A 48,217-nucleotide genomic window follows, 5' to 3' on the forward strand; every position below is an offset into this window, starting at 1 on the left:
GATTACATTCAATTCTATAATCACGATCGATTCCAGAAAAAATTAAACCAGTGTGCTCCGGTAGAATACCGTCACACACTGGCAGGTTAGGCTTTTTATAATTGTCTACTTGACAGGGATAAGACCAACCCGCAGTCCTTTTTATGTGGAAGCGATGCTCCGTCCATACCTTTAGACGCCATCACCAATACATGAAGATGCCTCTTCCCCATTCATCCATCCACGATAAAAGAAATTCAAACCCCAATCAGTTCTAGCTCAAGCTGAAAACCTAAAATATAAGCAATCAGAAGGCCGATTCCCCAAACTGAAACCATCGCCATTACACTGGAAACTTCGTCATCACCTGCCCCTAAGGAGTTGATGATGACCATATTAAAAGAACGTCCAGGTTCTAATATAATCGTCAATAGGAGCAGTGTGACGGCAATTGAAAGATATCGCTGTTGGTAGTGAAAAAAGCAAGTAAATGCGTCAAAGATAAAGCAATGGCCCAATATAAGCTTTTCATACATCTGTGGAGGCAGAATCGAATAATATACAGCGTATGATCATTTGGGAGCCGTTATAAGAAAGTTGCTCTCCAGCAGAAGAAAATTCCGATTTTTATCAGTTGTTTCAAATGTGTCCGCTGAATATGAAACATTCATTTCACTGAAAAGCGAAACCCCATTTGGTGGCGAAACATAAAGATCATGGTCATGAATCCTATGAACCGAGTAAATGATGTTAAAAGGGCAACAACCATCGCACTTAATACTGGGAAGCCAAACGGACCAAAAATGACCGGCACCGTTTAACAAGTTCATTCCGATGGTGACATACATCGTATCTCTTGTGAATCCGTCGCTTTTTAAAATAGCACTATATGTCACAAAGACAAATGACTGTCCATAAAAATTACTATATTTCTTTGTTTTTCTCATTCATTTCATCCAGATTCTCTGTCTAAAACAAGTACTCAGTGACCAGTAGAACAAAAGAACCGGGAAGATTGATTTGTAATTTTTTCAAAAGTATTGGCATCAATCGATTCATTTCCTTATGACAGTAGATGTTTGTGAAAGATAAGCGAAAATAATCGTAAAAAAGAGAATATTGCATTCATATGCTTTTCGGATTATCTTTTTGAATATAATTGACTTTTATATCTCACATCCTCTAGTATAGTAAATGAAAATGATAATCTTTATCAATTGGGGGAGTGTTTTATTATGTCCATCAAAACCATTTCTAAAAACCAGCAGTTTTTAGAGCAGCAAATTCAAAGAGAATCTAATGCAAGGTCTTACCCTAGACGATTCCCATTAGCCATGCACAAAGCCGAAGGTATGATCGTGACAGATGCGGATGGCAGAGAGTTTTATGACTGTCTAGCAGGTGCAGGAACACTTGCACTTGGTCACAATCATCCGGTTGTGATAGACGCTATTGAACGTATGCTTCGTGAAAAAAGGCCATTGCATACGTTGGACATAACCTCAGAAATTAAAGAAGAATTTGTGAATGAGATTTTTTCTAGCCTGCCGGAGGAGTTTGCAAAAAGAGCGAAAATTCAATTTTGTGGACCAACTGGCGGTGATGCAATAGAAGCAGCGATTAAATTAGTCAAAACAGCGACAGGAAATCGTTCGATTCTCTCTTTTCATGGGGCTTATCATGGTGCGACACACGGCACGATGTCATTAAGCGGGAATTTGTCTCCAAAGGAAAGAGTGCAAGGATTAATGCCAGATGTTCACTTCCTACCTTATCCATATGAATACCGCTGTCCATTTGGGATTGGCGGTAAAGATTCGCACCGCATTTCCAGCTCCTATATTGAGCGTGTATTAAATGACCCTGAAAGTGGTATTCTTCCACCAGCAGGAATGATTTTTGAAGCCGTGCAAGGCGAGGGCGGCTCCATACCAGCATCCATTGAATGGATGAAAGAAATGAGACGAATCACACAAGAAAAAGGAATTCCGCTCATTATCGACGAGGTTCAATCAGGCATTGGCCGAACAGGTAAGATGTTTGCCTTTGAACATGCAGGCATTGTGCCAGACGTCATTGTATTGTCAAAAGCAATTGGAGGGAGTCTGCCGCTTTCAGTTGTCATTTATGACAAAGACTTGGATCAATGGAATCCAGGTGCACATATTGGCACATTTAGAGGAAATCAAATGGCGATGGCTGCTGGAACCGCTACGCTTAAATTTATAAAAGAAACAAATCTTCTTGATCATGTGGAAGAGTTGGGTGAGCGTATGCAGGATAGCCTAAAAGACATCCAAAAACAAGTACCTGCTCTCGGTGATGTGCGAGGAAGAGGTTTAATGATCGGCGTTGAAGTAGTCAATCCAAATGAGAAACAGGATGTGGACGGAAGTTATCCAGCGTATCCAGAGCTAGCCAGCCATATTCAAAAGAATTGCTTCGATAAAGGCTTAATTGTTGAGACAGGAGGCCGTTTCGGCAGTGTGATTCGATTCTTACCGCCATTGATCATGACAGAAGAACAGCTTGAAAAAGTCATCGCGATTTTTAAAGAGGCAGTTTACGATGCAGTCAACTAAGTCTTCTGTTGATTCATTATTTATTAATCAAAGCCAGATTGGGAGGGAATCCTTCCAAGCAGCTCTCCATACATCAATCGACATCTTACTTGCTGAGTGGCAAAAAGACAAAGGACCGTACAGCGGAATATTGCCTGGGAAATTAGCGGCTAGTGTCGAATCATTATTTCAATTTCAACCGTCTGGAGAACCCATTGAATCTGTCTTTCAAGATATAAAAGAACACCTTTTGCCACATTTAATTGATGTGTCACATCCTAAATGCTTGGCGCATCTTCATTGCCCACCTCTTATCCCTGCACTTGCTGCAGAGGTGTTGGTGAGTTCCTTTAACCAATCAATGGATTCCTTTGACCAAAGTGGCATTGCCTCTTTGGTTGAGGAGGACATCCTTCAGTGGCTATGTAAGAAGTTTTCTTATGGAGATGTAGCAGATGGGACGTTTACGAGTGGGGGAACCCAATCTAACTATATGGGGCTGCTTCTTGCGAGAGATGCATTTTGCGAAAACACATGGCAATGGAATGTTCAGCAGAAAGGTTTACCAAGCGAAGCTCACCGTATGCGGATTCTCTGCTCTAAGAATGCTCATTTCACTGTGAAGAAATCAGCATCCCAGCTAGGTCTAGGGGAACAGGCAGTCGTGCTTGTTGAGACGGATAAGCATCATCGAATGGACCTGAACGATTTAAAGCAGAAGCTCAATCAACTAAAGGAACATGACCTGCTGCCATTTGCAGTAGTGGCGACTTGCGGAACAACTGATTTTGGCAGTATTGATCCTGTTCGAGATGTGTATGACATCGCCAAGCCATACGGTTTGTGGATTCATGCAGATGCTGCATATGGCGGCGCCCTTGTGTTAAGCCAAACCTACCGAGGTAAACTAGACGGCATTGAACTTGCTGATTCAATGACGATCGACTTTCATAAACAATTTTATCAACCGATCTCCTGCGGGGCATTTTTGCTAAAGGATAAAAGACATTTTGGATTGATTGATTATCATGCAGATTATCTCAATCCAAAGGAAGATGAGCTGGAAGGAATTCTTCATCTCGTCAATAAATCTGTACAAACGACGCGCCGTTTTGACGCACTGAAATTACTTCTCTCTCTTCGTCTGATTGGGGAAGAAGGGTTTGGTGACATCATTGACCATACGATCCATTTTGCGCAGGATGTGGTTGCTCTCATTGAGCAGAATGATTATCTTGAAGTGATCAATCCTGAGCCAGAAATTAATGCAGTTGTGTTTCGATTTATGGATGAAAAGCGAGCGGATGACATCAATAAGATCATTCATCGGACATTATTCCAAACAGGTACTGCTGTCGTCGCAAAAACAGTGGTAAATGGTCATACATGCTTAAAATTCACTTTGTTAAATCCGAGAACGACCATCACACATATAGAAGAAATCCTTTCTGACATCGTCGATATCGGGATCGCTCATATTCAATCCGGGAGGGTACTACGTTGAGTCAATATAAACAAATGGCTGAAAATGCAACCATGCAAAGCTTTTTAAACTGTTTTTTACGTGAAACAGGAATCGATCGATCTGCAAAAAAAGAGACCAAATTAGACGGCTCACTTGTATTCGTGGCAAAATTAGCAAAGCAAGATCTTGAACTCGTGATTCCGATTCGATATTTTTCATCTGTAGGACGTCATCTATTTGATTTTCCGATTCGATTTCGCCCGCAAGGCAGTGAACAAAAGGGAACGATAGTCGATTACACAACACTTGTTGCTTTATGTTCAAAGGAACTTCTCATTGAATATGGCCGCACAGATGCAGAGGATGAGTTCATGCTTCGCATCATTTTAAGCTGCCGGAATATTGAACGATTCTTAAAGGCGAGAGAACGTGATCAAGCTGCTCTTTCTCAAGCTGATTTTGAGTATATCGAGGCGGAGCAGTCACTACTCCTTGGACATTTAACGCACCCTACACCAAAAAGTAGACAAGGAATGACAGAAGCGGAGGAAGAGATTTATTCTCCTGAGCTGAAAGGATCTTTCCAGCTTCATTACTTTAAAGCACATCATTCTATTGTGCTTCAGGATTCTTCTATTTCACAGTCTGCGGCAAACCTCATGCTAGAGGAGCTCTTACGCCAGATGCCGGATGAAAAAGAGAGGCTGCATACACTAACAGAAAGCGGAGAATATGTGCTTATTCCGATCCATCCACTCCAAGTCAAAGTGGTTATGGAGAAGGTGTTTGTAAAGCGTTATGTGGAGGACGGGAGATTGACGTATCTAGGACCTCTAGGATCTGAATACACAGCGACCTCTTCCTTTAGAACCGTCTATCAAAAGGATTCTGCTTACATGCTCAAATTCTCTGTCCCTGTGAAAATTACGAACTCCTTGCGCGTCAACAAACAAAAGGAACTTGATCGTGGGGTGGAGATGTCTCGCATATTAAAAACAGAATTGGGCGTTTCTTTATATGACAGATTCTCTGGATTTCGGGTGATTGAAGATCCTGCGTATCTATCTATTCAAGGAGATGAGACGGAATCTGGCTTTGAGGTGGTCATTCGTCAAAATCCATTTTTGCATCATGAAAAAGAGGCCAGCTTAATCGCTGGGTTATGTCAGGATCATGCGTATGGAGGAAAATCACGCTTAGCAGGGATCATTCATGAACTAGCAGATGCAGAAGGTAGATCAACAGAGGCAGTCAGCCAAGATTGGTTTAGACACTATTTAACTATTTCGTTAGAGCCGATGCTTTGGTTGTTTGAAACGTATGGTCTTGCGCTGGAAGCCCATCAGCAAAATGCTGTGGTGCAGCTGAAGGCTGGTTACCCAGACACATTCTATTATCGTGACAACCAAGGCTACTATTATAGTGAATCTAAAAAGAATCTACTCGCAAATCTTGTCCAAAACTTGAGCGTCAGAAGTGAAACCATTTGTGCAGATGATGTAGCAGTCGAGAGACTCCGTTACTATTTCTTCTTTAATCATTTATTTGGTCTGATTAATGGTTTTGGAACAGAAGGGCTGGCAAAGGAAGAAGACTTGCTGGCACTTGTTAAAGACACACTGCTTGCTCATGAAGAAAAATATGGTGCTTCTGACCTAACAAACAGCCTGCTCCGCTCAAAGGAACTACCTTCAAAAGCGAATTTGCTAACAAGATTTGAAGATATGGATGAGCTGACGGGTTCGCTGGAAACACAGTCTCGATACACATCTGTGTTGAATCCACTTTTCTTTCATAAGGAGGCTCTAATTGGATGAAACATCGTATTAGGTTCATTCGCGCTGAATATGAAAGGGACGTCCGGCTTGTCCACAAGTGGATGCAAGAAGAGTACGTTCATCCGTTTTGGCATTTGAATATTCCGTTTCCTGCTTTTGAAAAGCATTTTTACCAGGCGATTCATGATCCGCATCAAACCCTTTATTTAGGAACGATTGACGGGACTCCAATGAGTTATTTTGAGGTGTACAATGTGAAAGGCGATGTGATTGAATCGTATTATCAGCCTTCTTTGCATGATCAAGGAATTCACCTTTTAATAGGGGAGCCGGATTATATTGGAAAAGGGTATGCCGCTCCTTTGCTACAGGCAATGACAGCATTTCAATTTGAACAGAACAAACGAACAGAAAAAATCGTTGCTGAACCCGATATTCGCAATGAAAAAATGATCCATGTTTTTGAAAAATGCGGCTTCGAGCGGATAAAGCCAGTGAATTTGCCGGATAAAACAGGTCTTTTGATGTTTTGTGATCGAGATCGATTTGAAAGGAAGTATAACCATGATGCGGTTCAACAAGCAAAATAATGAAGTGGATGTAATTGGGATTGGTATTGGCCCGTTTAACCTCGGGCTTGCCGCTTTATCTGAAGAAGTAAATGAAATTGACGCCTTGTTTTTTGAAAGAAGTGAAGCATTTCACTGGCATCCCGGTATGCTGATTGAAGGGACCACACTGCAAGTCCCATTTTTAGCGGACCTTGTCAGCATGGCAGATGTGAAAAGCAAATACAGCTTTCTCAACTATTTACAGGAGCAAAACCGTTTGTATTCATTTTACTTCTTAGAGGACTTTCATATCCCGCGTAAGGAATACAGTCATTATTGCCGCTGGGTCGCTGACCAATTAGACTCTTGCAGGTTTGGTATGAAGGTCGAATCTGTCTCATTGATCGGGAAATCAGGGGAAAAGCGATATGAAGTCCATGTCCGTCATGTGAAAGATCAAACAGTAGAGGTATTTGAAAGTAAGCATCTCGTCTTAGGAATTGGTACACAGCCAGCCATACCAACATCGCTCCAGCCAGCTTTAGGAGACAAGGTGTTTCATTCATCGGAGTATTTAAAACGAAAAAAAGAAGGTTGTTTCAAAGGAAAATCTGTAACGGTCGTCGGCTCTGGTCAAAGTGCGGCAGAAGTGTTTTATGACATTTTATCAGATGATGAGGGGAAGGATATTCACTGGTTTACTCGTTCTAAAGGATTTTTCCCAATGGAATATTCGAACCTTGGTCTTGAATATTTCTCTCCAGATTATATTGATTTCTTTTATGAGCTTCCGCAATCAAAAAAAGATGCATTATTAAAGCAGCAAGACTTACTGTATAAAGGGATCAGTTCTGCAATGATCCGTGATATTTATCACTTGCTTTATGAACGTTCTGCTTGCGGAGAACAATTGAACACAGTGCTGCAAGCGATGACAGAGGTTCACTTGATTGAGGAAACAGCGGGTGGCTTGTCACTTTCCTGCTCTCAATGGGTAAAAGAGGAATCCTTTACACATGAGACGGATATTGTTGTCTTAGCGACGGGCTATCAATCGGTATTGCCGCCGTTTATTGCTCCAATTGCCCATCATATTCAATGGGATGATCAAGGAAGATTCCAAGTCGAACGTGAATATCGCTTGAAAACAAACACAATGGGTGAAAATGATATTTTTGTGCAAAATGCAGAGCTTCATACACATGGGATCGGGGCACCAGATTTAGGACTTGGGGCTTATCGGAATAGTGTCATTATCAATGAACTTGCTCGTCAAACCGTGTATCCACTCTACCAAAAACACGTCTTCCAGACATTTGGTACACACAAGAACGCAAACACATTTGAAGAAATGAAAGGTTAAGGGAGATGAAGCGATGAATGTACAAGATGAATTGAAAAAAGCAGTAAATCCTGCTGCTTGGAAAAAGGCAAACCAGCGAATGGTGGCAAAAATGCTGTCTGAATACATGTATGAGGACATGCTTCATCCTGTTCAGCTAGAAGGAAAGGATGGTATCACCAAATATGAGTTAATCATTCATGAACATAAGAAGTATCGCTATCTCGCAAAACCTCGTTTGTTTGATAGTTATGATACGGTTGCTGAATCGATAGAGTGCTGTCAAGACGGAAAATGGACGAAGGATGTCAATGCCATTGTGTTTTTACTAGACATCCAGCCGCTCATACCAATGTCTTCTGACACAACAGGCCATCTGATTAAAGAGCTTCACCATACCCTGCTGGCAGATGTTCATTTGCTGTCCAAAAAGGCACTTCGTGCGGATGAACTGACAGATACCGATTACGCATGGATTGAAGGGGAGATGACAGGACATCCTTGGATTGTGTATAACAAAGGGCGCATTGGATTCAGTTACGTTGATTACTTAACCTGTGCACCTGAAATGCAAGAAAGTGTGCAGTTGTCTTGGATTGCTGTGCACCGCGAGCTTGCCACATTCCATGCGATTGAACATGAAAGCTATGAACAAGTGATAGCAAAAGAATTAGATGAAGTGACCATTCGTCAATTTCAACGCGTGTTAAAGGATGAAGGGTTGAATGCTGCTGATTATTATATGATGCCCGTTCATAAATGGCAGTGGACGCATATGATTATTCAGCATTTCCCCGAAGATTTGGCCATGAGCCGCATTGTGTATTTAGGAGAGGGGCTTGATCAATATATTCCTCAGCAGTCGATCAGAACCTTTACAAATATTTCAAATAAAGGCAAGCATCATATTAAATTGCCAATGAGTATTTTAAATACACTTGTGTACCGAGGACTTCCGTCAGAACGAACAGTCATCGCTCCTCGTATTACAACTCATATTAAAGGGATTGCCGATCAAGACTCATTTTTATCTGACGTATGCCGCGTGATTTTACCAGGTGAAAATGCAAGTATCAATGTCGATCATCCATACTACAGCAAACTGCCTGGTGCGCCGTATCAATACCTTGAAATGCTCGGTGTGATTTTTAGAGAAAGCATTTATACGTACTTAGATGAAGGGGAGAGCCCTGTTACACTTGCGGCATTTACTTATGAAGATCATGAAGGAGAGCCGTATATTAAACAGCTCATTGAAAAATCGGGTCTCACAGCAAAAGAATGGATGTCGTCATTCTTCCATGTCGTCATGCCGCCACTGCTGCACTTTATGTACCAATACGGAACGGTCTTTTCACCGCACGGGCAAAATACGATTCTTGTGTTAAAAGATCACCAGCCGCATCGTTTGGCGATAAAAGATTTCGTTGATGATGTGAATATTAGTGATCAGCCGCTGCCTGAATTAGCATCTCTAGAAGATGATTTAAAAGAAGTGCTGCGCAGTGAGCCGCCGGAAGGTCTTGTACAATTTATCTTTACGGGACTGTTTATTTGTAACCTGCGTTACGTATCAAATGTGCTAGACAATCATCAGCTGTTAGATGAAGAGACGCTTTGGCGATTGCTTGCGGAAGAAATTCAGCTTTATCAAGAGCAATTCCCGCAGTTGAAGGATCGTTTTGAATTATTTGATCTATTCCAGCCTCAGTTGACAAAGCTTTGCTTAAACCGTAATCGAATGATTGATTATGGCTATAAGGATGGAGATGACCGTCCGCATGCGTCAGAGCACGGGAAGGTCACGAATGCACTCGCTCATGTTCTCTCATCAGCCTGCGAGAAGTAAAAGAAAGACTGTAGACATCAAGTGTCTACAGCTTTTTTGCTTTGTAAGAAAATGCCTGAGAGACAAGGAAATAGAGAAGCGCCGGATCGTTCTGCTTTTCTTTTCCTCCATAGAAGAGATGCTACCCTCATGGTATAAATACGTTTTGTTGAGATGAAGAGAATGCTGTAAGAATTGAGCTTTTTCCATCGTATCATTGTTCGCATAATCACAGTCAGGGTAAAGGTGTTCCAATTTTTCCATTTAATATTTTGTTTGTTTCGTAGATGCTTTACTTGCTTCTGCAGGTGATTGAAAGAGAGGTGTAGCGATGAAGAGGCCGGTAAGCATAAGAACCCTATCTTCTTTTTGAACATGACAAACATCTCCTTTCAAGTGAAGTACTGTCATTTGTAATATAGCTAAATAAAAGTAAAAATTTATATTTACTCCACTATTTATCAAAAAAACCTCCAGTAACGGAGGTCCTGCTTTAATGAACATTAAAATATCGAGCTTCTGGATGAGAAACGACGATCGCTGAAACGGATGCTTCGGGTTCCATCATGAAGCCTTCTGTCAGATGAATGCCGATTTTTTCAGGCTGAAGCAGCTTGAAAAGCTTTTCTTGATCTTCAAGATTTGGACAAGCTGGATAGCCAAAGGAATAGCGCTGCCCTTGATATTTGGCCTGGAACCGCTTTTCCATTGTGAAATCGACTGGATCAGGGAAGCCCCATTTGTCACGAATCACTTGGTGGGTTCTTTCCGCTAACCCTTCTGCAAGCTCAAGCGCCAGAGCCTGAACAGCATGCATTTTTAAATAATCACCTTCTTGCTTAAATTGCTGGGCAACTTCACGTATGCGAGCACCAGATGTGACGGCAAATAAGGCGATATAATCTTTCTCATTTTCTTCGTTTTTCCGCACATAATCTGAAATGGAGCGGTATGGGAGCTTCTCCTGTCTTGGAAACTGAAACGTTTCAATGATGTGCTCAGGTGCTTCTGGATTATAAATATGCAGATCATTCCCGTTTGAACTGGCAGGGAAGAATTGATAAACAAATGCAGGAGCGAACCAATTTTTCTCTCTGCCTTCCTGAAGAAGATCGTTGACAAGTTGTTTTAACTCCAATGCTTTTGGATGCTGTTCAGCCAATAATTTTTTGACCTTTCCTTTTAAGCCGAGGTGATGACCGATGAGCATTTGCTCATTCACATAAGGTATCATATGATGCAAATCAATATCCCGCACATAATGGCGTTTCGTATTCTCAGGCGTAAAAACCGGAGCCTCTGGCAATGTTGCTCGTTTTTCTAGTAATTCGATGACGGCTTTCGGCTGTTTCACTTCTTTCTCCTTAGTGAGTGACTCTTGTTCCGCTGAGGACTTGCTTTGAAATTGAATGGGATTCGCTTTTAACTCATTGGCTAATGATAGGCCGTCCATGGCATCTTTTGCATAAAGAACGGGTCCATCATAATGAGGCGAAATTTTCATTTTCGTAAATTTCCGTGAAAGCGCAGCACCGCCGACCAAAATAGGAACAGAGATGTTCGCTTTTTGTAAATCTTGAGCGGTTAGCACCATTTGCTGTGCTGACTTGACAAGTAATCCTGATAATCCAATCATATCTGGCTTTTCCTTTTGTGCTGCTTCGATCAATGTTTGAGGTGTTACTTTGATCCCGAGATCGACCACTTGAAAACCATTATTGCTCAAAATGATGTCAACAAGGTTTTTCCCGATATCATGAACATCTCCTTTAACTGTCGCAAGAAGAATTTTTCCCTTTCCGCTTGCATGCTGCTTATCCATAAATTGCTCAAGATATGAAACGGATGCTTTCATCACCTCTGCAGATTGAAGCACTTCAGCCACAATCAATTCGTTTTGATTAAAAAGACGTCCAACCTCCGCCATTCCCTGCATTAATGGTCCATTGATGATATGAAGAGGTGATTCCAATTGATCTAAGGCAAGGGATAGATCATCGATTAGCCCTTCTTTTGTTCCTTCTACGACGTATAGCGCCAGCCTCTCATCAAGTGATAAGGAGACCTTTGGTTTTTTCTCTGTTTTCTTTTTCCCGCGATAAAATTGAGTGAATTCAGCAAGTGTTTGATCATTCGTTTTATAAAGCAAAGTTTCAGCTAGCTTGATTTCTTCCTTTGGAATCGAAGCGAATCGTTCAAGCTTTTCAGTATTGACGATCGCATAGTCAAGTCCTGCTTGGACGCAATGATATAAATAGACGGTATTTAAGATTTCTCTGCCAACAGGCGGGAGACCGAAAGATACGTTACTGATGCCTAAAATCGTGAGACATTCAGGCAGTGTTTCTTTGATCAGTTGAATGCCTTTGATCGTTTCTTCAGCAGCGCCAATATACTGCTCGTCTCCAGTGCCTACTGGAAAGACAAGGGGGTCAAAGAGAATGTCACTTGCAGGAATTCCGTATTTCTTCGTTAGCAGGTCATGGGAACGAACAGCAATCTCAAGCTTCCGTTCTGCTGTCACAGCCATCCCGGTTTCATCGATTGTTCCAACAACAAGTGCGCCGCCATATAGTTTTACAAGCGGAAGAATCTCTTCAAACCGCTTTTCTCCATCCTCTAGGTTAATGGAATTGATGATGGCTTTCCCTTGAGAATAGGTGAGCGCTTTTTCAATCACATGTTTATCAGTTGAATCAATGACAAAAGGGGCTTTGACCTTTTTCATGGCTTCTTTTAAAAAGCCTTCCATATCTGCTGCCTCATCACGGTCTGGATCTGCTAGACACACATCAATGACGTGAGCGCCATTTTTCACCTGAGCACGAGCTATTTCGGACGCCTCTTCAAACTTTTGTTCAGCAATCAATCGTTTGAATTTGCGAGAACCAATAACATTTGTCCGCTCTCCTACAAAAAGCGGGCGCATGGCTTCTTCGTAAATGAGTGGCTCAATTCCTGATACGGTATGAGGAGAGGATTCCTGAGACATGCTTCGCGGCTGAAGCGAGCGCACTTCATCTGACAATGCCTGAATATGAGCTGGTGTTGTTCCGCAGCAGCCCCCAACGATATTTAACCAGCCTTCCTTTGCAAATGCGGCGATTTTTTTAGCAAGAGAAGCAGGGGATTCGTGGTATTGACCATCTTCATCCGGGAGACCAGCGTTTGGGTAGCAGCTGACAGCCGACTTTGCGATGGAGGAGAGTGTGCGGATATGGTCTGTCATAAATTCTGGACCAGTTGCACAGTTTAGGCCAACGCTGATTGGTTTCATATGCTCAAGTGAGATATAAAAGGCTTCAATATCTTGACCAGCAAGAGTGGTGCCCATTGGTTCAATCGTACCTGACACCATGAGTGGTAATTGATTACCGGTAGCGTGAAAGGCTTCCTGAATACCTTTAAACCCTGCTTTTACATTCAGCATGTCTTGGCTTGTTTCTAAAAGAAGGGCATCACATTTGCCATCAATAAGAGCACGGGCTTGCTCCTCATAGTTTGCGACGAGCTCTTCAAAAGTTGCGCCGCCTGTCACAGATAATGTTTTTGTTGTAGGCCCCATTGCGCCTACAACAAAACGAGGCCACTCCGGTGTGGAGAAACGATCTGCTTCATCCTTTGCAAGCTGAGCAGCTCGTACATTGAGTTCATAGGCGAGATGACCAAGTTCGTATTCATCAAGGACGAGCTTTGTCGCGCCGAACGTATTCGTTTCAATGAAATCCGCACTGGCCTCAAGATATTCACGGTGGATCGTGGAGATGACGTGAGGGGCTGTCATATTCAAATACTCGTTACAGCCCTCATATTCTTCTCCGCCAAAGTCCTCTGCTGTGAGATTGGCATTTTGAATCATTGTACCCATAGCACCATCAAGGACGAGGATGCGTTTCTTGAGCTGTTCAGTGATAGTTGACATGTGTGTTTGACTCCTTTTCTTTCTGATGGATGTAGGTCGTGAGTTCTGCTGTTAAATCTGATCGAAGGAAAGGGGTAATTAAATAGATGCCATTAAACAATTCGCAGGCTGTATCTAATAAAGATCGGGCAATCGCTAAGCCTTCTGTTCGCTGCTTTTCCTTATCTTCTCCTGCCTTTGCCATAATCTCACGAATCGAGTCAGACAGCTTGATGCCCGGAATTTCATGATGAATAAACTCTGCATTTCGGCTGCTTGTTAAAGGCATAATGCCGATATAAATCGGTTTATCCAAATGACGGCTTTCCTCATGAATTTTTACAAGCTGTTCCTCGGAATAAACAGGCTGTGAGATGAAATAATCAGCACCATATTCTATTTTTTTCTCAAGCCGTTTGACGGCCTTATCAATATGGCGCACATTTGGGTTAAATGCGCCTGCCACTGAAAAATTGGTTTTTTTGCCAAGAGGCTTCCCAGAGAAAGAAAGTCCATCGTTAAATTGTTTGATCAGACGGATCAAATCAAAGGAAGTTAAATCATAAACAGACGTTGCACCTGGGAAATCACCAATTTTAGACGGGTCGCCTGTGATCGCTAAAATATCGGTTAATCCAAGTGTATCAAGTCCCATCAAATGGGATTGGAGTCCGATTAAATTACGATCACGACATGTAATATGGACAAGTGAGCGTATATCAAGCTGCTGTTTCAATAAAGCGCCGCAAGCCACATTGCTAATGCGCGGGGTAGCAAGAGAATTATCAGCTAACGTCAGGGCATCAATGCCTGCACTCTTTAATTCGTTCGCTGCGACAAGGAATTTTTCAAAGTTCAGCTTCTTTGGCGGGTCCAGTTCTACGATAATCGATCGTTTTTTAACAGCCAGCTCGTCAAGGCCTGGCTCTGTGCGCTGGTCTTGAATCGAAATGATTTCCTCTTTTAAAACTTTCACTTCTTTTTCTGTGATCGGTCCTAAATCTTTGACCGCTTTTGCCATGGCGCTAATATGTTGAGGCGTCGTTCCACAGCAGCCGCCGATGATGCGTGCACCTTGATTTCTAAACGCTAGTGCACTATTTCGGAAATAATCATTATCTGTATCATAAACAAGTCTGCCTTCTTCAAGGGATGGGAGACTGCTGTTAGGATAGACAGATAAATGGGAATTTTCTAAAAGTGGTACGCTTTCGAGTGCCTGAATCATATGATAAGGGCCCAGCCTGCAGTTGATGCCAACGACATCAGCGCCAAGAGAGGATAATTCAGATAAACCGTCTTTTAGCGGTGTACCGTCCTGCAGAAAACCTTGCTCGTGCATGGAGACGTTCATGACAATCGGAAGAGTCGTTTCTTTACGTGCAATCTGGAGAACGGCCTTTGCCTCATCAAGGTCATAATACGTTTCAAGCAATAATCCGTCAGGCTGCTCATTTAATAGGATATACAGCTGTTCTCTAAAGCTTCGTTTAATCTCATCTAAAGAGTAGGCATTTTTGTTAAACGTTAGAATGCCGCCAATCGTTCCAAGTACATAAGCAGAGCGAGCAGCTGCCTTAGCAATTTGTACCGCTTTTGTATTGATGCGTTTCGTTTCTTCCTCTAAGCCGTAGCGGGATAATTTAATATAATTCGCACCGTACGTGTTCGTTTGGATGATGTCAGCTCCAGCCTGAACATACGCCTCGTGAACTCTTTTCACTTCTCCTTCTCTTGATAAATTTAATTCTTCAAAGCAGCGGTCAATGCCATAAGAATATAAAAGTGTTCCCATTGCTCCATCCGCAATCAGTACGCGATTTTGTAAGTCTTGTAATAGGCCCATTGTGTTCCTCCTTATTTCTATGTAACAAAAAAACAAAAAAGCCTTCTGATAAGAAGAAGACTTTTGGCTGTATCGAAATTCTTCTCCTTATCTTCCAAGCAGTTGCTTGCTGGATTTAGCACCTTGGTCATAGAAACATCTATTTCTACTACACCGGTTGCTGAGGCTTCACAGGGCCAGTCCCTCTGCCTCTCTTGATAAGAAAACGCTATGAACATGTCAATGAATTGAACTTCCATCAACTGTATCGAAAAAATCGGAAATAATCAATGGAAAATTTGAAATTTATCGAAAATTTATAAATTGGACATCAATCGGCAAATCAGCTTTTCGCATGAGTGACATGACCGCTTGTAAATCATCTTTATTTTTTCCTGTGACGCGCACTTGGTCATCCTGTAATTGAGATTTTACTTTAAGGCCAGACTGCTTAATGAGTGCATGGATCTTTTTGGCATTGTCTTTATCGATGCCGCTAATCAGCTTGGCGCGCTGACGGACTGTCCCGCCTAGGGCATGCTCGGTTTTTCCGTAGTCAATGTTTTTAGTTGGTACATTTCGTTTAATCAGCTTGGTCACAAGCACATCTTTTAGCTGTTCAAGCTTAAAGTCATCATCAGAGATGAGAGAGAGCTCTTCTTTTTCGAGTGAAATATCACTTTTACTCCCTTTAAAATCATAGCGGTTTTTGATTTCTTTAAGCGCTGCTTGAATGGCGTTTTGCACCTCAGGGAGCTCTACCTTCGATACGATATCAAATGAACTTTCTTTTGCCATAACGCATGACCTCCATTTGTAGATATTGCGTCTATCTTATCATGCAAATAGGTGAAGAAGAAATTTTATTGAACAGACAAATCAAAGAGTTGAGTTGCATGGGGTATAAATCGAGTGCAGTTTGTCCACTTTAGCTAACAGAACTAGAGATGTTCATGTTGAAAGAAGTATAGTAGAATAAAGTGAATCAAATGATGAACGAACGCTCTTTAATGGGTAGATAGGAAGGAAGAGAACATGAGACCAGGTGAGCAATTGACCTTGCAAATAGATAAAGAGATGGAGTACGGCTATTTTTTAACAGATGGTAAAGATTCTGTCCTCTTACACCGCAGTGAGATGACAGAGGATATTGAAGATCGAGATGAAGTAGAAGTCTACTTATATGTAGATCATGGTGAAAGACTGGCAGCTACGATGAAAATACCTAAAATCAATGCATATACATACGGTTGGGTAGAAGTCGTAGACGTTGTAGAAGACATGGGTGCATTTGTCGATGTTGGTTTGTCAAAGGATGCACTTGTTGCAACAGAACATCTTCCGCCTTTTGAGGAAGCATGGCCAAAAAAGGGAGACAAACTATACTGTATGCTAAAAGTCACAAGCTACGGTAGAATGTTCGCAAAGCCAGCCACTGAAGATGTGATCAGCGAATTGTTTACTGAGGCGCCGGATACCTTCATGAACAAAGAAATCACGGGGACGATTTATCGCTTAATTGCAACAGGTTCCTTTATGTTGACAGACACAGGGGTGAGAGGATTTATCCACCGTACAGAACGAAAGGAAGAACCAAGATTGGGATCGACCGTTACAGGCCGCGTGATTGCGGTGAAGGAAGATGGAACTGTGAATGTCTCCCTTCTTCCTAGAAAACAAGATGCGTTATCTATCGATTCAGAAGAAATTTTGACCTATCTAAGAAGCCGGAATGGCGCCATGCCTTACTGGGACAAAAGTGACCCAGAAGATATCCGAGAAAGATTTCAAATGAGCAAAGCTGCCTTTAAACGAGCATTAGGTCATCTGATGAAAAATGATCAAGCCTACCAAAAAGAAGGCTGGACATACGAGAAAAAGTGAGCATTTCCTCACTTTTTTTATTTTTGTTATAAATAATAGGGTTTTTCAGTGAAGAACCTCTTTTTATCATTGAAATAACGCTCCTCAAATCCGATAAGAAAGGAGTAAGGATGATAAAAGGAGTGTGTTTTTGGATGAAAGTGAAGATTTCATTACTTCTGATGGCAGCCATGGTTATAGTGCTCGCCTCATGCAGCAATCAACAGGGAGGAACACCGAAATCAAATGTGAAGCGGATTGGTGTTATGCTGACAGATGGTGGTCTTGGTGATCAATCATTTAACGATTCATCATTTAAAGGATTAGAAAAAGCACGTGACGGGCTTGGCATTGAATTTGATTATAGAGAAATTGCAGAAACTGATACATATGAAAAAGGGCTGACAGAGCTCGTAAAAGATGGCAATGACCTCGTCATTGGTATAGGCTTCAGCGGCCAAGAGGAATTAGAAAAAGTAGCAAAAAAATATCCAAAGAAGCAATTCTTGCTGATTGATGCCGTATCTGAACTGAAAAATATCACCTCAGTGACATTTAGAGAAGAGCAAGGAAGCTATTTAGCCGGAGCACTTGCTGCCATGACAACGAAAAGTGATGTCATTGGTTTTGTTGGCGGCGTCGATGCAGATGTGATCCACCGTTTTGAAAAAGGATTTCAAAAAGGCGCAAAATTTGTGAACCCGAAAATCAAGATATTATCCACCTATGCAGGTACGTTTAGTGACGCAGGCAAAGGCAGTAAAATAGCCAAAGAAATGATCAAAAAGAAAGCAGACGTTTTATATGCGGTAGCAGGCTATACGGGTGTTGGTGTATTAAAAGAAACGCAATCACAGGGCAAATATGCAATCGGTGTGGACAGTGATCAATACTATACAGCTGAAAAAGCCGTCATTTCATCCATGGTCAAAAAAGTCGATGAAGTGGTCTATCAATTCAGCGAAGAGCTTGTAAAGAACAATCAAATTAAAAGCGGTCACATTGTCTATGATTTAAGCAATGACGGAATCGATATGGCAAGAATTCGAGTGCTCAAAGATGCTGAAAAATTGACCAAAAAAATAAATGGACTGAAGCAGACGCTTCTGAAAGAAGAGGGGGCATCATCATGAGCTTAAATGTCAAAATTTTGCTCAACTCACTGATCTCACTTCTTTTAGCGGTTGGTGTCATCGCTTTTATCATTATTAGCATGACAAAGATTCAATCATCAAACGAAACAGAAGTTCAAACCTTACTGAACGTACAAAAAACGAAAGCAAGCTTTGAAAGTGTCGAACAAGCTATGACCAACTATTCGTTGACACTCTCAGATGAACAGCTCGAGGATGTTCAAAACGATATTTCTACAGCAAAAAAGAATGTGCAAACGTTAAACAAAAATGCAGGGAAAATGAATAAAGAAGCATTAACGAGGCTAAATTCAAAGTTTGATACGTGGACCAAAGAAGCGAACAATGCCATTGGTGAAAAAAATGCATCCGATGCAAGACGTGTAGCAGCAAGAATTGATGGTGTCTTAAACGACGTACATACGATGAATAAAAGAGCTCAAGAAGCGTATGAACAAAATTTAGTGAATACAGCAGAAAACGTGCAGTGGATTATCACAAGCGCATCAGTCGCAGCTCTTACACTGATGGTCATTGCCGTCTTTTTGAATATTGGTTTAACGAGATCCATTGTGACACCAATCAAATCACTCTCTTACCGAGCAAAGCAGATAGCAGAAGGAAACCTGGCTGTCGAGCGGATGAACACCCAGCGTAAAGATGAAATTGGCGGCTTAAATGAATCATTCAATCAAATGACAGATCAGCTCATAAGTCTCATTAAAGAAATTAGCAATGTATCAAGTCAAGTGGAGACATTTTCGATCCAGTTAGACGATGAAAACAAAAAGCTGATGGAATCAGCGAATCAAGTGTCTGTATCCACAGACGAGATGGCAAACGGTTCACAAGCCATTTCTGAGGATCTTCAGTATAGCGTTCGTTTAATTGAGAAAATGGATCAGCATGGACGTAAAAATTCGGAGAGATCACATACAGTCATCCGCAGTACAGAGGATGCTATTGAAGCAGTGGAAAGCGGAAAGCACACGTTAACAGAAACAAAAGTAGTGATTGAAAAAAATACACATGCAACAAGACAAATTGAGCAGTCAGCAGGAGAATTTACTCAATACGCAAGTGGAATCTCTGCAATGGCCAAAACGGTCTCTGACATTGCGGGCCAGACAAACCTCCTCTCGCTAAATGCGGCGATTGAAGCGGCAAGAGCAGGAGAAGCTGGAAAAGGCTTTGCTGTTGTAGCAGATGAAATTCGTAAGCTTGCAGATGAATCGTCTAGGGCAACAAGACAAATCTTTGACATGGTCGGTCATATTGAAAGAGGCATTCAGTCCATTAGTCAAACTGTACAAGAAGGAGTGAAACTCTCTCTTCAACAGCAGGATGCGATGGACAAAACCTCACACTCCTTTGAAAATATAGAAACAAAAGCACAGCATATTAAACAAGAAATGGCATTTTTAAATGAACAAATTATTCAATCGACAGAGCTTGGTGGCCAAGTGCTGCATTCAATTGAAAATATTAGTTCCGTTGTAGAAGAAACAGCAGCAGGCAGCGAAGAAATTTCTGCCTCAGCCAATGAACAGCTACAATCGTTCCATCAAATGAACAAACAGGTAGAAGAGCTAATGAGTATGACGACTAGGCTAAATGAAACTGTTCATCGATTTAAGCTTTCATAAGAAAATCACCCTTCCCGTGATGTTGGGGAAGGGTGTTTTTTATTGTTTGCCTGTAAAAAAGATCGCAAGCGTTCCAGGGCCTGAATGGGACCCAACAGCTGCACCGATGATATGAATATCTATTTCATTTGGATGAAATTCTGTTTCAATTAATTGTTTCATTTCTTCCGCAAGTGCAGGATCATCACCATGGCTAATGCCAACTGTTTGGTTTGACCAGTCCGTTCCGCGCTCTTTCATCAGCTCGATAATGCGTCTTAGCAGTTTTTTACGTCCACGAATTTTTTCAAGCGGAATCAGTTTTCCATCCTCTACATGTAAAATGGGTTTAATGCTTAATAGACCACCAACAAATGCGGACGCTTTACTGATTCTTCCGCCTCTTGCTAAATACGATAAATCGTCTACAGTAAAAATATGTTGTAAAGATTCACAAAAATGCTTTACAGACGTTTCAATTTCTTGTATTGTACCGTCAATGGCAAGTGATTGAGCATGTTTGACAGCAAGTCCGTAGCCAAGTGAAGCACATTTAGAATCAATGATTCGCAGATCGAAATCTGGGTATTCTTCCTTCACTTCGTTTGCCATCATCACAGCTGTTTGGTATGTACCTGAAAGCTCTGATGAAAAGGCGACATAAATGGCAGATGTATGGGTTTGTGCGACAGAAACAAAGGCTTCCTTGATCCGGTTTGGTGAAGCCTGTGACGTTTTTGGACTTGCGCCTTGTCTCATCGCATCAAATACTTGTTTAGGTTCAATGGTGATCAAATCCTCAAATTCCTGCTCGCCAAGTAGCACACGCAGCGGAATGAGTGTCATGTTATGTTCATCATAATAAGAAAGAGGCAGATCAGCAGCACTGTCTGCTATGATATGAACAGTCATCAAAATCCCTTCTTTCTAAAAGAAATTAGCCATATTAACATCTTTTTTAGACTAACTATATCATAGAAATCATCTTTTCGTGTTCAAATTCTAAATTTTAGGGAAAACCATTGAGAGAATGGTAAGTGGAGGAATGACAATATGTTTATTGGAGAAGCAAAAAAACTCATTGTCGTCGTCATTGGTGCATTACTTAATGCGATTGGACTGAATTTATTCTTAATCCCAGCTGACGTTTATGCGAGCGGTTTTACAGGGATCGCCCAGCTGTTATCCAGTTTCATTGATCAATATGCGCCATTTTATTTATCAACAGGGATCCTATTATTTATATTAAATATTCCAGTTGGGATTTTAGGCTGGAAGAAAGTTGGCCGCTCCTTCACTTTGTATAGCATTATCAGTGTTGCACTGACAACCATTTTCCTCGGTATTTTACCAGAGACGAGCGTTTCTGAGGATATTTTGTTAAATGCTGTGTTTGGCGGTGTCATTTCTGCACTTGGTATTGGGATGACGCTGAAATACGGAGCATCAACAGGCGGCCTCGACATCCTTGCAATGATCTTAGCAAAATGGAAGGATAAGCCAGTAGGGACATATTTCTTTATTTTAAACGGAATTATCATTTTTACAGCAGGATTATTACAAGGTTGGGAGAAAGCATTATATACGCTTGTCACATTATATGTGACCACAAGGGTCATTGATGCCATCCATACAAGACATGAGAAGCTGACGGCGATGATTGTGACAAAGAAAGCTGATGAGATCAAAGAAGCTATTTATGGAAAAATGGTAAGAGGCATTACGACAGTACCTGCCAAAGGCGCATTTACCAACGAGCAAAAAGAAATGATGGTGATTGTCATTACGAGGTATGAGCTGTATGAACTTGAACAAATTATAAAGGAAGTTGATCCAAAGGCCTTTACAAATATTGTTCAAACAACCAATATTCTTGGATTTTTCAGACGAGATTAAAAGGTGGTTATAAGATGAAAAAAGGTTTTGTGCTTCTTTTCGTTCTATTTGCTTTAGCAGCTTGGGGACAACAAAAAAAGAACGAACCAGACAAGGAGGTATCCGGTCAAATGGGAGAAAAAACAGTTGTACTCACAGTAGACCCCGTCCAAAAAGGTTCTTCGGTTCAATTTAACATGTCACTGAAAAATGAATTAGATCGAGATATTGAATTTACATTTAACACAAGCCAGATATTCGAGCTAAGTGTGTATGACGAAAACGGGAATGAACAATATCGTTACTCGAAAGATCGTATGTTCACACAGGCCATCCAATCTTTTGTGCTTAAGAGAGATGAAACGTATGATTTTCAAGATACTTGGTCAAACGGTGTGAAGCCTGGAATGTATGAAGTGGATGTAACGTTTAAAGGAAAAGCAGAAGGGCTGAAGCAAATCACAGAAAAGACAACGTTCCAAGTAAAATAACCGTGTTGCTTGATGAGAATAAAAAAGCTGTCCTTGACCAGATAGAGGACAGCTTTTTTACGTTAAAGATCATCAAGCAGGTCTTGGAAGGTATGCAACTGGTTTCTTTCTGCATCTGTCGAGTTGGCAAATGCAGATAATACGGCATTTTTTGCTCGCTTTACAGCCTGTTGACGCTCTAACCCAGATGAAAATGAAGAAGTAAGGGCTTCTTCAGTAAATGATTTGGCTTGGTCAAAAAGTTCGTTTCTCACAATGAACCTCCAGAAGCATCAGTCTTCATATCTCGTCTGTCTGCAACTTCTTCAAGTGTAGAACGATAAGGAAAACGCGAGTCATGTAGACTGACTGAATCTTTACCTTGTTGTATAAAGCGTTTCGATTTGCTTCTTTTACCCATTCGGAATCCGCCCCTTTACACAAGCTGACAGGTCAACCTGTCTAACGGTAGTATGCCCGCTTCCTTCGGCTATGTATGAATGGAAAAATTAAAGCGAGAAGTAATTCGTTAGGAATTTTGCAATTCCATCATGTTCATTCGTATCTGTGATTTCATTTGAGACACGTTTTACTGCATCAATCCCGTTTCCCATCGCAACGCCGCATCCAGCAAATTCAAGCATTTCTAAATCATTGTCTTCATCTCCAAATGCCACAATACGTTCTTGCGGAACGCCATAATAATCACTGATTTTTTGCAGTCCGACGGCTTTGTTCATGCCTGTTTTAATGATTTCGATCACGTGCCACGGAGCAGCCCATCGTCTGTGATCAATTACCTCTGCATGAACATCTGTTAAATAGCTCCGAATGGCTCCGACATCTTCTTCTTTTGCATGAATTAAGACACTCGTCACATTCTCTCCAAGATTGTCCCTAAGGTCTCCAACGGTTACTTTGTTTGCATTCATATTAAATATATCAATGAGCTTTTCATCATGATAATGGAAATACAAATCATCTAACACTTCAGCTAACACATTGTGAACTTTATACTCTTCACTAATATCCACAAGCTGTTTGACGACTTGAAGATTAAGTGATGTGTGAAATCTACCCCATTTTTCATCAAGAGGATGATGGACAAACGCTCCGTTAAAGTTCACAATCGGTGAATCAAGTTGTAATTGTTGATAATAAGGAGAGCTGGAACGAAATGGTCGGCCTGTTGATATACATACATGATGCCCGCTGTCTTTCACTTTTTGAATGACGTCAAGTGTATGCGCAGAAATGGTTTTATCATCTTTTAATAACGTGCCATCCAGGTCAAGTGCGATTAAATAAGGTTTAGTCTCCATAAAATCTCCTTTGATCTGTAAGTGATAGGAGGCCATTAGTGCGGCGCCTCTATCTATAGTGTATCTTTATCACATCTTCATTGTCTACATGTTAAAATAAACAAAGACGGGAATGATAAAGGAGGATTCATAGGTTGTGATCAGCATTGATGAGCAAATTGAACACGATATTCCATTTTTACATATCGTAAAAGCTGAAAATAAAGACAAACCGCTGCCACTTGTATTTTTTATTCATGGGTTTACAAGTGCACGCGAGCACAACTTACACTTCGCCTTTCATTTGGCGAAAAAAGGTATGAGAGTCATTTTGCCAGACTGTGCTTATCATGGTGTAAGATCAGAAAATCTTAGCTTAGAGGAATTGGCATCGAAATTTTGGGAAATTGTCCTGAATGAAATTCGTGAAATCGACATACTCAAAACCCGTTTTCAAGAAAAAAATTTGATTGAAGCGGACCTAATAGGCGTTGCTGGTACATCCATGGGAGGCATCACCACCTTTGGCGCACTTGCTAAGCATGATTGGATCAAGGCGGCTGTCAGCCTGATGGGCAGTCCGAAATATACCACTTTTTTTAAGGCGCAAATTATGGACATGCGTCATAAAGGTCTGATGAAAGACATCACGGACGAAGAGGTGCATCAGCAATTAAACGCCCTTCGTCCTTATGATTTAACGCTGCATACGGATCGATTAAACAAAAGACCACTTTTATTCTGGCATGCGGAAAACGATCCTGTTGTCCCTTATCGCCACGCAAAAGTACTATATGACGAGTTAGCGGCAACCCAATATGAGCAAGACCCGCACCTGATTCGTTTTATCATAGATGAACAAGCAGGCCATAAGGTCACCAGACAAGCGATGTTTGAAACAATTGACTGGTTTGAGACACATCTGAAAAGCACAAATATTTAGCCAAAAGAGAAAGTACGTTATACTAGTGGAAAAAGGAGTGGATATCATGGATGAAGCAATGAAAGAAAATATTTTAGGCGCCCTAGAACAGGTGATTGATCCTGAGTTAAATGTTGACATCGTCAACCTTGGACTTGTCTATGATGTCAATTTAGATGAGAATGGAAAAGCAGATATCACGATGACCTTAACATCAATGGGATGTCCTCTTGCACCAATTATCGTAGATGAAGTCAAAAAAGCATTAAGTGACCTGCCTGATGTGAAAGAAACAGAAGTTCACATCGTATGGAATCCGCCTTGGACACGTGACAAAATGTCAAGATACGCAAAAATCGCTCTTGGAATTCAATAACCTGATATGAAGAACGCCTGATATGAGTTTGACTCGTACCAGGTTTTTTTGTGGAAAATTAATGTAAGGGAAAAGAATGGCTTGAAATAATAGATGTAATTTTTATAGAACGGAGTATCTATAATGAAAAGAAAATGGGAATGGATTCTTTTGTTGGATCAAGTTATTCACAGTTTGGTCTTGCCACGGTCTGTTTGGTTTAAGTGGTGCGTTGATTCATTTATGATTAGGGAAACTCCCTGAAAAACCGACGGCGTCTCTTTTTAATGATTCTTTCGTTTGGAATGGCTTTTCTTCTGTTACTTTTTCCACATCAGAAGTAGAGCAAGTGTATATATGATTAGCTTTCACTTGGTGGTTTCAAAAGCACGGGGAGAAACTGCTCTTCACCGAACTGACAACTGAGAAGAAAAGAATGAAAGAAGTCGGACACTACCATTTTTGGACAGTACTTTATTCATTCATCGCCATTATGCTTGGCGGAATGGATGTTGATTTTTTACCGTTCATTTCATTTTTTATGCAAGCTCCTTATTATATTTATGCAGTGAGCTCATGGTCATCAATATCAAAAACGAAAGATAAATCCTCATGTCTCACAAAGATATGCGGATTTTTTGATGAAAAAAAACAAAAACAAATATTAAATATACAATTGAATTAATTTTTATACATGTTATAATGTTAAATAATTTCACAAAGATCAAGAAGGTGTATTCACGTTGAAAATAGGTATTATAGGTGCTACAGGTTACGGTGGTGTGGAATTGATTCGTATCTTAAGACACCATCCACATGTGGAGGAATGTATATTGTATTCATCAAGTGGTGCTGGGCAATCATACATTCAATCTTATCCGCATCTGACAAACATTGAAGATCAAACATTAAAAGCGATTGATCCGGCTGCCATCGTGCCAGAAACAGATGCTGTGTTTTTAGCGACACCAGCAGGCGTATCAAGTGAACTCACGCCAAAGCTCATGAATCAAGGGGTGCCGATCATTGATTTATCAGGTGACTTGCGTATTCAAGATGGAGCAACGTACGAAGCTTGGTATAAACGAAGGGCAGCAGATGAAGCATCCATTCAACAAGCTGTGTACGGTTTATCTGAATTGAATCGGGAAACAATTGAGCAGGCGGAAGTCATTGCAAACCCAGGCTGCTTTCCTACTGCAGTTCTTCTTGGCTTAGCACCGCTAATAAAACAAAATCTAGTCGATGAATCCATGATCATCATCGATGCGAAAACAGGGGTGTCCGGTGCCGGACGTTCTGCTTCACTTGGAACGCATTTTTCAGAACTAAACGAAAACTTTAAAATATATAAGGTGAATGAGCATCAGCATACACCTGAAATAGAACAAGTATTAAGAGAATGGAATCCGCAAACGGCGAACATCACATTTTCAACGCATCTTGTCCCGATGACAAGAGGAATTATGGCGACGATGTATACACAATTGAAATCAGATGTCACAAAAGAAGAATTGATGAAGCGTATGAACGGCTTTTATGAAGATTCCTATTTTGTAAGAGTCAGAGATCATGGAGTGTATCCACAAACAAAAGAAGTATATGGCAGTAACTTCTGTGACATTGGCTTTCATTTAGATGAGCGAACAGGTAGATTGACCATCGTGTCCGTCATAGACAATCTAATGAAAGGCGCGGCCGGCCAAGCGGTTCAAAACTTCAACATCATCAAAGGCTTACATGAAGAGGCGGGTCTCACAATGACACCTCTTTATCCATAAGAACAGGGGAGACAACAAACATGATCGAATTAAATGAAAAAAGCATTATCAAAATAGACGGGGACGTATCATCACCAAAAGGCTTTGAAGCAAAGGGGATTCACATTGGATTACGCTATTCTAAAAAAGACCTGGGCTTGATCGTTAGTGAAGTACCAGCAGCGAGTGCAGCTGTATACACACAAAGTCACTTTCAAGCTGCGCCTCTACAAGTTACACAAAAAAGCTTGAAGAAGATAGGGCAATTAAAAGGTGTGATTGTCAATAGTGCTATCGCCAATGCATGTACCGGTGAGCAGGGATTGAAGGATGCATACGAGATGCAGGCAGCCTGTGCAGACATGTTAGGGATAGCGCCTGATTACATTGCTGTTTCTTCTACTGGTGTCATCGGAGAATGTCTGGATATGGATAAAATCAAAAAAGGCATCACTCAGCTGAAAGAAGCAAAAGCAGAAAAGGGCCATTTTGAAGAGGCGATTTTAACGACTGATACGGTCATTAAAAATACAACATACACCCTTACGATAGACGGCCAAAACATCCTGATTTCTGGCGCAGCGAAAGGCTCTGGCATGATTCATCCGAACATGGCTACCATGCTTGGCTTTCTCACAACAGATGCAAATGTCGAACAGGAAGCCTTACAAAATGCGCTTCGTGACATTACAGACGTGACCTTTAATCAAATTACTGTCGATGGAGAAACATCGACAAATGATATGGTACTTGTGATGGCAAATGGAATGGCAAAAAATGATGTGCTGAATGAAGAGCATCCAGAATGGCCATTGTTTAAAGAAGGCTTAAAACTAGCTTGTGAGGATTTAGCGAAAGAGATTGCAAGAGATGGAGAAGGGGCAACCAAATTAATCGAAGCAAAAGTCGTTGGCGCTAAAAATAACTTAGAAGCAGGCATCATTGCGAAAAAAATCGTTGGTTCAAGTCTTGTGAAAACAGCCGTATATGGAACAGACGCAAACTGGGGCCGGATCATCGGAGCGATCGGTCATAGCGCAGCTTCCGTTTCACCCGAAGAGGTTGAAGTCTATTTAGGCGGACAATGTCTGTTTAAACAGAATGAACCGCAGCCTTTCTCAGAAGAGGAAGCAAAAGTGTATCTAGAGCAGGATGAAATCACGATTTTGATTCAAATGAATGAAGGGGAAGGTGAAGCGGCAGCATGGGGCTGTGACCTTACCTATGATTACGTGAAAATTAATGCGAGCTATCGCACATAATGAAGGGGAGAGTCATGGATAAAACGATCGTGTTCAAGTGTGGAGGTAGTGTCATTCGAGAGCTTTCAGAAACCTTTTATGAAAATGTCTGCTCACTTCAAGCTGCTGGATTTAAACTAGCGATCGTACATGGAGGAGGTCCTGAAATCACCAACATGCTGCAAAAATTAGAAGTGAAAACGGAATTTGTTGATGGACAGCGTAAAACAACGAAGCCTGTGTTAGAGGTAGCCGAAATGGTCCTCTCGGGAACGATCAATAAATACTTCGTTTCAGAGTTAGCAAAGCATGACATTTCGTCTGTCGGCGTATCTGGAAAAGATGGACAGATGCTTGTAGCCGATTTTCTCAATCAAGACGTGTACGGGTATGTTGGTGAAATCAAAGAAGTCAATCCTGAGATGGCAGAAGCATTAATGGATAAACAATTCATTCCGGTCATTGCACCGCTATCTATGACGGAAGAGTGCCAAACCTTAAATGTGAATGCCGATTTAGTAGCATCAGCTGTCGCAGGAGCCATGAAAGCCGATAAGCTTATGTTTGTCACAGATGTTGAAGGCATATTAAAAAATGGTAAGCTGCTAGACGTCGTCACAGAACAAGAAGCTTTAGCACTCATTGATGAAGGAATTATTTCCGGGGGAATGATTCCAAAAGTACAATCAGCTTTAAGTGCTTTATCAGGAGATGTGGATGAAGTCATGATCGTAAATGGAAAAGGCAGTATATTGACAGGGGAAACCTTTAAAGGAACACGAATTGTGAAACAAAAGGAGGCGATCCTATGAGTCATCTCTTTCAAACATATGGCCGGTGGAATGTTGAAATTAAAGAGGCAGCAGGTTCTTGGGCAGTCGATACAAATGGGAAAAAGTATTTAGACTTTATTCAAGGCATTGCGGTCACAAATTTAGGTCACAATCATTCAAAGGTGAATCAAGCCATCAAGGAACAGCTTGATCAAGTCTGGCATGTATCGAACCTATTTGAAAATGGACTTCAAGAAAAAGCAGCGGAAAAGCTGGCAGCAAACAGTTCAGGGGATCTCGTATTTTTCTGCAATAGCGGGGCTGAGGCAAATGAAGGTGCCATAAAATTAGCGCGTAAAGCCACAGGGAAAACAAATATTCTGACATTTTTGCACTCTTTCCATGGGCGTACGTATGCTGGTATGGCTGCCACAGGTCAAGATAAAATCAAAACCGGTTTTGGACCGATGCTAAAAGGCTTTCATTATGTACCGTTTAATGACCCTGAAGCCATATCAGCGTGTGAAGTCGAGGATGTTGCCGCAGTCATGCTGGAAGTTGTACAAGGTGAGGGGGGAGTGAATCCAGCTACAACAGAATTTCTAAAAGCAGTTCAAGCGTTTTGTGAAAAGCATCAAGCACTTCTCATCGTAGATGAAATCCAAACGGGCATTGGACGCACAGGCACAGCATTTGCATACGAGCAAGCGGGACTTGATCCTGATATTATCTCAGCAGCAAAAGGACTAGGAAATGGCTTCCCAGTCGGTGCGGTTATAGGAAAAAAAGTTTTAGGAGACGCATTCTCACCAGGTTCACACGGAACAACATTTGGTGGAAATATGCTCGCCATGTCAGCTGTGAACGCAACTCTTGATGTGATATTCAAAGAAGACTTTCTTTCAGCAGTCAAAGAAAAGGGTGCTTACCTTTTAACAAAACTGCAAGATGTCAAACAGTTGAACAGCGTAAAAGAAGTACGAGGAAAAGGATTAATGGCAGGGATCGAGTGTCATCAGCCAGTCGGTGATTACATCACAGCTCTTAGAGAGCAAGGTTTGCTCGTACTTCCAGCTGGTCCAAATGTTATTCGATTATTACCTCCTCTAAATGTGAAGAAAGCAGAGTTGGATCAAGCGATAAAAGCGATTATTCAAGTTTTAGCAAATGAAAAGGTGACGGTGTAATTTTTTTACACCAGAACGCATAAAAACGCATTTATATAATTAATTATTCAATTTGGGGTGACACACAAGCATGAAAGGTTATTTAAATTTTTTCCAGAACTGAAAGAACAATCGACTGAACAATTGGTTGAATTAATCAAAACACTAGACGATCGTCGTTTTTTCGCTGTCATGGAGCTTCTTTTCAGACAAGAAACGGTTGAACGATTCATCAAATGACGAAAAATGATCTATTTTTCTTACATGTGTTCAAGCATATGACCTTGCCGCTTCATTTTAAATAGTCGATACATGTGCTGCGGAATTCGATGCGAAAACGAATTACTTCTATTCCCCGTATTTTGGAAAAGTGATAGAGAGCATCAACAGAAAACAAAGCAGCGTGCATTGATCATTGGATCTGGTCCGGTTCGCGAATTGGGCAAGGGGTCGAGTTTGATTATAGTGCGGTTCATGGGGTTCTCACCCTGCAGAAGCATGGATTTGAAACAATCATGATGAACAACAATCCAGAAACAGTAAGTACTGACTATGAGATTGTCGATCGCTTATATTTTGAGCCAATTATAATAGAGCATATTTTAAACGTTGTAGAAGCGATCAAACAGCGATCAACGCTGCAGAAGGTTTAGAAAAAGCCGACGTCCTTTGACACACTAGATGCTTTAGAAGATCGTGATTTATTCTATCAGCTTTTTGATGAACTGAACCTTCCTCAAATCCCTTCACATTCATTTAGGGGATGATAAAGAGGCAAAAGAGCAGTGTAAAAGCCCTCACACAAGGTGTTCAAGTACTAACCGAATATGAAACAGCTCAAGCATTCAAGGGAAAGATGGAGATGTGTCACCAGTATCTCTTCATGAATTATATAAAAAGGGAGTGACGGCATGAGTCAAGTTGACGTGAAACTTTCATTATATGGAAAAGACTTTTTATCGTTAAAAGATTTCTCTATCAATGACATTGCTTGCTTAATTGAAAAAGCGGAAGAAATGAAACAGAAGCCATATCAAGATTTATTCAAAGGGAAAACGTTAGCGATGATCTTTGAAAAATCTTCAACTAGAACCCGTGTGTCGTTTGAAGCGGGAATGACGCAGCTAGGGGGACATGCGCTCTTCCTCAGCTCAACCGATTTGCAAATTGGCAGAGGAGAAGCCATTAGTGATACAGCGCAGGTATTGTCTGGTTACGTAGATGGCATTATGATTCGGACCTTTGAACATGAGAAGGTAGAGGAACTTGCAAAATATGCGTCCATTCCTGTTATCAACGGATTGACTGATTACTCACACCCATGTCAGGCACTTGCTGATTTATTGACCATTAAAGAAGCAAAAGGGATATTAAAAGGAGTCAAAGTGGCGTATATCGGTGATGGAAATAACGTGGCTCACTCCCTAATGGTCGGCTGTTCGCAGCTAGGCTGTGATATTGCTGTCGCATCACCAAAAGGCTATGAACCACTTCAAGAAGTCACCGACACAGCACGTGAGTTTGCAAAACAATCAGGCGCAGAAGTGATCGTCACCACAGATCCTGTAGCCGCTGTTCAACAGGCTGATGTCATTTATTCAGATGTATTTACAAGCATGGGGCAGGAAGCTGAAACCGAGAAACGTCTGGCTGAATTTAAAGAATATCAAGTCAATGATGATCTTATGCGTTATGCATCAAAGGATTATATCTTTCTTCATTGTCTGCCTGCACACCGCGGAGAAGAAGTGACAACTGACATTATTGACGGACCACATTCAAAAGTATTTCAGCAGGCAGAAAATCGTCTGCATGTGCAAAAAGCGTTAATTAAAGAGCTCATGTATCAAATGAAATAAGCCATATTTGTCCCCAACTCGTATGAGTAGGGATTTTTTGCATAAAGGATTGGAGAAGCAAGTGACGGGACATAATAGTATCAATCAAGAAAGGAGGATGGAAATGGGTCAGCAGCATCAGTTTAAATCAGGGAATAAAGCACCAAATAACGGTGTCTATGTCGAGATCGGCGAAACTGGAAGTATGGTGAAAGATCCTTTAAAGATTAAGCTCAAAGCAGGCGACGTCTTTCCGGATAACTCGAACCATAACCGCGTTTGGACCTACCAAAGAAAGCCATAAGCAATTGACTAAGAGTCCATGGGAATAAGTCTTTAGAGGCATGTGTCATGCCTCTTTTTTCTTTATAATAAAAAACAATAAGTTCAAATTTTCAAACAAATAGTATGAAAACAAGAAAACTTAAGGTGAAATATGTAATTGTAGAACAGTTGAAAGGATTTGTGTATGGAAAAGACGAATCTCAGTGAAAGTGTTTGGAATAAACGCTTCACCTCATTATTCATATCAAGACTCATTAAAAATACAGGAGAAAGCTTTGCCTTTACATCCGTTCTTTGGCTATTAATTTTAAGAGGGGATGGTGCGCTCGGTACAGGACTTCTTCTAGCAGTTACAGTTCTTCCTTCATCATTGTTAGCCCCAATACTAGGACCTCTTATGAAAAAGCACCATTTGTCTAAATGGATGTTCGCTTCAGACGTCGTTCGAGCAACAATTGTACTCATTATTCCGCTATTGCACTTTTCAAATTTATTGCCCCTTTGGTTATTGATCTCATTAATGGTTATTCAATCGGCAACAGGTGCAGCGTATAACCCAGCTTCTGTGGCGATTTTACCACAGATTGTTCCGAAGCATCTCATTCAAAAAGCAAATGCAATCCTGCAATCTTCTTTTGAAATTGTCGCACTTGCCGCAGTGATGGTGGCTGGCCTTTTGGTCAAATTAATTGGACCTGCGGATACTCTGCTGATTACAACAGCCTTATTTATCATATCTGGCCTGTTTATAATAGGCGTTAAACTAAAGAAGACAGAAGAAGAGAAAGCAGCGGGGATTAAACAAGTAAAGAATACATATCTGTATAACTTAAAAAGAGGCTTTCTTGTTGTCAGAAATCATCACATTTTATTTGCGCTGACGCTTTATTGTGTTCTGATGAATGTCGCAGCAGCCCCATGGCAGGCCCTATCCGCTGTATACGTAGCAGAAGCGCTGCTAAGTGATTCAATGGTTTACTCCATTTTAAGAGGTGTTGCCGCCGTCGGAGCCTTTATGATGGGTTTTGCTCTTGCCAAGGTAAAAATTAAAAGATTTGGTTTGTTCTTTATAGTCGCTGGAATGATTGAAGGGGGAGCGTTCTTTATCACAGGAATGAGCACATGGCTGCCCATAGTTCTTCTTGCTTCCTTTATGTTCGGCGCCGCCGTCAGTGCCATTAATGTACCGGAAATGGTCATTATTCAAACGTCTGTTGACCAAGAGGATCAGCCCCAAGTATATGCCGTGATCAATGCGTCATCCAATGTCTTTCTTCCGCTTGCGGCTGTCGTATCGGGTGTCCTAGCAGAAAAATTTGGAGCTGGACCTGTCATTGCTGGTGGAGGGGTGCTTGAAATTTTATCGGGCATCGCGATCTTCCTATTTACAGGGCTGGCGAAAAGCCATTTGACGGCTGAAAAACAGAAGTCTGAAACGGTTGAGGCGTAAACCAATAAAAAAACCCCCCTGTCTAAAATAACAGGGGGGTTTAGCGTGAAGACAAACCTTCACATTCGCCTGCAGTCTTGTGTGCATGTACTCACAAAGGGTTAAATTCGCTCCGCTCCTTGACCATACAGATCAAATTAACTCTTTGTCAGCAAGCGTTTCTTACGTATTAAGAGCGTTTAGTTGAACTTTCTGTTTCTTTCATTGGACTTACTTCAGCAAAGATGAATAAAATAACCGTAAACACAACTGCAAGAATGGAAGTCAACGTAAAATCATAAACAGCTCCATTCATAGATGCAACGATGTAACCTGCCATATGTGTCAGCAGAAAAGTCCAAATGAGGGTGATAAAATAACGCATAATCCCACCGTCCTTAATGTAACAATCTATTGACTATCATACCATATATGCGAGTCAAGGGAAAAGACTGTTTTCTGCCTTTATGTGACCATTTTGAGACCTTCTGCTATAAAAATAAAAAGAATTCTTCTGTCTTTAGGGGATTTCCTTATTCCTACGAGAGTGATTGTTCATATCATAGAAAGCAGAAGCACTGAAAGGAGGCTGGCCATATGGGTGTTAGCAAACGTTTTATCCAGCTTGGTTCCCAGTGGAGCGTCATTCACCTTCCTCAAAAACCAAATGGCTTTGGCATTCTGATCCTCGGTGACCGAAATCATTTTGTGCAGGAAAATACATCATTCTGGCTTCAGCATTATGGAAGAAACCAGCTTTTAACTGCCTTAAAGGATGAAGGATATACATTGTTTAATAGTCATCTTCATGGGAATCACTGGGGATGCGAAGATGCTGTTTTTAGTGCAAAGCAGCTCGTTCATCACACATTAAAACAAGAAATATTAAACCGAGAAATTCATGTGCTAGCAGAGGGGATGGGAGCACTTGTGGCCATGAGCCTGGCCGAAGAGATGCCAGAAGTATTAAGGTCCATTGCGATGCTGAATCCATGTTTGAACCTTTATGCACAAAGAGAAAGAGAAAAAGAACACAAATTCTTCTACAAACAACTGATCAAAGAGTTAGCACAGAGCTATAGATGCTCTGAACAGGAAGCGGAAACGTATCCATTCCCTTCTTGTCCCGTTCATTTAACTCATGTACCGATTCATATATGGCAAAGACTAAACGGAGCGCCATACGCATATGAACTTCACGCAAAGCCTTTTATCGATCAACATATGATGAATCCGGAACATTGTCAGATAGATCTCACCTTGCATATGTTTGATCACCCACGAAGAATCTTTCAGTCCATTCACAAGTTTCATAAATCGCATGAAAGAGAATTGTAATGAATAGAATGATAACAGCCCTTCATGGAAAGGGCTCTTCTTTTTATTCGATATGCTGAAAAAGGGGACATGAACATGGAAACAGGACTTATCATAGGTGCAGATGAATTTTTTGGCCTGACACTTTGTGAACATATGATGAAAGAGGGCATTCAAGTGGACATTACGTGTCCTCACGATCAGGCAGAAGAGCAAAAGATGCTATTAGAAGAGCGGATGATGTGGCTCGGCAGAAATGATCTCGTTCGTTTCATTGACCTTGAGGACAGTAAAGAGACGTATGACTTAATTTTTATTCAATCAGAGGAAGCAAATAAAAGGCAGACAGACCTTAAAGCGAAACATGGAATGTACCGATTACTTTTTGAAGAACTAGAAAAAGAGCCGTTCAAACAGAACGTACCAGCAATAATCCTTCCTCGCATGTTCGGACCATGGACACTTGATCATGAAAGAAGAACAAGGAATGATCACTCCTTTTTTGTAGAAGATGCCGCAAAGGATCTCTTGAAGTGGGTCTCGTGTTCCAATCAAAGGCAGGATATGCGGCATCAATTAAAGGTAGAAAGACAAACAGATGATAAACAAGCAGAAAAAATGATCGTAGATTGGAAAAGACAAAACTCAACATTTTTCGACAAAAAGGAAGAATGATCTTCCATCTTATCTTTTTTCAGTATAAAATAAACTTATATTTAACATACAGGTTCATGCTTGGATGTTGCAAAGGGAGTTGAACATGGCATGAGGTACCGACGGCTTGTCATGATCTTTTCGTTCCTTCTTCTATTATCCGCCTGCTCACAGGCGCCTTTAAAAGGACATATTGAGAAGGTGGGTTTACTCGTCCCCGATACGATTAATGATCAAGTTTGGGGAACGAAAGGTTATAAAGGCTTATTGAATATCCAATCAACATTTGGTGTAGATGTTTATTATAAGGAAGGAATGGTCGACAAGGAGAAAATCGTTGATGCCATTGAAGAATTCCATAAAAAACGAGTCAATTTGATTATCGGCCATGGCAATAAATACAGCGAAATTTTTAACTTGATCAGTGAAGATTATCCAAAAACACAATTTATTACGATCAATGGAGGCAAGCCCCAGGCTGACAATGTCACAAATGTGACGTTTAAAGGAGAAGCAATGGGCTTTTTCGGAGGCATGACAGCAGCACATATGTCAAAAACAAAAAAGATTGGTATTCTTGCTACATATAATTGGCAAGGCGAAGTAAACGGCTTTATCAAAGGTGCAAAATATCAAGACGAACATGTGCAAGTGCTAGCGGAATTTGTCGAAAACTGGGATGATGTTGACAAAGCCGTTGATCTCTATCAAAAATTGAAAAAACAGGGCGTAGATGTTGTTTATCCAGCAGGCGATGGTTATAATATCCCTGTGATTGAACAAATCAAAGCCGATCATTTATCAGCTATCGGGTATGTCACCGATCAATCCAACCTCGGCAGCCATACCGTCTTAACCAGCACAGTCCAGCATGTAGATAAAGCGTACAGTATCATTGCAAAGAAGTTTAATGAAGGAAAGCTAAACAAACAAGGTGAGTACTCCTTTGACTTTAAAGAAGGAGTGATCGAGATGGGGAAATTTAGCTCAACCGTTGATCGGGCTTTTGTGAAAGACATTGAAACTGATATTTCGTATTATAAAAAAACAGGCAAACTGCCAAATGAAAAGTGAGGATATTGAACATGCAGCACGAAAAATCGATGGAGTTTTTACAAATTGCTATGAAGTATTTCCCGCAAGCAAAAGAAGAGTTAGATAAAGCAGGGATTCAGCTTGATCCAGAAGCGCTTCAGCCGCTTCTATCATTGTTTACATCTGTCATGCAAGAGGCATATGAGCTTGGAAAAGCAGATGCAGTATCAGAAAAAGCCACAGAGTAGTGGCTTTTTTTTATGATAATTTTTTCTTGAAGGCACTAATCATAGGGCCGACATCTTTAAATACAGGCTTCAACTCGTCAATCGAGTTCATAATGTTCCCAATCTGATTCATGACATGCATATAGTCGATTGAGTCATCACTTGAAGATGTATCTTCACGTTCCTCCTTTGTTTCTGATTTGTTTTTTTCCTTTTCCTTTTCTAGTGGCTGGCCAAACATCATCGCCGAGAAAATATCCTTTTGAGCCATATCGCATTTTCCTTTCTACTATTGGTATATCATTAATCTATGAAAAAAGTGAGAAGAAAGGTTAGACGTTTGTATTGCCAAGGAGAAAAAAATAAGGTAAAATTAGTACCAGATACTAATATAAGATCACAATATCACATGCTCGTATGAGTAAAAGGAGTCTTATTCAATGAATGCTGGAATTATTGGCCTTGGCCGCTATATACCTGAAAAAGTATTAACAAATCTTGATTTAGAAAAAATGGTTGAAACTTCTGACGAGTGGATTCGTACTAGGACAGGTATAGAAGAAAGAAGAATTGCATCTGATGATGTCAATACATCTCATATGGCTTTTGCTGCTGCAAAAAAAGCATTAGCGGACGCCGATGTTGCTGCAGAAGATCTTGATATGATTCTTGTGGCGACCGTTACGCCAGATCAAGCATTTCCGACAGTCGCTTGTATGATTCAAGAACAGCTCGGTGCACATAAAGCATGTGCAATGGATATTAGCGCTGCTTGTGCTGGCTTTATGTATGGGCTTGTTACTGGAAAACAATTTATCGAATCAGGAACTTACAAGCACGTGCTCATCGTTGGCGTTGAAAAGCTTTCTCGCATTACCGATTGGGATGATCGCAATACAGCTGTTTTGTTCGGAGATGGAGCAGGTGCCGCTGTGTTAGGACCAGTCAGCGAAGGGAAAGGAATTCTATCATTTGAGCTTGGAGCAGATGGAAGCGGCGGGAAGCACTTGTACTTAGATGAAAAAGATCATACAATCATGAATGGACGAGAAGTATTTAAATTTGCTGTGAGACAGATGGGCGAGTCAAGTGTAAACGTCATCGAAAAAGCTGGACTATCTAAAGAAGACGTTGATTTCTTGATCCCGCATCAAGCAAATATTCGTATTATGGAAGCAGCACGCGAACGCTTAGAGCTGCCCGTCGAAAAAATGTCGAAGACTGTCCATAAATATGGAAACACATCAGCAGCATCCATTCCAATTTCACTATGTGAAGAAATCGAAGCCGGAAAGATTCATGACGGCGATGTGATAGTAATGGTTGGTTTTGGTGGCGGATTAACGTGGGGCGCAATCGTTATGCGATGGGGCCGATAAAAGAGTGAGGTGCACAAATTAATGGATAAAAAACGAGTAGTTGTTACAGGATTAGGTGCTTTGACACCTCTTGGCAACAATGTAGAGACAACATGGAAAAATGCTGTAGCAGGTGTATCAGGTGTTGGACCTATCACACGTGTCGATTCAAGTGAGTATACCGCAAAAGTAGCTGCAGAACTAAAAGATTTTAACATAGAAGATTACATGGAAAAAAAAGAAGCGAGAAAAATGGCACGCTTCACTCAATATGCAGTCGTAGCTGCTCAACAGGCTTTAGAAGATTCACGCCTGGAAATTACAGATGAAATTGCACCGCGTGTTGGTGTATGGGTTGGATCTGGTATTGGCGGACTTGAAACATTTGAAGAGCAGTTTGAAGTGTATTCAAATAAAGGGGCAAGACGCGTAAGCCCATTTTTTGTCCCAATGATGATTCCAGATATGGCGACAGGACAAATCTCGATTGCCCTTGGCGCAAAAGGTGTCAACTCTTGTACAGTCACAGCATGTGCAACAGGTACAAACTCAATCGGTGATGCATTTAAAGTCATTCAGCGCGGAGATGCTGATGCAATGATCACAGGTGGAACAGAAGCGCCATTAACTAAAATGTCGTTTGCAGGTTTCTGTGCGAACAAAGCCCTTTCGACAAATCCTGATCCAGACACAGCAAGCCGTCCATTTGATAAAAACCGTGACGGGTTTGTGATGGGTGAGGGAGCAGGGATTATTGTTCTTGAAGAATTAGAGCATGCATTAAAGCGCGGTGCGACGATTTATGCAGAAATCGTTGGATACGGTTCAACTGGAGATGCATACCATATTACAGCTCCAGCTCCAAACGGAGAAGGCGGTGTTCGTGCGATGAAAGAAGCGATTCGAGATGCAGGTTTGACTGTGGAAGAAATTGATTATATCAATGCCCACGGAACAAGCACGCCTTATAATGATAAATTTGAAACAATGGCGATGAAAGAAGTGTTCGGAGAGCATGCGAATCAGCTTGCAATCAGTTCAACAAAATCAATGACAGGTCACTTACTTGGTGCAGCAGGTGGAGTAGAAGCGATTTTCTCTGTTTTGGCGATTAAAGACAGTGTCATTCCGCCAACGATTAATCTTGAAACACCCGATGAGGAATGTGATCTTGATTATGTAGCAAACGAAGCACGTTCAAAAGAAGTACAGGTTGCTTTGAGTAACTCACTTGGTTTTGGCGGGCACAATGCGACAATTATCTTCAAAAAATACGAAGCGTAACATTTCCTGAAAAGGCGGCGATCGATAATCAGATCGCCGCCTTTTTGCATAGGATAAAAATGGAGGTGTTAAACAGAATGGGTCTGGTCAATACACAATATCTCATCCATCAATCTGCATCATTTCAGAAACTTGCGGTACGATTTGTTCCTTATTTTAAAGGAGCAACGGAAAAAGAATGGTCCTCTATTCTCTCCCATTTACAGAATCATGGGATGGTGAGATCTTGGAATGCGTGTCAGGAAATGATCGACAAGCTCAAAGATAAAGGGTACTTTCAGCTCGTCATGAAAGAATACCAAACGCTGCAAAAACAGTGGGGTGGCCCAGACGTCCCTGTGTTTATTTTGCCTGTCAATGAGAGCAGTAAAGAGATCAGAGAGGACTTTTATTATCAATCCGGCGTGGCATTTGACGACAAGATCTTTCTCTTCATATCGCCGCATACTCCGAAAGAGCGTATTGGTACATTAATGACACATGAATATCATCATGTATGCAGGTTGCATTTTCTCACGAAAGAAGAAAATGATTTTACATTCCTTGATACAATCATGATGGAAGGATTGGCTGAATATGCTGTGTATCATAGATTTGGAGAAAGCTATATAGCAAAATGGGCTAAATTATATGACGAATCGCAGCTAGAACGCATGTACAAGAAATGGGTATCCAGTCACCTTCATAAGAAAGTCCAGGACGACGAAAGACTGATACAGAACCTCCTTTATGGAAAAGGGAACTACCCCAAAATGCTTGGTTACGCCACTGGGTTTCATATCGTGAAAAAGTATTTCGATGAGCACAGAATCAGCGAGGAGTCTATGATTGCAGAGCCAGCCGAAACCTTTTTAAAAATGATAGAATCTAAAAGAGAGGTGGGACGTGTGAACATGGATTAGATTTAGCTAGATGTTCAAGAAGACACGGAAATATTCCCAGTTTATTTAGAGGATTCAGAATTGTAAAAAGGAAAGAGTTTAATATATTTCAGAATGATATATATTCTGAGTATTCGGAAATTAATGAAGGTGATTTTCTATTAGCAAGAACTTCAAAGTTAGACCATCAAAACCTGATCGTTGATATAGATTTAAATAAAAAAGCTTATTTGGACATTCAAACATGTCAATCCAATGAAATAAAATTATTCAAAGGTTTTTCCAATCCAGGTTCAGAAATTTTGGTTCAATTTGAAGGAGATGTTGGAGGTCAATTAAAAGTAAGAAAACCTTCATTATCTGAATTGGATTCTTTATTAAGAAAACTTAGATGTTAATAAAATAATTCAATAGGAAACAACTTACAAATGGGATTTACAAAAAATAAAGTGAGGAGAACAAAATTGAAAAATTAAAAATCATACCCTAAAAAAGAAATATATGTACCTTTTCGGGCCTATTAAATTGCCTATTAATTTAAATGGAGAAATTATTATTTTTAATTGGTATACCTGGTTTGTACATAATGAAAAATGGTCCTTAAATAAAACGCTGGAAAAATTACCGAGCCTATCTCAAAACGAATCTCAACAAAGCACTGTTTTGATATACGGAGACTTTGAAAACTCAGAAATGGCAAAAGTTAGATTACACAGTATCTGTCACACTGGAGATATTTTTGGAAGTGAAAAATGTGACTGTGGAATTCAGTTAAAACTGTCACTACAAAAAATTTATCAAGCTGGAACAGGTGCATTATTTTATTTATCAAATCATGAAGGAAGAGGGATAGGTCTATTTAGTAAATCAATGACCTATGTTTTACAGCAGAAAGGTTACACCACGTTAGAAGCTAATTTGTTACTGGGGTATAAAGAAGAATGTAGAGATTATGAAGAAACTTCATATTTATTAAAAACCTTAAGAAATAAGCCAATCATTCTATTGACGAATAATCCTGATAAAATAAATAATTTGAAACAAAGTGGAATTGCGATAGAGAGCTGTGAAAATGTGATTGGTGAAGTTAATCAATTTAACATTAAATATTTAGAAACAAAGGTAAATGATATGAATCATTCTTTTAAATTAGTAAAGGAGGATGAAAAATGCATACAGGGCCATTAAGAGCAATAGTAATTGATCAAACAGGGAAGTATGCATACACTGGCGGCTATGATAAAAGAGTTTACAAATGGGATTTAAATAGTGGATCCTCATATCTTCTTACTGAACACGAGCATTTAGTCGGAGGATTAACACTAAGTAAAGATGGAGGATATTTACTCACATCCTCTTCTGATTATTCTATGAAATTGATTGATACTAAGACTGAATCAGTAATAAAAACTTTTTTAGGTCATACTGATGACATCGAATATGCAATTTTCGCAGAGGACGATCAATATATTATATCTACATCATTACAACATGATGGCAGAGTTTTAGTGTGGAATGTTGAAAACGGTAATATTATTCGTGAATTTAATGAACATAAAAGCAGTGTCAAATCTGTATGGTCATTTAACAATAAAGTTTTTTCCTGTGATAATAACGGGAATGTTTTGGTGTGGAATTTAATTACTGGGGAAGTGCTCGATAATTTAGGTCCATATACTTGTGACATAGATACCATTAATGGAGATATAAATAGAGGGATTTTATTAATAGGGTTAGATAATGGTGATATAGATGTATATGATGCTCTAAAACATACAAAAATGAAAACATTAAAAGGTCATAAAATCGGTGTTAAGACTATAGAGATATCTCCATCTGGAAATTACGTATTAACTGCTGCATACGATCATCAAATTTTTATTTGGGATCGGAATTTCAAAAGGTTTTCATCATTACCTCAATACAAATATCAGTGGGAAGTAGGGTTTGCTTTTAGTAAGGATGAAAAAAAAGTATATGGTTGTACATTTGGATATAAGTTTTGTGAATGGGAGTGGGAAAAAAATCAACTAATTGATAATAACATAACATGTGCAACCCCTTCCATAAACGATATAGCTGTTAGTGAAAATGGAAATGTCGCTACTGCTTCAGATGATGGTGTGTTTAGGATAAATGGAGAAAAGATTTTGTCAGTAAATCATGTTTTGAATAACGCCGTAGGTATGACGAATGATGGTTCTATAATAGCTTGGGGAGATCATAAAGGATATTTGCATTTGGTAGATGCTGAACTGAAGACAATGATAAAATCAATTGATTTTTCATCTGGGCCACTTAATTCAATTGTTTATGATAGAGAACATCACTCGTTTTTTATAGGTTCATATAGTGGGGATGTATTTGAAATAAACCTTTACGATTTCAGCATCGTTGATCAGTTTCGTGCACATAATGGGGCCATTAAAGGAATGGTAGTAGAAAGGGAATTTATTGCTACGGGTTCTTCAGGAGGGGAAGTGCATATTTTTAATCGAAAAAATATATCAGAATGTATTCGTTTAGTTGGTTCCTCATTTGTCATAAATGATCTTTCATACAATGAAAAGAAAAATTTACTTGCAACAGTTAGTAGAGACAGAATTGTCAGAATTTATGATGCATCAAACGGATCTTTAAAAGGTCTTCACAATATGCATAACTACTCAGTAAAAACAGTATGCTTTAATTCTTCAGGAGTATTATTTGCAGGCGATTATTGGGGATATATTAGTGTATGGGATTTAAATGATGAAAAGAAAAGTATATTTAAAGTAGCGAATAATGGGATAAGTTATATGGAGAAATTAGGTCAAGAAGTTCTTGCTGGATCATACGATGGAGGAGTATATTCAGTGAATAAAAATGGTGAAAATTCAGATTTTATAAGATTGTTCGATCAATCTGAAAATTATCATGTTTTAAAATGAGATATAAATTTATTTTCATTATTATTTAAAGGAGGTGAGAGAAATGGGTCGTGAAATTAAAGTTCAACCAATCCGCTGCTCAGTAAACACACGTAAATAATTATAAAGGTTTGGGTAGGGATATAGAAAAGTATCCCTACTTAATTTTAATATAAAAAGGAGGAGGAAAAATGTTAATTAGACCACTTAGGGTTGATTATGTAGCTAGTAAAAATTATATTATCACTGTTGATACGCAAGGTGTACTACACCGTTTAAATGATAAATTAGAAGTTGTTAAAAGTTCAGCAGCACCGTTAATTAATACGAAGGTTTATTGTCTTACTGCAACGGACGATTATATTTATACTCGTGATTACTTTGGAGTCTTAAGTAAATACTGTATTGAAACCTTAAAAAAATTACAGACACTACATACTGAACATTATGCATTATCAGAAAAGTTATTACAAAATGAAGAGCCGTCACCTTCAAATGCGAGAGGTATTCGAGTTTTCGGAGAGTTTTTATATACAACTAATGGTTTTGGGCAAATTATGAAATTAAATAAAGAATCATTGGTTGTTGAGGAGATAATTGAACACCCTAGTAATGAAAAGACATTCATTGATTATTTTAATGTGGAAAATGCTATTGAACAAATTATTACAGATAAAGAAGGAAATTTGTTTTTCGGTGATTTAAGTAAGCTTGAATTTAACAGAAAAATTAAAGTTGATGAGGGAAGTGTACATGTAGTTAGGTATGATCCTAAGAATAACCGTTACATCGCTACACAAGATTATGGTTTGGAAAATTCATATGGTATTGAGTCAGGTCTTGCAATCATTGATCCCGAATCACTCACGTTTACAAGTCACCCATTCACAACAGATGATGTTGAATTTATTTTCTTTGACAAACACTTCACTGAAATTTACACTGGAGGATTTGATGGGAAAATTTATGTATTTGATAATATGACCTCTAGTCTTAAACTTAAACGAACATTGGGGCCATTTAATCACCAGATTTCATATGGTCTCATGCTGAATGATGATAGAATATTAGTTCTTTTACAATCTGGAGAAATGCTGATTGTTGATAAATATGGAAATGAATTAGAAAAGTTGGATTTTGATTATATTTGCTATTGGGACTTTGTGAATGGTGAAAGTTCAAATGAATTTTATGCTCCAAATGGCAAAGGGATTACTAAATTTGTTGTTGAGGAGGTCAATGATTCAGATATTATAATAAGAGAAAAAGAGAAGTTTGTATATAACTTTGGCTTAATATTTAAATTAGTGCGTGTAAACAGCTCAAGATTTGTTGCTTTATCTAGAAAAAATTTAATTTTTAGCTTTGATGAAAATGGCTATGTTCTATGGAGTACAAATTTAGAATATCTGCCTAAAAGTATATCGTGCTGCTCGAATAAACAAGTTGCAATGGTAGGGTTAGATAATGGAATAATGCAAGAAATAGACTTAAATAATGGTAGGTTATTAAGAAGAAAAAATTTCGATGCGGCTGTTACTACTTCTATATTTAATGGGGAAGATGTTGTAATAGGCACTTCCAATGATTCTCTTCACTTTATTGATTATGTCACATTTGAAGAAAGTCATAAATCACTCAATTTAAAAGGGTATCCAAAAAGAATTCGACTTGAGGGACAGTATCTAGTTTTAACAGGTGGTGGATTCGGTTATATTGAAATTGATAAAGATACCTATGACATTAACAAAAAAATGGTAGGTGACTTGCTTTATAATACAAGAGAAGAATCTATAAGAATAGATGATTACATTTCAATTTCTTCTTATGGCCATCAAATTGGTGTATATAATTACGAAAATAGTCAGATTGTTTATTTAATTGAGAGGTTGCCAGACTATGTAAAAGCAATTAAACATTATAAGGGAGGAAATGGGGAGAATTATTTAATTATTGGTGGAAATAATGGATTCTTACAATGCTATCGAGTCAATAAAGATGGATCACTCCTATTAATAAAGGAATATATTTTTTAATGAGAAAGTTAAGGTTACTATTAGCGGCTAACCTGATTTCAACTGTGGGAACCGGAGTAACTTCTTATTTAATCATTTGGTTGCTGATAGACCAATTGAATCAATCAGTATTGTATGGAATTTTAACCATCGTCACGATGATTTTTGTGTTCTTTGCTTCGCCCTTTTTAGGAAGCTTGGTTGATAGACACTCTCGGAAAGCTATCTTTCTGCAATTGGAAATAATAGGTGCGTTCATCCTGATTGTTTTTCTCATCCTCTTTGATATTTCAAATTTCCTTAATATTTTTCTTGTCGTTTTATTGACTTTGTATAATACAATTTATGATTCAATAAAATACCCAACTTTATCAGCTTTAACTCAAGAAATGTTTAAAGAGGATGAGTATAGTAAAGTTAATAGTAGTTTAGAAGTTCAGGGGCAAGCAGCTTTGATGATTAGCTCTAGTTTAGCCGCTTTTATGATTGGTCAAATATCCATTACCCTTATATTGGTTATGAATATCATGACATTTCTTGCCGCTTCAATTATCATATACAAACTGCCTTATCAACGAAGTCGTTTGGTAGAAGAGGAGTCCAATGCCACAAAGAGTGTATCATACTGGGTTAACTTTAGGTCTTCACTTCAATATCTATCTCAACGGAAAGTTTTGTTCGTAATTTTATTAACGACTTTTGTGCCTAGTATAGTTATTATTGTGGCAAATTATTTGGATCCAATTTTTATTTATCAATTTTTGAATGAAGGTCCCACAGTAATTGGTATTGCAAATATCTTTTACGCAGTCGGAGCAATTGGCGCTGGTTTCGTAGCCTATCAAATGTCAAAGAGACTTCCACATATTCAAGGTGTCATTATGTTTATGATCGTATTTGCTATTTCAACAGTCGTTATTTTTCTTTTCCCTCACTCTGTGACATTTATTGTAGCAAGTTTTTTTTGGGGTCATTCAAATGCTGCCATTAGAGTATTTAGAAAAAGTTATATGTTCCAACATGTTGATAATGCATATATGGGACGTGTTAATTCATTAATTAATGCATGTAAGTTATTAGGCCAGATTGCTTTAATTGGAACTTTAACTATAACTGTTGTGCCAGCTGGAAAATCTCAATATGGATATCTTATTTTATTCATCATTATATTTGCTGCTCTACTCATCACATCATATTTATGGATGAAAAATTCTAAATACAAGAATGAAACAAAGTATACTTCTGTCTGAGAGTAGACTTTAGACAAAGGAGCGTTAACGGACATTGTGTTTTAATTTTGCTGAAATAATCAAATAAATAGTAACCTTGAAACCAGAAAAAGCAGGCTTTAAATCACATCCAACTCCATTTTGCTGCATGAATTTCAAGTATCAGGTTTTCATTTTGGGATGATTGAAGCCGTTATTGTCTCCATTTTAGGGTCATATTTACTTGGAAAATTAAAACCAGGCTATATTTTAATTTCCACGACGATCTTTATGGGGATTTGGATGATGGTTATCATACCGGTTGAGTTTCTAGAAGCACTGTTTGTTTACCTTTGGATTTTTGGTATTGGGTTAATGAATGCTTTCTTGAATGTGCCGATTAGCAGTTTATTTCTTGGGTTTACTCCAAATGCCTATAGAGGACGTGCGATGTCCATTTTACAGATGTTCTTTAACCTCGGTTTAATCATCGCCGGTATGTTTTCTAAATATATTGGTGTCATATGGATGACTGCCATCTTCGGCCTAGTGTTGCTGGCTATCAGTTTATTATCAATGCGGATGAAAGGTTTTTCCGCTTTATTAACAATAACGAAAAAATAAGGACAAACCATCTGCCGCCCAGCTTGAAGTTTAATAAAGTTGGAATAATTTCTCTATCCCTTGCCCATACTGTGGACAACAGTTTTTAAAAAGTGAGGGATTGGTTATGTTATTTCTTCATGACGTATGGGTGAATTGGTTTGAAGGGGAAGAAAATGGCTATAATGTGTGCCATTTTCATGAGTGGCGCAAGGAGGACAGTGTCGAGTTGTTAGATCAAGTGCCTTTACTCAAGGTGCAGAGTCCTTTGTTTGATTACATAGAGAATGATCTATCAGAGCTCCCGAAAACGCTGCTAGAATCTGTATTTGAGAAATCATATGTTCGCAAAAATCATGAACGACGAAAATTAGAGTATTGCTTTGTAGTAACGGATGGCATTCGGATCATCGCTGTGGATACGATTGGGTATTCCATACCTGTCAGAAAGAGCCGATTGATTCCAAGACAGGAGCAATTGGTGTATGAAATGGTGAAAGATGTGAAGGCAGAGGAGTATGAATTCTCAACAGACAGCCTTGAATCGACGAAAGAGTATCATATTCTATCATTGCCACCGCAGCATATCAGCGGATTAACGAGAAAAGAAAGACAGTTGAAGCAGCTGATGTTTATGGCGCTCGATCAATTAAAAGGACTTCAAAACAGGGCGGAAATTGCCTATTGGTATACGGAATGGAATCCGCGCATGTACAACCGAATCAAACGAATGTCATTCGAAGAGATTTGGAACATGCTTTACAATGAAACGATTGATGGGTGGTCTCAAAACCATTTAGCATTCTGTGAAAAAATGATTAAAGGACAGCCATTTTTCGAAAAGCTTTGGGAAATGGAAAACGAATCAAAAGTAAATTAAAAAAAGCTTGCAGCATGGGGACTGACCCCCTAAGATGAGACAAATAAAAAACACCTTCAAGTTTGAAAACGGACCGTTGTGATCCGAAATAAAACATGGAGGTGTTTTTTCTATGGGGACAAGAGTGAGTTATCCAGTTGAAGTCAAACAGAAGGCTGTAGAAATGAGATTGGCAGGTGTACCTATGAAAGAGATCATGCAGGAATTGAATATCAAGAATAAGACGCAGGTTCAGACATGGGTGAGGTGGCATAAGGCTGGGGATACACACAGGTTCGAACAGCCTGTTGGAAAACAATATATCTATGGAAAGGGTCCCGAGTACTCTTCGGAATTAGAGAGACTGCAGGCAGAAAATCGTTATCTGAGACAACAGAATGAAGTTTTAAAAAAGTACAACGAATTGGAAAGGAAGTTGATAAGGAAACGTCAATCAAACTGGTAGAAGAATTTCGCAAAACGATGACGGTACAGGACATTTGTGTCCATTTAGGCATCTTACGCACTTCGTATTATAGATGGAAAAAGGAGCTGACTCAGAATCAATCTAAAAGACAACTAGAGAAACAGGTCGGCACGT

At 39.8% G+C, this 48,217-nt stretch carries 44 protein-coding genes, 2 pseudogenes and 1 riboswitch; of the genes and pseudogenes, 36 read left to right on the top strand and 10 right to left on the bottom strand.

Going from position 1 to position 48,217, the window contains the following annotated elements; genetic code table 11:
* Positions 1 to 6: 6 nt before the first annotated feature.
* Positions 7 to 90, top strand: a complete 84-nt coding sequence (locus WAX46_RS15835) for an IS3 family transposase (protein WP_426853288.1) — start codon at positions 7 to 9, stop codon at positions 88 to 90.
* A 146-nt stretch (positions 91 to 236) separates the two neighbouring features.
* Here the strand turns inward: WAX46_RS15835 and WAX46_RS09640 are convergent, their stop codons facing one another.
* Complete coding sequence (locus WAX46_RS09640) at positions 237 to 497, bottom strand: hypothetical protein (RefSeq protein WP_336493766.1); 261 nt, start codon at positions 495 to 497, stop codon at positions 237 to 239.
* A 717-nt stretch (positions 498 to 1,214) separates the two neighbouring features.
* Here WAX46_RS09640 and WAX46_RS09645 point away from each other — a divergent pair.
* The 6 genes from WAX46_RS09645 to WAX46_RS09670 are packed head-to-tail and all read left to right on the top strand — an operon-like array spanning position 1,215 to position 9,525.
* Positions 1,215 to 2,561, top strand: coding sequence for an aspartate aminotransferase family protein (locus tag WAX46_RS09645; RefSeq protein ID WP_336493767.1), 1,347 nt, complete (start codon positions 1,215 to 1,217; stop codon positions 2,559 to 2,561).
* Positions 2,548 to 4,044 (top strand): pyridoxal phosphate-dependent decarboxylase family protein, encoded by a 1,497-nt coding sequence (locus WAX46_RS09650; RefSeq protein WP_336493768.1) that lies wholly within the window; start codon positions 2,548 to 2,550, stop codon positions 4,042 to 4,044. The genes WAX46_RS09645 and WAX46_RS09650 overlap by 14 nt, the downstream gene beginning before the upstream one ends.
* Entirely contained in the window at positions 4,041 to 5,822 is a 1,782-nt protein-coding gene (locus tag WAX46_RS09655) for an IucA/IucC family protein (protein ID WP_336493769.1), read from the top strand. Before WAX46_RS09650 ends, WAX46_RS09655 begins: the two co-directional genes overlap by 4 nt.
* Positions 5,819 to 6,373 carry a GNAT family N-acetyltransferase gene (locus WAX46_RS09660; protein ID WP_336493770.1) on the top strand — a complete coding sequence of 185 codons (555 nt, stop codon included), beginning with the start codon at positions 5,819 to 5,821 and terminating at the stop codon, positions 6,371 to 6,373. The genes WAX46_RS09655 and WAX46_RS09660 overlap by 4 nt, the downstream gene beginning before the upstream one ends.
* On the top strand, positions 6,348 to 7,697 hold the full coding sequence (locus WAX46_RS09665) for a lysine N(6)-hydroxylase/L-ornithine N(5)-oxygenase family protein (RefSeq protein ID WP_226567553.1): 1,350 nt from the start codon (positions 6,348 to 6,350) through the stop codon (positions 7,695 to 7,697). The genes WAX46_RS09660 and WAX46_RS09665 overlap by 26 nt, the downstream gene beginning before the upstream one ends.
* A gap of 13 nt (positions 7,698 to 7,710) precedes the next feature.
* On the top strand, positions 7,711 to 9,525 hold the full coding sequence (locus tag WAX46_RS09670) for an IucA/IucC family protein (protein ID WP_336493771.1): 1,815 nt from the start codon (positions 7,711 to 7,713) through the stop codon (positions 9,523 to 9,525).
* 472 nt (positions 9,526 to 9,997) lie between these two features.
* Here WAX46_RS09670 and metH read toward each other — a convergent pair whose 3' ends face one another.
* The 3 genes from metH to WAX46_RS09685 form a co-directional block, all read right to left on the bottom strand.
* A complete protein-coding gene (gene metH, locus WAX46_RS09675) occupies positions 9,998 to 13,426 on the bottom strand; it encodes a methionine synthase (protein WP_226567556.1) in 3,429 nt (1,142 codons plus the stop codon).
* Complete coding sequence (locus WAX46_RS09680; protein WP_226567559.1) at positions 13,410 to 15,251, bottom strand: bifunctional homocysteine S-methyltransferase/methylenetetrahydrofolate reductase; 1,842 nt, start codon at positions 15,249 to 15,251, stop codon at positions 13,410 to 13,412. Before WAX46_RS09680 ends, metH begins: the two co-directional genes overlap by 17 nt.
* A gap of 84 nt (positions 15,252 to 15,335) precedes the next feature.
* Positions 15,336 to 15,455, bottom strand: a riboswitch (SAM riboswitch).
* Between the two features lie 81 nt (positions 15,456 to 15,536).
* Positions 15,537 to 16,028 carry a YajQ family cyclic di-GMP-binding protein gene (locus tag WAX46_RS09685; RefSeq protein WP_226567561.1) on the bottom strand — a complete coding sequence of 164 codons (492 nt, stop codon included), beginning with the start codon at positions 16,026 to 16,028 and terminating at the stop codon, positions 15,537 to 15,539.
* Between the two features lie 237 nt (positions 16,029 to 16,265).
* Here WAX46_RS09685 and WAX46_RS09690 point away from each other — a divergent pair, with 237 nt between their 5' ends.
* From WAX46_RS09690 to WAX46_RS09700, 3 genes are all read left to right on the top strand, one after another.
* Positions 16,266 to 17,114, top strand: a complete 849-nt coding sequence (locus WAX46_RS09690) for a CvfB family protein (RefSeq protein ID WP_226567565.1) — start codon at positions 16,266 to 16,268, stop codon at positions 17,112 to 17,114.
* 134 nt (positions 17,115 to 17,248) lie between these two features.
* Positions 17,249 to 18,226 (top strand): BMP family lipoprotein, encoded by a 978-nt coding sequence (locus WAX46_RS09695; RefSeq protein WP_336493773.1) that lies wholly within the window; start codon positions 17,249 to 17,251, stop codon positions 18,224 to 18,226.
* Positions 18,223 to 19,872, top strand: coding sequence for a methyl-accepting chemotaxis protein (locus WAX46_RS09700; RefSeq protein WP_336493774.1), 1,650 nt, complete (start codon positions 18,223 to 18,225; stop codon positions 19,870 to 19,872). The genes WAX46_RS09695 and WAX46_RS09700 overlap by 4 nt, the downstream gene beginning before the upstream one ends.
* Before the next feature lie 39 nt (positions 19,873 to 19,911).
* On the opposite strand, the gene WAX46_RS09705 is transcribed toward WAX46_RS09700, so the two are convergent.
* Positions 19,912 to 20,763, bottom strand: coding sequence for a DegV family protein (locus tag WAX46_RS09705; protein WP_226567569.1), 852 nt, complete (start codon positions 20,761 to 20,763; stop codon positions 19,912 to 19,914).
* A 141-nt stretch (positions 20,764 to 20,904) separates the two neighbouring features.
* Between WAX46_RS09705 and WAX46_RS09710 the strand changes: the two genes are divergently transcribed.
* Both WAX46_RS09710 and WAX46_RS09715 read left to right on the top strand, forming a co-directional pair.
* Positions 20,905 to 21,747, top strand: coding sequence for a YitT family protein (locus WAX46_RS09710; protein WP_226567571.1), 843 nt, complete (start codon positions 20,905 to 20,907; stop codon positions 21,745 to 21,747).
* Positions 21,748 to 21,761: 14 nt separating this feature from the next.
* The gene (locus WAX46_RS09715) at positions 21,762 to 22,217 is read left to right on the top strand and encodes a BsuPI-related putative proteinase inhibitor (protein ID WP_281430317.1); all 456 of its coding nucleotides are present in this window, start codon (positions 21,762 to 21,764) and stop codon (positions 22,215 to 22,217) included.
* A 62-nt stretch (positions 22,218 to 22,279) separates the two neighbouring features.
* Here WAX46_RS09715 and WAX46_RS09720 read toward each other — a convergent pair whose 3' ends face one another.
* The 3 genes from WAX46_RS09720 to WAX46_RS09730 all read right to left on the bottom strand — a co-directional run bounded on the left by WAX46_RS09720 (position 22,280) and on the right by WAX46_RS09730 (position 23,518).
* Positions 22,280 to 22,471 (bottom strand): DUF3813 domain-containing protein, encoded by a 192-nt coding sequence (locus tag WAX46_RS09720; RefSeq protein WP_336493777.1) that lies wholly within the window; start codon positions 22,469 to 22,471, stop codon positions 22,280 to 22,282.
* Complete coding sequence (locus WAX46_RS09725) at positions 22,468 to 22,617, bottom strand: competence protein (protein ID WP_226567572.1); 150 nt, start codon at positions 22,615 to 22,617, stop codon at positions 22,468 to 22,470. Before WAX46_RS09725 ends, WAX46_RS09720 begins: the two co-directional genes overlap by 4 nt.
* A gap of 88 nt (positions 22,618 to 22,705) precedes the next feature.
* Positions 22,706 to 23,518 carry a Cof-type HAD-IIB family hydrolase gene (locus tag WAX46_RS09730; RefSeq protein ID WP_226567573.1) on the bottom strand — a complete coding sequence of 271 codons (813 nt, stop codon included), beginning with the start codon at positions 23,516 to 23,518 and terminating at the stop codon, positions 22,706 to 22,708.
* Positions 23,519 to 23,654: 136 nt separating this feature from the next.
* On the opposite strand from WAX46_RS09730, the gene WAX46_RS09735 reads away from it, so the two are divergent.
* The 10 genes and pseudogenes from WAX46_RS09735 (at position 23,655) to WAX46_RS09785 (ending at position 33,287) form a co-directional block, all read left to right on the top strand.
* A complete protein-coding gene (locus WAX46_RS09735; protein ID WP_336493779.1) occupies positions 23,655 to 24,440 on the top strand; it encodes a prolyl oligopeptidase family serine peptidase in 786 nt (261 codons plus the stop codon).
* A gap of 46 nt (positions 24,441 to 24,486) precedes the next feature.
* The gene (locus WAX46_RS09740; protein ID WP_226567576.1) at positions 24,487 to 24,795 is read left to right on the top strand and encodes a metal-sulfur cluster assembly factor; all 309 of its coding nucleotides are present in this window, start codon (positions 24,487 to 24,489) and stop codon (positions 24,793 to 24,795) included.
* A gap of 722 nt (positions 24,796 to 25,517) precedes the next feature.
* On the top strand, positions 25,518 to 26,555 hold the full coding sequence (gene argC / locus WAX46_RS09750) for an N-acetyl-gamma-glutamyl-phosphate reductase (RefSeq protein ID WP_336493780.1): 1,038 nt from the start codon (positions 25,518 to 25,520) through the stop codon (positions 26,553 to 26,555).
* Between the two features lie 20 nt (positions 26,556 to 26,575).
* The gene (gene argJ / locus WAX46_RS09755; RefSeq protein WP_226567580.1) at positions 26,576 to 27,796 is read left to right on the top strand and encodes a bifunctional ornithine acetyltransferase/N-acetylglutamate synthase; all 1,221 of its coding nucleotides are present in this window, start codon (positions 26,576 to 26,578) and stop codon (positions 27,794 to 27,796) included.
* A 14-nt stretch (positions 27,797 to 27,810) separates the two neighbouring features.
* Positions 27,811 to 28,587, top strand: a complete 777-nt coding sequence (gene argB / locus WAX46_RS09760; RefSeq protein ID WP_336493782.1) for an acetylglutamate kinase — start codon at positions 27,811 to 27,813, stop codon at positions 28,585 to 28,587.
* The gene (locus WAX46_RS09765; RefSeq protein WP_226567582.1) at positions 28,584 to 29,735 is read left to right on the top strand and encodes an acetylornithine transaminase; all 1,152 of its coding nucleotides are present in this window, start codon (positions 28,584 to 28,586) and stop codon (positions 29,733 to 29,735) included. Before argB ends, WAX46_RS09765 begins: the two co-directional genes overlap by 4 nt.
* A gap of 250 nt (positions 29,736 to 29,985) precedes the next feature.
* Positions 29,986 to 30,451 (top strand): annotated as a pseudogene (locus WAX46_RS09770) (carbamoyl phosphate synthase preATP-grasp domain-containing protein); the annotation flags it as partial.
* 174 nt (positions 30,452 to 30,625) lie between these two features.
* Entirely contained in the window at positions 30,626 to 31,573 is a 948-nt protein-coding gene (argF, locus tag WAX46_RS09775) for an ornithine carbamoyltransferase (protein WP_226567583.1), read from the top strand.
* 103 nt (positions 31,574 to 31,676) lie between these two features.
* The gene (locus tag WAX46_RS09780) at positions 31,677 to 31,856 is read left to right on the top strand and encodes a YjzC family protein (protein ID WP_336493790.1); all 180 of its coding nucleotides are present in this window, start codon (positions 31,677 to 31,679) and stop codon (positions 31,854 to 31,856) included.
* A 165-nt stretch (positions 31,857 to 32,021) separates the two neighbouring features.
* A complete protein-coding gene (locus tag WAX46_RS09785; RefSeq protein ID WP_226567586.1) occupies positions 32,022 to 33,287 on the top strand; it encodes an MFS transporter in 1,266 nt (421 codons plus the stop codon).
* 169 nt (positions 33,288 to 33,456) lie between these two features.
* Here the strand turns inward: WAX46_RS09785 and WAX46_RS09790 are convergent, their stop codons facing one another.
* Positions 33,457 to 33,651: a YjzD family protein gene (locus WAX46_RS09790; protein WP_226567588.1), complete on the bottom strand. Its 195-nt coding sequence runs from the start codon at positions 33,649 to 33,651 to the stop codon at positions 33,457 to 33,459.
* Between the two features lie 212 nt (positions 33,652 to 33,863).
* On the opposite strand from WAX46_RS09790, the gene WAX46_RS09795 reads away from it, so the two are divergent.
* The 4 genes from WAX46_RS09795 to WAX46_RS09810 all read left to right on the top strand — a co-directional run bounded on the left by WAX46_RS09795 (position 33,864) and on the right by WAX46_RS09810 (position 36,520).
* A complete protein-coding gene (locus WAX46_RS09795; protein ID WP_226567589.1) occupies positions 33,864 to 34,604 on the top strand; it encodes a hypothetical protein in 741 nt (246 codons plus the stop codon).
* 75 nt (positions 34,605 to 34,679) lie between these two features.
* Entirely contained in the window at positions 34,680 to 35,258 is a 579-nt protein-coding gene (locus tag WAX46_RS09800; RefSeq protein ID WP_336493784.1) for a nad binding enzyme, read from the top strand.
* Between the two features lie 90 nt (positions 35,259 to 35,348).
* A complete protein-coding gene (locus WAX46_RS09805; RefSeq protein WP_226567591.1) occupies positions 35,349 to 36,311 on the top strand; it encodes a BMP family ABC transporter substrate-binding protein in 963 nt (320 codons plus the stop codon).
* 11 nt (positions 36,312 to 36,322) lie between these two features.
* Positions 36,323 to 36,520, top strand: coding sequence for a ComZ family protein (locus tag WAX46_RS09810; RefSeq protein WP_336493785.1), 198 nt, complete (start codon positions 36,323 to 36,325; stop codon positions 36,518 to 36,520).
* Positions 36,521 to 36,530: 10 nt separating this feature from the next.
* On the opposite strand, the gene WAX46_RS09815 is transcribed toward WAX46_RS09810, so the two are convergent.
* Positions 36,531 to 36,770, bottom strand: coding sequence for a hypothetical protein (locus WAX46_RS09815; protein ID WP_226567594.1), 240 nt, complete (start codon positions 36,768 to 36,770; stop codon positions 36,531 to 36,533).
* A 169-nt stretch (positions 36,771 to 36,939) separates the two neighbouring features.
* Between WAX46_RS09815 and WAX46_RS09820 the strand changes: the two genes are divergently transcribed.
* From WAX46_RS09820 to WAX46_RS09865, 10 genes and pseudogenes are all read left to right on the top strand, one after another.
* Positions 36,940 to 37,878 (top strand): beta-ketoacyl-ACP synthase III, encoded by a 939-nt coding sequence (locus tag WAX46_RS09820; protein ID WP_226567596.1) that lies wholly within the window; start codon positions 36,940 to 36,942, stop codon positions 37,876 to 37,878.
* Between the two features lie 21 nt (positions 37,879 to 37,899).
* The gene (fabF, locus tag WAX46_RS09825) at positions 37,900 to 39,141 is read left to right on the top strand and encodes a beta-ketoacyl-ACP synthase II (protein ID WP_226567597.1); all 1,242 of its coding nucleotides are present in this window, start codon (positions 37,900 to 37,902) and stop codon (positions 39,139 to 39,141) included.
* Between the two features lie 77 nt (positions 39,142 to 39,218).
* The gene (locus WAX46_RS09830) at positions 39,219 to 40,043 is read left to right on the top strand and encodes a DUF2268 domain-containing protein (protein ID WP_336493786.1); all 825 of its coding nucleotides are present in this window, start codon (positions 39,219 to 39,221) and stop codon (positions 40,041 to 40,043) included.
* Positions 40,044 to 40,547: 504 nt separating this feature from the next.
* Positions 40,548 to 41,210 (top strand): GTP cyclohydrolase II, encoded by a 663-nt coding sequence (locus tag WAX46_RS09835; protein ID WP_226567601.1) that lies wholly within the window; start codon positions 40,548 to 40,550, stop codon positions 41,208 to 41,210.
* Entirely contained in the window at positions 41,192 to 42,952 is a 1,761-nt protein-coding gene (locus tag WAX46_RS09840; RefSeq protein WP_336493788.1) for a WD40 repeat domain-containing protein, read from the top strand. The genes WAX46_RS09835 and WAX46_RS09840 overlap by 19 nt, the downstream gene beginning before the upstream one ends.
* 170 nt (positions 42,953 to 43,122) lie before the next feature.
* Entirely contained in the window at positions 43,123 to 44,967 is a 1,845-nt protein-coding gene (locus tag WAX46_RS09845) for a hypothetical protein (protein ID WP_226567603.1), read from the top strand.
* Complete coding sequence (locus WAX46_RS09850) at positions 44,967 to 46,196, top strand: MFS transporter (RefSeq protein WP_336493789.1); 1,230 nt, start codon at positions 44,967 to 44,969, stop codon at positions 46,194 to 46,196. The genes WAX46_RS09845 and WAX46_RS09850 overlap by 1 nt, the downstream gene beginning before the upstream one ends.
* Positions 46,197 to 46,355: 159 nt before the next feature.
* Complete coding sequence (locus WAX46_RS09855; RefSeq protein ID WP_226567606.1) at positions 46,356 to 46,778, top strand: hypothetical protein; 423 nt, start codon at positions 46,356 to 46,358, stop codon at positions 46,776 to 46,778.
* Between the two features lie 106 nt (positions 46,779 to 46,884).
* Positions 46,885 to 47,637, top strand: a complete 753-nt coding sequence (locus tag WAX46_RS09860) for a YjbA family protein (protein WP_226567607.1) — start codon at positions 46,885 to 46,887, stop codon at positions 47,635 to 47,637.
* Between the two features lie 112 nt (positions 47,638 to 47,749).
* Positions 47,750 to 48,217 (top strand): annotated as a pseudogene (locus tag WAX46_RS09865) (DUF1492 domain-containing protein); the annotation flags it as partial.

This window comes from Bacillus sp. FJAT-53060 (assembly GCF_037104745.1).
Lineage (GTDB): Bacteria > Bacillota > Bacilli > Bacillales > Bacillaceae > Bacillus > Bacillus stratosphericus_B.

Excerpts from the sequence above, each read along its gene's own strand:
- WAX46_RS09740 (WP_226567576.1), top strand. The coding sequence starts at position 24,487 with ATGGATGAAGCAATGAAAGAAAATATTTTAGGCGCCCTAGAACAGGTG.
- WAX46_RS09645 (WP_336493767.1), top strand. The coding sequence starts at position 1,215 with ATGTCCATCAAAACCATTTCTAAAAACCAGCAGTTTTTAGAGCAGCAA.
- WAX46_RS09705 (WP_226567569.1), bottom strand. The coding sequence starts at position 20,763 with ATGACTGTTCATATCATAGCAGACAGTGCTGCTGATCTGCCTCTTTCT.
- WAX46_RS09710 (WP_226567571.1), top strand. The coding sequence starts at position 20,905 with ATGTTTATTGGAGAAGCAAAAAAACTCATTGTCGTCGTCATTGGTGCA.
- argJ (WP_226567580.1), top strand. The coding sequence starts at position 26,576 with ATGATCGAATTAAATGAAAAAAGCATTATCAAAATAGACGGGGACGTA.
- WAX46_RS09695 (WP_336493773.1), top strand. The coding sequence starts at position 17,249 with ATGAAAGTGAAGATTTCATTACTTCTGATGGCAGCCATGGTTATAGTG.
- WAX46_RS09650 (WP_336493768.1), top strand. The coding sequence starts at position 2,548 with ATGCAGTCAACTAAGTCTTCTGTTGATTCATTATTTATTAATCAAAGC.
- WAX46_RS09685 (WP_226567561.1), bottom strand. The coding sequence starts at position 16,028 with ATGGCAAAAGAAAGTTCATTTGATATCGTATCGAAGGTAGAGCTCCCT.
- WAX46_RS09680 (WP_226567559.1), bottom strand. The coding sequence starts at position 15,251 with ATGGGCCTATTACAAGACTTACAAAATCGCGTACTGATTGCGGATGGA.
- WAX46_RS09810 (WP_336493785.1), top strand. The coding sequence starts at position 36,323 with ATGCAGCACGAAAAATCGATGGAGTTTTTACAAATTGCTATGAAGTAT.
- WAX46_RS09730 (WP_226567573.1), bottom strand. The coding sequence starts at position 23,518 with ATGGAGACTAAACCTTATTTAATCGCACTTGACCTGGATGGCACGTTA.
- WAX46_RS09820 (WP_226567596.1), top strand. The coding sequence starts at position 36,940 with ATGAATGCTGGAATTATTGGCCTTGGCCGCTATATACCTGAAAAAGTA.
- WAX46_RS09670 (WP_336493771.1), top strand. The coding sequence starts at position 7,711 with ATGAATGTACAAGATGAATTGAAAAAAGCAGTAAATCCTGCTGCTTGG.
- WAX46_RS09855 (WP_226567606.1), top strand. The coding sequence starts at position 46,356 with ATGATTGAAGCCGTTATTGTCTCCATTTTAGGGTCATATTTACTTGGA.
- WAX46_RS09715 (WP_281430317.1), top strand. The coding sequence starts at position 21,762 with ATGAAAAAAGGTTTTGTGCTTCTTTTCGTTCTATTTGCTTTAGCAGCT.
- argB (WP_336493782.1), top strand. The coding sequence starts at position 27,811 with ATGGATAAAACGATCGTGTTCAAGTGTGGAGGTAGTGTCATTCGAGAG.
- WAX46_RS09845 (WP_226567603.1), top strand. The coding sequence starts at position 43,123 with ATGTTAATTAGACCACTTAGGGTTGATTATGTAGCTAGTAAAAATTAT.
- WAX46_RS09790 (WP_226567588.1), bottom strand. The coding sequence starts at position 33,651 with ATGCGTTATTTTATCACCCTCATTTGGACTTTTCTGCTGACACATATG.
- WAX46_RS09795 (WP_226567589.1), top strand. The coding sequence starts at position 33,864 with ATGGGTGTTAGCAAACGTTTTATCCAGCTTGGTTCCCAGTGGAGCGTC.
- WAX46_RS09785 (WP_226567586.1), top strand. The coding sequence starts at position 32,022 with ATGGAAAAGACGAATCTCAGTGAAAGTGTTTGGAATAAACGCTTCACC.
- metH (WP_226567556.1), bottom strand. The coding sequence starts at position 13,426 with ATGTCAACTATCACTGAACAGCTCAAGAAACGCATCCTCGTCCTTGAT.
- WAX46_RS09840 (WP_336493788.1), top strand. The coding sequence starts at position 41,192 with ATGCATACAGGGCCATTAAGAGCAATAGTAATTGATCAAACAGGGAAG.
- WAX46_RS09665 (WP_226567553.1), top strand. The coding sequence starts at position 6,348 with ATGATGCGGTTCAACAAGCAAAATAATGAAGTGGATGTAATTGGGATT.
- WAX46_RS09800 (WP_336493784.1), top strand. The coding sequence starts at position 34,680 with ATGGAAACAGGACTTATCATAGGTGCAGATGAATTTTTTGGCCTGACA.
- WAX46_RS09780 (WP_336493790.1), top strand. The coding sequence starts at position 31,677 with ATGGGTCAGCAGCATCAGTTTAAATCAGGGAATAAAGCACCAAATAAC.
- WAX46_RS09850 (WP_336493789.1), top strand. The coding sequence starts at position 44,967 with ATGAGAAAGTTAAGGTTACTATTAGCGGCTAACCTGATTTCAACTGTG.
- WAX46_RS09830 (WP_336493786.1), top strand. The coding sequence starts at position 39,219 with ATGGGTCTGGTCAATACACAATATCTCATCCATCAATCTGCATCATTT.
- WAX46_RS09815 (WP_226567594.1), bottom strand. The coding sequence starts at position 36,770 with ATGGCTCAAAAGGATATTTTCTCGGCGATGATGTTTGGCCAGCCACTA.
- fabF (WP_226567597.1), top strand. The coding sequence starts at position 37,900 with ATGGATAAAAAACGAGTAGTTGTTACAGGATTAGGTGCTTTGACACCT.
- WAX46_RS09700 (WP_336493774.1), top strand. The coding sequence starts at position 18,223 with ATGAGCTTAAATGTCAAAATTTTGCTCAACTCACTGATCTCACTTCTT.
- WAX46_RS09660 (WP_336493770.1), top strand. The coding sequence starts at position 5,819 with ATGAAACATCGTATTAGGTTCATTCGCGCTGAATATGAAAGGGACGTC.
- argF (WP_226567583.1), top strand. The coding sequence starts at position 30,626 with ATGAGTCAAGTTGACGTGAAACTTTCATTATATGGAAAAGACTTTTTA.
- WAX46_RS09765 (WP_226567582.1), top strand. The coding sequence starts at position 28,584 with ATGAGTCATCTCTTTCAAACATATGGCCGGTGGAATGTTGAAATTAAA.
- WAX46_RS09725 (WP_226567572.1), bottom strand. The coding sequence starts at position 22,617 with ATGGGTAAAAGAAGCAAATCGAAACGCTTTATACAACAAGGTAAAGAT.
- WAX46_RS09690 (WP_226567565.1), top strand. The coding sequence starts at position 16,266 with ATGAGACCAGGTGAGCAATTGACCTTGCAAATAGATAAAGAGATGGAG.
- WAX46_RS09860 (WP_226567607.1), top strand. The coding sequence starts at position 46,885 with ATGTTATTTCTTCATGACGTATGGGTGAATTGGTTTGAAGGGGAAGAA.
- WAX46_RS09805 (WP_226567591.1), top strand. The coding sequence starts at position 35,349 with ATGAGGTACCGACGGCTTGTCATGATCTTTTCGTTCCTTCTTCTATTA.